The following is a 57,671-nucleotide window of genomic DNA, read 5'->3' on the forward strand; positions in this document are numbered from 1 at the left end:
AAATCATTCATTCCAGCCGCCCGCGGTCTACTCAGTCAGAGATGTCACCAGGACAGACTTCAACAAGACATGCCTCTGGCAAAATCAGAGCATGCGGCGGCTAACAGCCGGAACGATATGAAATTGCTTAGTTAAGAACGCTCACCAACATCAAAATTTCCCCTTTAGTTATAGGATACCTGTAATTTACTACAGCTGGAATCCGTTTGTCAATTAGGGGTTATCCCATACAAAAAGCAGCCGGCTTAGCCGGCTGCTTCATAAAACGTCCTATTCTGTTGTGTAAGGCAGCAGCGCGATTTGACGCGAGCGCTTTACAGCAATAGTCAGAGCGCGTTGGTATTTTGCACTTGTACCAGTTACACGACGCGGCAAGATCTTTCCGCGTTCGCTGATGAACTTCTTAAGAAGCTCAGTGTCTTTATAATCAATGTGAGTAATCTTGTTCACAGTGAAATAGCACACTTTTTTACGCTTGTTGCGTCCACCACGACGTGCCGGTCTTTTGTCGTTGTCCGCACCTTCTCTTGGTTTGAAAGCCATGTTCAGTTCAGTCCTTCCTTATTAAAATGGCAAATCATCGTCCGATATATCGATCGGTTTTCCATCGCCCGAAAAAGGATCTTGGGTATTGTTGTTACGCGAGAAATTATTGTTGTTTCCATTTCCGCGAGCACTGTTCCCGCCGTTACCGCCGCCACCGAAGGCTGGCTCTTCAGGCATACTTCCGCCACTTGCTGCATTTCCGCCTTCACGGCTCTGCGCGGATTCCAGGAAACGGACATTATCGGCAATAACTTCAGTAACGTATACACGTTTGCCTTCGTTATTCTCGTAATTCCGTACTTGGATGCGTCCTTCCACGGCTGCCAGTCTTCCTTTGCGCAAATAATTGGCACAGGTCTCAGCCAGCTGTCTCCAGGTTACTACCGGGATAAAGTCCGCTTCGCGTTCACCGTTCTGGCCCGTAAAGTTACGGTCTACGGCAAGCGTAAACTGTGTTACGGCAACACCAGCAGGAGTATAACGAAGTTCCGGGTCACGGGTCAACCGACCGATCAGAATGATACGGTTCAACAATTAGGTCCCCTCCTTAATAGCGCGATTCGTTACAAAGCTTGTCAATATCTTAGGCAACGTCGTTCGTAATGAGATAACGAATTACTTCGTCAGAAATCTTCATGATACGCTCAAGCTCAGTAACTACTGCAGGTTCTGCATTGAAGTTAACCAAAACAAAAACGCCATCACGATGTTTCTTGATCTCATACGCAAGACGGCGTTTACCTTGCACATCGTGCTTTGTAATTTCTCCGCCGTTGGAGATGATGCCTTGGAATTTTTCGACTGCTGCTTGAACGGCTTCTTGTTCAATGTCAGGACGAATAATGTACATGACTTCATATTTGCGCATAATTTTCACCTCCTTATGGTCTGCGGCCCCTGATCAGGTCAGGAGCAAGGAACGAGCACAAACATAGACTCGCACCAAATCAATATACCAAACCCAGCAGAGGATTGCAAGTTTTATTAATACGTACCAGATGCTGGACCATAGTAAAAAGGTGTTGGCGGATTCCATAATAACCTCTGAGTAATCCCTCATCGTCAAGGCCACAATATAACCGCTTCATCATTCGATAACAGGAGGTTATTCACCAATGGGCGAACAGACGGAGTATGAAAAAGGCGACAAAGCCCCCAACCCGGGCGTTTACACCGAGGTAGGCGAAGCGCGGAGCTTCCACACGGAGATTCAGAATCCGAAGCGGATTACAATGGAGAAAGGCGACACCTTCCCGGAGACCAGCAACCAGAACCGCAAGTGGAAAAAAGTCGAGAAGGCCCGTGTCCATTAATTTCAGCAGCCAGGTATAAAACCTTGAACGCTGCGCATACTAGACCCAGGCAGTACAAAAGAGAGGTGTGGTTCCGTTGAACGTCGCAGACGAACACGATCACAGGGATTCTGAATTCAGCAGCTATCGTACCCGGGGAGAGTTAAGCTGGCTCTGTAAAAAGGAGTAACAGCTTTAGTATTACCCAATCACAGTAGTAGCTATAGACAGAGATTTCCGAACGTCATTGATGTACTGCCTCTGGAAGAGAGACCTGCGAAGGTCTCTCTTTTTGCATGCTATCTATCCGGACTTCACGATGAAGTATGCAGCAAGTGGAAACGGCTTTGCCGTCCTTTTACAGGACGGTACCGTTTCAGCGAGAAATAGAAGGATAATTAATCGTGTGCAACATATAAAATTCTTATATTTGCACAAAAAAGCCCCCGTATCAGAACGGAGGTCTCATAAATTAAGAATATAATTGCTGAAGTGGCGGAGAGGGTGGGATTCGAACCCACGCACGCTGTGACACGCCTAACTGATTTCGAGTCAGCCCCCTTGGGCCTCTTGGGTACCTCTCCGCAGCAAGAACTATCATATCATGCCAATCGCACAATTGCAAGCGTTATTCATTTGCGTTTCGCTGCCTGCACCAGCTTAATTATTCTCCGCTCCGCTATCCGCTGAATGCAGGACCTTCTTCAGATTCTTCTCGAATTTGGCGCGGGGAATGAGGACACTGTGCTGACAGCCGGTGCACTTAATCCGGATATCCATCCCCATACGGATAATCTCCATCTCGTTCGTTCCGCAGGGATGCTGCTTCTTCATCTGTACTATATCACCCAGCCCGAATACCTTGCGTTCCATTACTCTTCCCCCTCCTCTGCCTCTTGCGCAGCTGCCACCTGCCTTCTTGGGCTGGCCTCCTGCTCCTCACGGGCTCTGCGGGCTTCCTCTGTACGCTCCTGCTCACGAGCCGCCTTAGCCTCTCTTGCCTCCCTCTCCGCCTGCTCACGCGCCTCCTGCTCGGCCTTAGCAGCCTCCAGGGCGCTCTGCTTCTCCAGAGCATGCTTGATATCATTCTGAATCTGCCGCTCGGCAGCGTCTCTGGCATTAGGCAGGCAATTCGCCGCTATGCGGATGACATACTCCGAGGTGCTCATCGACTGGATTCCCAGAATATTAGGGTAGGCAATGACACTGGAACTGCGTTCCTCGATGCCCTGAAGCGCCTCGCCGATCAGGGCCAGGGTGGCTTCGAGCCCGCGTTCGATTTTAACCGGAACATCTACTACAGCCAGTGCATTCGCCAGCGAATAATTCGTCACATTCACAATCGTGCCGTTAGGAATGATGTGTACCTCGCCCGTAGCACTTAACAGTCTGGTCGTCCTCAGGCCAATCATCTCTACCGTTCCCTTATAGGTTCCGCTCTGGATCACATCACCGACTGCAAACTGGTCCTCAAAAATAATAAAGAAGCCCGTAATCACATCTTTGACCAAACTTTGTGCGCCGAACCCTATAGCCAGCCCGACTACCCCTGCTCCGGCGAGCAGCGGCTTCAGATCGAAGTTGAACTCCGACAGAACCAGCAGAATCATGGTGAAGTTACAGAAGAAGGTAACCACATTCTTCATCAGTCCGCCGACAGTGGAGAAACGCCGGTTGTTCGCTAGCATCCTCCCCCTCGTCTCCCGCTCAAGAGACCGGTCAATCACATTGGAGACCACTTTGATAATCACCCGGGTCAGAATGAAAATCAAGAGAATTCTGATTCCCGAAAACAGGACCGTGGCCCACATATCCGTATTGGTGAACCAGTCCCATAATTTATCTTTGAAGCGGACGGCATCATTAACAACACCTTCAACACCGTCGGCCGCAAGTAAGCTGTTAATCATCGAACCCCTCCTTCTCCGTTATTTCCACATACCCTGCACCCTCAACGGCCTTGGCGAAGATCCCCCGGATCTCTACGTTCTGCTCTTCGACCAGGACCCTTACCTCATCCAGCGCACTCCGGGAGAATTGGATCGACATCGCACAGCCGGCGGTGATCTCCTTGGGCGTAGGGAAGATATCGATTTCAATCTCCGCATATTCAAGCAGCATCTCGGCGCGCAGCGCCTGCTGGGTCGAATCAAACGCTAGCAGCAGTTCCTCCTCCACACTCCACGCCTCCTCTGGGCTATTGGTCCTATCTATTGCCGCCATAGTATAAAAAACCACTTCCATCCATATACTAGGATCATCAGAACACGCTCCCGCGGACGTAAGCCTTGCATAATCAGCAGCCTGGCAGCCTGACTGCTTTTTTAGCTGATTTTCCCATGATTTGCAGTCGCCGCCTCAGAAAGGACGATTATATGAATTTCTCTTCCAAAGCTCCACCGCTGCAAGAACCATCCTGTTTAAAAATATCACATGCCGACCCCAATATCTATTCTGCCATTACCCACCGTCTGCTGTTCCACTTTTCGCGCACCCGTCCGGATACGCCCATTGTCATTATCTGCGTGGGCACGGACCGCTCGACCGGCGATTCTCTTGGCCCTCTGGTCGGCACGACACTGGCCCGCTTTCACAGCCCGCTGTTCCATCTCTACGGAACGCTGGAGGAGCCGGTACATGCTATTAACCTGGAAGAGACAGTGGGCCTTGTGTACCAAAAGCATGCCAACCCGTTCATCATCGCCATTGACGCCTGCCTCGGCCAGTCCACCAGCGTCGGCTGTATTCAGGTGGTTGAAGGTCCGCTGCGTCCCGGCGCAGGGGTCAACAAGCAGCTCCCCCCTGTTGGCGATATCCATTTGACCGGCATCGTTAATGTGGGAGGATTCATGGAATATTTCGTATTGCAGAACACCAGATTAAGCCTGGTGATGCGCTTGTCGGATATTATTTCATCCAGCCTCTACTCTGCCTTGAAGCAATGGAACCTGCATGCTAGATCTGCTGCAACGCGAGAGCAATAACTTCCTTCTCCTCCGGTGACAGAGCATACGGAGACTCTCCCTGTTCAACCGGCTTAGCATAGATATATGAGTTCTCGCGGTTGTGCAGACTGCTCAGCACAATCCCGCTGTGGTTGTCATCCAGAATGGCAAGCGAGAAACTCAGGTCATTACCGCGTTCTCCAAAAGCATTATAGCGCTTCATGGCCACCTTGGACTTCATGCCGCGCATTTTGGTATGTGCCGCTTCAAGCAGCGTCTTCTGCTCCAGCTGGACCTCCTCCAGCATATCCCCCTGATTCTTCAGGTTGACCAGCAGATTCTCCAGATCCTCTATGCCATTCCCGCCCATCATGGCTTCGTACCGGCTCCGCATTCTGCGAAGCTTGGCGCCCTGGACGATCAACATAATGACCATCAGTATGATGACCCCGGCAAAGCCCATGATGAACGCCGATAAATACTCGCTTATGATTTCATTTAACTCCGACATGTTGAATCATCCTTTATACAAAAATAAGAATTCCCACGCTGTAACGACACCGACCTGTATAATCCACCCGAATCCTTATCCACTTACTAGCTTGAACGCGATACGCCGTACATTTCCTTCATGGCTAACAGCAGCCGCTGAACATCCGCTTCCGTGGAGCTCACTCCTACACTTGCCCTTACCGCTCCGCTATCCAGAGTGTCCGCTGCTTGATGGGCCAGCGGTGTACAGTGCATGCCTGCCCGTACGGCAATCTGGTATTCGCGGTCCAGCCGGTGGGCAATATGCGCCGACTCCTGTCCCTCTACGACAAAAGCCACAATTCCGCTGCGCGGAGCGCCCGGCGCCGGGCCCAGAATCCGCATGCCCGGAATAGCAGCCAAGCCCTCCATCAGCAGCTGTGTCAGCTTCCATTCCTGCATATGAATCTGTTCCACTCCCAGCGCCTTAACCGCCTTCACTCCAGCCAGCAGACCGGCTATTCCGACGGCATTCTGTGTTCCTGCCTCATAACGGTCCGGGCGAACACTTGGCTGCTCGCTGTTCTCCGACTGACTGCCAGTCCCTCCATGCATCAGCGGTTCCAGATCCAGCACAGGAGAGATATACAGCCCCCCGGTTCCTTGCGGACCGAGCAGCCCTTTATGTCCCGGAAATGCCAGCAGATCAATATTCATAGCCGCCACATCAATATTAAGCGCCCCTGCACTTTGAGCGGCATCTACCAGGAACACAGCCCCATGCGATTTCACGATGTCACCGATATCCCCAACCGGCAGAATACTTCCCAGCAGATTGGAACTATGATTGCAGATCACCATCCGGGTGTTAGGACGCAGAAACCGCTGAAGCTCGTGAAGATTAATTTGGCCCTCGCGGTCCGCCTGTATATAATCCACTTCAATCCCGATGCTCCGGCGCAAATACTCCAAGGGTCTGCGCACAGAGTTATGCTCCGTCATCGTTGACACGACATGATCCCCTGGTTGAAGTGTACCCTTAATAGCCATATTTAGCCCCATAGTTGTGTTATGAGTGAACGCGATATCCTGAGCATTCGCTATACCAAACAACTCTGCCAGCAGCATTCGTGCACGAACTAATACCCGCCCCGTCCCGATAGCCAGTGAGTGGTTGCCCCGCCCGGCATTGGCTCCTGACTGCTCCAAGGCCTCCACCATAGCTGCAGCCACCTCCGGCGGCTTGGGCCACGAAGTAGCTGCGTGATCGAGATATACCAGCCTCTCCATCTTCCGCCCTCCCTCTTTTCGATTTAAAAAACATACCCCTCCATATCCGTATTAAGGATATCTCAGGATATGTCTTCGGTACAAATATCCAAATCAGTTCCCCAGCAGCTCCAGCAATCTTTCCAGGTCTTGGGCACTGTAATAGTTTAATTCGATTTTTCCTTTTTCCTTGCCTTGTTTAATTTTGACTGTTGTCTTGAATCGCTCCCGTAATACTTCCTCTACATTATCAATATAAGGATCACGTTTCACAACCTTGGCCTTAATTCCGTTAGCCGGTTTGCGGTCGAGATTCTTCACTACCTCTTCCAGTTCTCTAACACTCCACTGAAGCTCCACACACTGAGCAGCCAATTGCTTGATGACCTCCGGATCTTTCAGAGCCACAATTGCCCGGGCATGCCCCATCGAAATTGTTCCACGTGAAACATAATCCTTCACTTCTTCCGGTAAGCTAAGCAGCCGCAAAAAGTTGGCAATATGCGATCTGGACTTTCCGACTTTAAGAGAAAGCTCTTCCTGAGTTAGTGAGAATTGATCCATCAGTCCTTGATAAGCAACCGCTATTTCCATCGCGTTAAGATTCTCACGCTGCAGGTTCTCGATCAGGGCAATCTCCATTACCTGCTGATCACTGAGGCTGCGGACCACTGCCGGAATCGTAGCTTTGCCGCAATATTGCGAGGCCCTGAATCTGCGTTCCCCGGCAATAATCTCATACCCTTTCAACACACTGCGAACAATGATCGGCTGGATCACACCATGCTGTCTTATGGATTCTGCAAGCTCCTGAATGGCCTCTTCATTGAAATCCTTGCGCGGCTGATAAGGATTGGCTCTAAGCTGCGTCAACGGGATCTCTACTACCTTATCGTCTTCATTGATCGACAGAGAAGGTATTAATGCATCCAAGCCTTTTCCCAAACGCTTACTCATAAGAGATCACTTCCTTTGCCAACTCTAAATATACTTCCGCTCCCTTGGAACGGGAATCGTAGGTAATAATTGACTGTCCATGTGAAGGGGCTTCGCTTAGGCGCACATTACGCGGGATAATCGTTCTGTATACCTTTTCCTGGAAATATTTTTTTACTTCTTCAATAACCTGAATCCCGAGATTCGTCCGGGCATCCAGCATCGTGAGCAATACTCCCTCAATTTTGAGATGCGGATTAAGATTCTTCTGAACCAGTCTTACCGTGTTGAGCAGCTGGCTTAATCCTTCAAGCGCATAATATTCGCATTGTATAGGGATAATCACTGAGTCTGCAGCCGTTAGAGAGTTAATGGTAAGAATCCCTAATGATGGCGGACAATCGATGATGATGTAATCATAATTCGCCTTCACTGCATTCAGTGCCTTCTTCAGCTTCAGTTCCCGCGATATCGTAGAGACCAGCTCGATCTCTGCTCCTGCCAGTTGAATGGTTGCCGGAATAATATGAAGGCCCTCAATCCGGGTCTCCTGTATTGTTTCCTGCGGATTCACTTCATTAATAAGAATATCGTAAATGCAATTCTCTACATCCGCTTTGTTGACGCCAACGCCGCTCGTAGTGTTGCCTTGCGGATCAATATCAACAAGCAGCACTCTCTTCCCCAGAGTAGCCATGCTGGCACCCAGGTTCACAGAGGTTGTTGTTTTACCTACCCCGCCTTTTTGATTTGCTATGGCAATAATCTTGGACACTTATTTCACCTCGAATTGTTTAGAAAGAATCATCTTGTAGTTCTTAGCTGTTAACGGCATTATAATCTGGATCTACGGCATCACATTTGCGGAGATGTAGATAAATAGACAACAACTTATCCTTAGAGTGTATATGTGATAATGTTCGGAGCTAGTCATAGAAAAGGCGGCCAACACCTCAGGGCCGCCTTCAGCTTTTTGTTTCCATTATCGTTTTGGAATTTGGATCACAATCTCATAATGATCTCCGCGGTCATTCTCGGAGGTCTTAATCTCCATTCCTGAGCCGGTCACCATGTCTATAGATTGACGAATTGTATTAAGAGCGAGACGGACATCTTTGGTATAGGAGGTCCGTTTTGATTTTTTGGTCTGGGTAACGGCCTTGTAGAAGGCAATACGTGCTTCTGTTTGTTTTACATTCAATTCCTTGGAAATAACCTCAGCCAGAACTTTTAGCTGCATCTCCTCAGTGTCTAGCGACAAGAGCGAGCGTGCATGGCGCTCGGTGATTTTTCTTTCCATTAATGCAGTTTTAACCTGTTCAGGCAAATTCAGCAAGCGGATTTTGTTGGCAATGGTGGATTGGCTTTTGCCAAGCCGCTGAGCCAGACTCTCCTGGGTCAATTGATGCAAGTCAATCAGCTTCTGATACGCGATCGCCTCTTCAATAGAGGTTAAGCCCTCACGCTGCAGGTTCTCTATCAGTGCGATCGATGCAGCCTGTGAATCATTGAATTCGCGGACAAGCGCCGGAATGGTGTCCATGCCCAGCTTTTTAACTGCCCGCCAGCGTCTTTCGCCTGCAATAATCTCATACTGGGAATCACGCATACGAACAACGATCGGCTGGATCACGCCATGAGTTTTGATAGTCTGACACAGCTCGTCGATCTTCTCATCATCGAAAATAGTCCGTGGCTGATACGGACTGCTGATGACCTCATGAACCGGGATTTGTTTGATCTCTTCTCCGCTGCTCCGCTCGGTAAATCCAAAAAGCTTGGTGAATTGTTCTTTCATTCCGTTCATAACCACCTAATTTCGTTATAGTACGATCCTCTTAACCTTTCATGCGAAAAGCTTATCGTACAGCGTAAGAAAAGTATCCATAAGTCATTCTTAGCCACTTCTCTTAAAAGACGGCCTGGCATTCATTCTGATCATATCTATTAAAAGTCTTACTATATTATTCTATCACTTTTCTGCTAATAATCCTATTCTCCATAATGACCTATTTTTCCTGCAAACCAGCCTCAACTAAGCCAGCTTTCCAGAAAAATAAAAAGATCAAGCTCACATTCGCATGAGCTTGATCCAGTATAACAGAAGACTGTCAAATGTTGTTTCACGTGAAACAATTAGATAAGCGGCGACTTCGCAGGTACGCCGGGCTTGCGCGGATACTTGGACGGGGTGGCCCCTGTCTTACGTACAAGAATGATATGCCGGGAAGATTCTTCCACCGGCAGACTGAAGGATTCTACCTTGTGCAGTTCAGCACGCAGCTCCTTGAAGCTGCGCTTGGCTTCTTGCAGTTCCTCCGTCGGATCGCTCCCCTTCATGGCAGCGAAGATGCCGTCCTTGCGGGTGAATGGCAGACAGAATTCATTCAAAAGCGATAAGCGGGCCACCGCACGGGCAGTGACTACATCATAAGCATCCCGGTGAACAAACTGTCTGGCGACATCCTCCGCCCGGCCGTGAATGAGCTGTACACCCTTCAACCCCAGGGTATCACAGACATGCTGCAGGAAGGTAATCCGTTTACTAAGTGAATCCACAATCGTCAGCTTAAGATCAGGGAAGCATATTTTTAGCGGAATTCCAGGAAACCCTGCCCCCGAACCAATATCAGCAAGACTCTTCGTCTCCTGCATATTCACATAGAAGGCTAAAGATAAAGAATCATAGAAGTGCTTGGTATATACCTGGCTCCGCTCTGTGATCCCGGTTAGATTCATCTTCTCATTCCAGGAGACCAGCTCCTGATAATAGAATTCGAATTGTTCAAGCTGCTTCATTGAGAGTTCCAGCCCATGCTCCTTGAGCAGGTTGGTGAACTCAGCTACCGTTGTATCCATAGATTATCCTTTCGCCGCTGTTACACGGTTGTAGTGCTCCAGATAGACCAGCAAAATCGAGATATCTGCCGGGGTAACGCCTCCGATACGTGAAGCCTGCCCAATGGAGATTGGAGCGATTTTGGTCAGCTTTTGCCGGGCCTCCATGGCCAGTCCATGAATCTCATTATAGTTGATGTCGTCAGGAATCTTCTTCTTCTCCATCTTCTGGAGCTTCTCCACATGCAGGAGCTGTTTCTCGATATAGCCGGCATACTTAATCTGAATCTCCACCTGCTCCTTCATCTCTTCATCCAGCTCTTCTGGAGAAGGAGAGATCAGATCCACGAAGCTGTAGGCTAGCTCAGGGCGCCGCATTAAGGTCAGCAGATTGCTTCCGTCAACAATCGGTGCAGATCCATAACTGGCTAGAGCTTCATTCACTTGAACCGGCTTAATCTTCGTCTCCTGCAGACGGATAATCTCACGGTCGACCCGGCCCTTCTTATCAAGGAAGGCTTCATAGCGCTGCTCTGTAATCAGCCCAATGTCATAACCGATTGGTGTCAGCCGGAGATCCGCATTATCATGACGGAGCAGCAGCCGGTATTCCGCACGGGAAGTCAGCAGGCGATAAGGCTCATTCGTTCCCTTAGTGACAAGATCATCGATCAGAACGCCAATATAGCCCTGCGAACGGTCCAGCACCACCGGCTCTTTCTCCTGCACTTTACGCGCTGCATTGATACCGGCAATAACCCCCTGCCCTGCCGCTTCTTCATAACCGGAGGTACCGTTGATTTGTCCCGCAGTGAATAGTCCCGGCAGACGTTTGGTTTCCAGAGACGGCCAGAGCTGCGTCGGAACCATGGCATCATATTCAATGGCATAGCCGTTACGCATCATCTCTACCTTCTCCATACCGGGAATAGACCGCAGAACCGCCAGCTGCACATCCTCAGGAAGGCTTGTCGACAGACCCTGTACATAGTATTCCGATGTGTTTTTACCTTCCGGCTCCAGGAAGATCTGATGCTGTGATTTATCACTGAACCGGACAACCTTATCTTCAATTGAAGGGCAATAACGCGGACCCGTTCCTTCAATAATACCCGTGAACATCGGCGCCCGGTGCAGATTGTCATTAATGATTTGGTGAGTAACCGGGGAGGTGTAGGTCAGCCAGCAAGGCAACTGCTCATTATCCGAGGATTTGGTTTCAAAAGAGAAGAATTTCAGCTTCTCATCGCCCGGCTGGATTTCGGTCTTGGAGAAATCAATCGAATCCTTGTGGACACGCGGCGGCGTTCCGGTCTTGAAGCGGACCAAATCGAACCCAAGTTCGCGCAGATTCTCGGACAGGCGTACGGACGGCTGCTGATTATTTGGTCCGCTCTCATATGTCAGCTCACCCATGATCACCTTGCCGCGCAGGTAGGTTCCCGTTGTGAGAATAACGGTCTTGCTGTGATACACCGTCCCGGTCTTCGTCACCACTCCGGCGCAGCGTCCGTCTTGGGTGATCAGCTCCTCCACCATCCCCTGGCGCAGAGTCAGGTTAGGAGTCTTTTCCATCGTTTCTTTCATCGCGTGCTGATAGAGGAACTTGTCGGCTTGTGCACGCAGAGCATGAACCGCAGGCCCCTTGCCTGTATTAAGCATTCGCAGTTGAATGAAGGTCTTGTCTATATTGCGGCCCATTTCTCCGCCGAGTGCATCAATTTCACGCACCACATGGCCCTTGGCGGGTCCGCCAATCGATGGATTACATGGCATGAAGGCCACCATATCCAGGTTAATTGTGATCATCAGTGTGCGGCAGCCCATCCGTGCAGCAGCCAGAGCTGCTTCGCAGCCGGCATGACCGGCGCCGATGACGATAACATCATAGCTGCCTCCATCATAATTCATAACGGTTCCTCCTTCTTATTTGCCCAAGCAGAATTGCGAGAAGATCTGGTCCAGCAGCGAATCAGCCGCCGTATCTCCAATAATCTCTCCAAGCTGCTCCCAGGCTAGACGTACATCAATCTGTATCATATCTATAGGAATCAGCATCTCCGCTGCTTCATAGGCATCCTGTAATGATTTATGTGCCTTCTTAAGCAAGGCTATATGCCTTACATTGCTTACATAAGTCAGATCGCCAGATTCCAGCTTGCCTCCGAAGAACAGTGCGGAGATCGCCTCTTCCAGTCTATCGAGTCCTTCCTCTTCCAGCACCGACATCGGTACAATACTCGCTTCAGCGAAAAAGGAGCGCAGCTTCCCCGTGTCCAGACGGGACGGTAAGTCCATTTTATTCATGATGACCAGCGCTTGTCTACCGTGGATTTGTTCCATCAGTGCCAGTTCATCCTCATGAAGCTCCTCATTGGCATTCAGCACCAGCAGAATCAGATCCGCATCGCTGAAAGCCGCCTTCGAGCGCTCCACACCGATTCTCTCCACCACATCCATCGTCTCACGGATACCGGCAGTATCCAGCAGCTTCAGCGGGATATTATTAATCGTTACGTACTCTTCTATCACATCACGCGTTGTTCCCGGAATGTCGGTCACAATCGCCTTGTTGTCGCGGGCAAGCGCGTTCAGCAGTGAGGACTTCCCGACATTGGGCCTGCCCACAATAGCTGTCGTAATCCCTTCGCGCAGAATCTTTCCTTCATTGGCGGTTCGAAGCAGCTTATCTATGCCTTGCATAACCTCTTGACTCTTATCCTTGATGAAATCGGCAGTTAAGGATTCCACATCATGCTCGGGGTAATCAATATTCACTTCTATATGGGCCAATGTCTCAATTAGCGTGTGCCGAAGCTCATGAATACGTGCGGATAACGAGCCGCTAACCTGCTTGAGGGCAACCGAGAAAGCCCGGTCCGACTTGGAACGAATCAGATCAATTACGGCCTCGGCCTGCGAGAGATCAATCCGTCCGCCCAAAAAGGCACGCTTGGTGAACTCTCCCGGCTCGGCCAGCCGGATGTCCTGCTGCAGCAGCAGATCCATTACTCTTCTTACAGAGATTACACCGCCATGGGCGCTGATCTCCACCACATCCTCCGTGGTAAAGGAGCGTGGTCCCTTCATGACGGTTACCAGTACCTCTTCCAGCTGTTCGCCGTCCTGCAGACTTACGATATGTCCATAATGCACCGTATGAGAATCAGCTTCCGTAAGGGGGATACGGCTTTTGAACAAAGGGGCTACTTGGGGGATTGCCTGCGGTCCGCTAACCCGGATGATGGCAATACCGCCCTCGCCCAAGGCTGTCGATACAGCGGCAATAGTGTCACTAAGCATGTTGTAATTCACCTCTGGTTATGGTCTCTTCAAAAAAACAATGACTCCTCGCATAGGTCAAGGAGTCATTGCGGCATATGGTTCTACTTCAAAGTTATAACGACGCGGCGGTTCGGCTCTTCACCCTTGCTGAGGGTGTTCACCTGCTTGTGATCCTGTAATCTGGAATGGATGATCTTGCGTTCCTGCGGGGACATGGGCTCCAGGACCACCTCTTTGCGGGTCCTCACCACACGCCCGGCCAGACGGTCAGCCAGCTCCTCCAGTGTCTTCTTGCGGCGCTCCCGGAAGTTCTCCGCATCCAGCACGAGCCGGATGAAGCTGTCAGAATACCGGTTGGCCACAATATTAGCCAAATACTGCAAAGCATCGAGAGTTTGTCCTCTTCTGCCAATCAGCAGCCCAAGCTCCGGACCGGAAATTTGCAGAACAGTTGATTCCTTGGCATGAACAATTTCAACTTCCACCTCAAGCCCCATGCTCTTGGCGACATCTACAATGAAATGAACGGCCTGACCGTATGCTTCTTCTACCGGGTGTCCGGAATCCTGGCGCGGTACACCGCTGATCGCCTCTGTATTGCTCTCTCTTGTTGTCTGCTGAGACAGTAGCGGAGCACTCGCCGCTGATGCCGGTGCGGCTTCCGGGATCAAGGTCAATTCCACCTTGGCACCCTTCGCACCGATCAATCCAAGGAATCCTTTTGACGGCTGTTCAAGTACGTTGACCGTTACCCGGTCCTTGTGAACTCCAAGCTGATTAAGTCCCCGTTCTACAGCTTCTTCAATGGTTTTCCCTGTCGCGACGACTTTGCTCATTTTGACTTTTTGACCCCCTTCTTCCCATTGCTTCCGTTTCCTTTAGCAGCAGGAGTTACATCTTTGCGGGCGTTAGAGTTGCTGTTCTTGCTCTTCGTCAGGTTAACATCCTTGGCCTTGCTGTTGCCTGCACTTACCGTAGCATTCGCAGCCACAAGTGCTGCTTTGTGCTTATCATTGTTGCGGTACAGGAAGTAGTTCTGGACAATGGTGTAAATATTGCTGTATACCCAGTACAGAGGCAGAGCAGCCGGGAAGTTGTAGGACATGATGAAGATCAGAACCGGATAGACCATCATCATGAACTGCATTGGACCCTGCTGTTGGACCGGGTTCATCTTGGTCATCATGCGGGTCTGAATGAAGGTGGTTGCGGCAGCGAGAACCGGCAGAATGAACAGGTGGTCGGGCTTGCCAAGCTGCAGCCACAGGAAGTCATGCAATCTGAGATCCGGGTTGTAGTAGATGGAATTGTATAGGGCAATAAAGATTGGCATTTGCACGATCAGCGGCAGACAGCCCGCCATCGGATTAACCTTGTTCTCCTGGAACAGGCGCATTGTCTCCTGCTGTACCTTTTCGGGCTCATCTTTATATTTCTTCTTAATCTTCTCAAGTTCCGGCTGAATCGCCTGCATGGCGCGCGAGCTCTTCACCTGCTTAATCGTAAGCGGGAGAATCAGCGTGCGGACAATAATCACCATCACAAGAACGGCAAAGCCGTATTGGCCGTTGAACCACTTGGCGAAAGTATCCAGGGCTAAGGCGAAATAATAGACAACATTACTCTGCCAGAAGCCTCCATTTTTCAAATCCTCCGTAGTGTGCGTCACTGTTGTCGCAGACGGAGAGCATCCCGACAGAACAGCGATCATTAGAACCATTAACCCGAGGAGAAGAAACATTTTTCCTCGCTTAGTCTTCATTAGAGACACTTCAAAACCCCTCTCATAAACATTCCATTGCACCGTAAATCATAACATAATTATGGATACAAATAAACAAGCCCTCTTCAGGCTCTTTTACTTGCGTAAAGCCTTGAGCAGCTTGGCTTTGCGCAGCACATGCAGCACGCTTTTCTCCAGCTCGGCGTAATCCTTGGAGAGCGCTCCTTTTCTGACAATGAAAACGATATCCAGATTGCCGGCAATTTCCGCCTCATGGTGACGGACAATCTCCTTGACCAGCCTTCTCATCCGGTTGCGGACTACGGCATTCCCGACCTTCTTGCTGACGGATATGCCCACCCGGAATCGTTCCACTTCTCTTCTGGGGAACCAATACACCACATACTGATGATTCGCAAATGACTTCCCATGGCGGTATACGCGGCTGAAGTCGGCACGGTTTCGTAATCGTAGACTTTTGTGCACGGAAATCTCCTATTCAAATACCGGAATTGCTCCAGGCTCCGGAATTTCATCTTCTAATTAGTATTGTCATTCAAGGGAGACCATAAACAGTTACCGCGGCGGCCCTGGAGATCCCCTGCCAACAAACATAGACAGCTTGTGGAATTCTTATATCTTTAAAAAAAGCCCCGCAGTAGCGTTAACATCCCCTGCAGAGCCTATCATTTAATGTTGCAGCAGCAGAAGTAATGCGTGGGTTTCTGCTCGCTGAGCGTCATCCTGTTCTGCGCTATATATAGAAGAGAAATAAAAACAGCCGATGCATTCTGCAAATAAAGCGTAAAAAAGGACCACAGCAGTGGTCCCAAAGTGGCCTATCTTACGCACTCAAAACTTTTCTGCCTTTCAAGCGGCGGGCTGCCAGCACTTTGCGGCCGTTTTTCGTGCTCATTCTTTTGCGGAAACCATGCACCTTTTTGCGTTTGCTAACATTTGGTCTGAACGTCGGTCTCATGTATTGCACCTCCCTTACAGGAACATAATTACTGTCATATAAGCAGAAACGGACTAAGCCGTCCTTAAAGTAGGGACAGTATCTACAAGTATTATCAATTTAATTTGGAGACATATCCTCACAGAAAACACCTTTATATATTTAAACATATATTAGCGCCAAAAGTCAACCATGTCTCTTTCTCCCTCTTTTTCAGGTTGCTCCGCTTATCCACAAAGGAACACATCCAAAATAATAATCCACAGGCTTGTCCAGTTATCCACCTGTGATTAATTCCGGGCGGATTTTGCTCACAGGTGAGCACAACCTGTGTATAAAAAAATTGGCGCAGCCGCGGAAACTGTCGAACGGTAAACAAATTATCAACAATATGTAGTGGTGTGCCTAAAAATTATACACAAGTGATTGAATTTGTGGATAAAATGGCCTCGCTCATTGAAAAACAAGGGGCGTTTTGCTATGATAGTATTACTTTTGAATGTGAATAGATTTGTTTGTTCAATAAATTATCAACAAGCTGTGGATAAAGTTGTGAACAATTCAAATTTATCCATATTTTTTTGTCTCTTGAAGTTGCATACTGGGGATAAGATTCAGCACCAACCCATTTTCTTCGACATTTCCACTTCATGGCTGATGCCACATTTGGAAGATTTAAAGGAGTGACAGTCTGTGGACAGCCATACTTCCGAATTATGGCAGCAAATATTATCGATTATTCAAACCAAACTAAGCAAGCCGAGCTTCGATACCTGGTTCAAGGCCACCAAGGCCATGACGTTCAATTCCCAGGCTCTTATCATCTCGGCGCCTACAACCTTTGCCGTAGAATGGCTGGAAAGTCGCTATACCAAACTGGTAGGAGCAACGGTATATGAAGTTACCGGACAGCAGGTGGAAGTCAAATTTGTCATTGAGGAGAACAAGCCCTCTGAGCCTGTAGTTCAGCAAAGTGCGCCTACTCCCGTTGTTTCGCGCGAAGAGGCACAGACTCATTTGCTCAATCCCAAATACACCTTCGACACGTTCGTGATCGGTTCAGGCAACCGTTTTGCGCATGCAGCCTCCCTTGCTGTAGCCGAAGCGCCGGCCAAAGCCTATAACCCTCTGTTTCTGTATGGAGGCGTAGGTCTCGGAAAGACTCACCTTATGCATGCGATCGGCCATTATGTGCTGGAGCATAACCCCAATAACAAGGTGATTTACATCTCCTCCGAGAAGTTCACGAATGAATTCATCAACTCCATCCGTGATAACCGCGGCGAAAGCTTCCGCAACAAGTACCGCAATGTTGACATTTTGCTGATTGACGACATCCAATTCCTGGCCGGCAAGGAGTCCACGCAGGAGGAATTTTTCCATACGTTCAATGCTCTTCACGAAGAACGCAAGCAAATTATCATCTCCAGCGACCGGCCTCCCAAGGAAATTCCCACTCTGGAAGAACGGCTGCGTTCCCGGTTCGAATGGGGACTGATCACAGATATCCAGCCCCCCGATCTTGAGACGCGGATTGCCATTCTGCGCAAGAAGGCCAAGGCGGAGAACCTGGATATCCCGAACGAAGCCATGATGTACATTGCCAACCAGATCGACACGAATATCCGGGAGCTTGAAGGCGCGCTGATCCGTGTTGTGGCTTATTCTTCCCTGACGAACCAGGATGTGACGACACATCTGGCAGCCGAAGCGCTGAAGGATATCATCCCTTCGAGCCGTCCGAAGATGATCACCATTAACGATATTCAGCAAAAAGTCGGTGAATACTACAATTTGCGCATGGAGGACTTCAAAGCGCGGAAACGCACGAAGGCTGTGGCTTTTCCAAGGCAGATTGCCATGTATCTCTCCCGCGAGCTGACGGATTATTCGCTTCCTAAGATCGGCGAGGCCTTCGGAGGACGCGATCATACGACCGTTATCCATGCCCATGAGAAGATTACGCAGCAATTAAAGGTGGACCAGGAGCTCTATAAAGTGGTAAATAATCTTTCGGAGAAAATTAAAAATCCTTCCTAAGAGGAACAAAGAGCCTATACACAATCTATACACATGTGGGTAGGCTTAATTTTATGCTGTTTAGCCACTTATCCACATAAACGGAGCCCCTACTACTAATACTATTAAATAACTATAATAATTCATCTTCTAAGAGCAGGTTTCAAAGAGCATTTACGTACACCCATTTCCCAATTTTTCAGCTAGGAGTGAAATCATGAAAATCAGCATTCTCAAAAACGAGCTTAACGAATCCATCGGCCATGTCTCCAAGGCAATCTCCAGCAGAACAACTATCCCTATTCTGACCGGTATTAAGTTTGAGGTTAGCCATCAGGGCGTTACACTGACTGCAAGTGATACGGATATTTCCATTCAGTCCTTCATCCCTGCCGAGAATGACAGCCAGACGATCGTCAAGGTAGAGCAGCCGGGCAGCGTAGTGCTTCCCGCCAAATTTTTCGTTGAGATTATCAAGAAGCTTCCCTCCAAAGAAATTCACATGGAAGTCAAGGAAGGCTTCCAGACCTATATCTCCTCCGGCTCTACGGAGATTCAGATCGTGGGTCTTGATCCTGAAGAATTCCCGGTTCTGCCAAGCATTGAGGAGAATGAAACCATCTCCATGCCGGGTGATTTGCTGAAGAATATGATCAAGCAGACCGCCTTCTCCATCTCCACCCAAGAGACCACACCGATCCTGACAGGCATTCTGTGGAATCTGGCCGACAATGAATTCAAGTTCACGGCTACCGACCGCCACCGGCTCGCAACCAGAGCTGCCCACCTGGAAGGCACAGAGAATATCCAGTTCGCGAATATTGTCATTGCCGGCAAAACGCTGAACGAGCTGAGCAAAATTATCCCTGATCAGAATATGCTGGTGGATATTGTCGTCGCCGATAACCAGGTGCTGTTCAAAATCGACAAAGTGCTGTTCTATTCGCGGATTCTGGATGGCATTTATCCGGATACTTCTAGAATTATTCCAACCACCTACAAAACAGAACTAACTTTGGACACAAAAAAATTAAGCGAATCGATTGACCGTGCTTATTTGCTGTCCCGTGAAGAGAAAACGAACATCGTCCGGATGCAGACCCTGGAAAACGGTGATGTGGAGATCTCTTCCAGTTCGTCGGAGCTGGGGAAGGTCCGTGAAGAGCTGGAAGTTATCGATTTCAAAGGCGAGCCGCTGCGCATCTCCTTCAACTCCAAATATATGCTCGATGTGCTGAAGGTGGTGGAGAGTGAGCAGCTCGTGATCGCCTTCACCGGTATGATGAGCCCGATTATTCTCAGACCGCTCGATGAGAGCCGCAGCCTGTATGTGATTTTGCCGTACCGGACAACTAATTAACGCCCTGTCCATCAACATGTGGATAAGTGGCTGAAAGGATTAAAATCATGAAAAAAATAGTTATCCACAGTGGATACATTAAGCTCGACCAGTTCCTGAAGCTCGCTGATTGTGTATCCACAGGGGGGATGGCCAAGGCGCTGCTGCAGGAAGGGCATGTGCAGGTGAACGGAGAGGTTGAAGAACGCCGTGGCCGGAAGCTCTACCCGGGTGATAGAATAGAGGTACAGGATAACGGCGTGTTTGAAGTTGAGGGCGGCGGAGTCAAGGAGGAGTAACCCTAAGGAGGAACAGGCTCTTGTTTGTCAAAAATATCGGACTGCAGGATTACCGCAACTATGGGCTGCTGCGTCTTGAGCATCTGGGCGATGTGAATCTCATTCTCGGACAGAACGCCCAGGGCAAAACCAATCTCATGGAGGCTTTGTTTGTCCTGGCGATGACCAAAAGCCACCGGACCTCCAAGGACAAGGAGCTGATCTCCTTCGATGCCCCGGCGGGCTCTGCACAGATTGTTGCTGAAGTAGAGCGCAAATACGGGGATCTTAAGCTGGAGCTGACCCTGTCCCCGCAGGGCAAGAAGGCCAGAATTAACGGACTGGAGCAACGGCGGCTCAGTGAATTCGTAGGCTCGCTGAACGTTGTAATGTTTGCCCCGGAGGATCTGGAGATTGTTAAAGGCACCCCGGGCATCCGGCGCCGGTTCCTTGACATGGAGATTGGCCAGGTTCAGCCGAGCTACCTGTTTCATCTGCAGCAGTACCAGAAAATCCTCCTCCAGCGGGGCAATTTGCTGAAGCAGTTATGGGGCAAGGAGGCTGGCGGCCGGGAGCTTTTGGACATCTGGGATGCCCAACTTGTAGAACATGGTGTTAAAATCGTCAAAAAAAGGAAACAATTCATAAAGAAGCTGCAGATATGGGCAGAAAGCATCCACCGGGGCATCACAAACGGCGGAGAAGAGCTCAAGCTGCTCTATGTCCCCTCGTTTGGTGAGCGTGAAGAGGAAGATGAAGCTGTCTTATTGGACAAATTTATGTTAAAGTTATCACAAACAAGAGATCAGGAAATCAGGCGCGGCATGACGCTGACGGGTCCCCATCGGGATGACCTGTCCTTTTTTATCAACGGAAGAGAAGCTCAGGTCTACGGTTCCCAAGGGCAGCAACGTACGGCAGCTTTATCGCTCAAGCTGGCGGAAATTGAACTGATCCATGAGGAGATCGGAGAATACCCTGTGCTGCTTCTTGATGATGTTTTGTCCGAACTTGATCCCTATCGTCAGACCCAGCTTATCGAAACCTTTCAGAGCAAGGTGCAGACCTTCATCACTGCCACCGGTGTTGAGGGACTGAATGCTGATAAACTAAAGGGTGCAATCCTGTATCATGTTCATGGCGGCAAAGTGGGGTTATAAAGAGCGGAGGAAGACCATGTATATTCATTTGGGCGGAGAAAAAATTATTCGATCCTCAGAGCTGATTGCTATATTTGATATATCGATTGAGAAATCCTCCAAGGTATCGAAGCAGTTTATGACTCATTCCCAGCAGGATAAGAAGCTGGAACGCATTGGTGAAGAGGAAGCGAAGTCTATTGTCGTGACCAGGAATACTGTCTACTACTCCCCGATCTCCTCCTCCACTCTCAAAAAAAGAGCCAAGATCTTGTTAGAAATATAGGTTTCGTAAGTTACAAGAGATAATCTGAAAGAAGTAGGTGAAGGCATGTCAATGAATCAACCGACATATGATGAGAGCCAGATTCAGGTACTGGAAGGGCTGGAAGCAGTTCGGAAACGTCCCGGCATGTACATTGGCTCCACCAGCTCCAAAGGTCTGCATCATTTGGTCTGGGAGGTTGTCGATAATAGTATTGATGAGGCGCTGGCAGGTTTTTGCGACCGGATTCAAGTCATAATTACTGAAAATAATAGTGTGACTGTTATTGACAATGGGCGAGGAATTCCTGTCGGTGAGAACGTCAAGCTGAAGAAGTCCACGCTTGAAGTGGTCATGACTGTCCTGCATGCAGGCGGTAAGTTCGGCGGCGGGGGTTACAAGGTGTCCGGCGGTCTTCACGGCGTAGGGATCTCTGTAGTTAACGCCTTGTCCGAGAAGGTAGTTGTCACTGTTAAACGTGACGGGCATGTCTACCAACAGGAGTACAACCGCGGCGTGCCGCAATATGACATCAAAGTGATCGGGGATACAGAGGAGACGGGGACCACCACTACCTTCCACCCGGACCCGGATATTTTTACCGAAACCACTACTTTTGAATACTCCACGCTCCTTACCCGTATCCGCGAGCTGGCCTTCCTGAACAAGGGCATTGAGCTGTCACTGCTGGATGAACGGACCGGAGTCAACAATACGTTCAAGTATGAAGGCGGTATTGTGGAGTATGTGAAATACCTTAACGAGAAAAAAGAAGCTCTTCATGAGGATCCGATCTACGTGGAAGGCTCACGGGATATGATCGCGGTTGAAGTAGCTCTCCAATATAACGATTCATATACAGAGAATATCTATTCATTCGCCAACAATATCAATACCCACGAGGGCGGAACGCATGAATCCGGCTTCAAGAGCGCCTTGACGCGGATCATTAATGATTACGCACGCAAGGCCGGCGTGATCAAGGATAGCAGCCAGAATCTGACCGGGGACGATGTCCGTGAAGGTCTGACGGCGATTATTTCCGTCAAAATCCCTGAGCCGCAGTTCGAAGGCCAAACCAAGACCAAGCTCGGCAACAGTGAAGTCCGCGGAATTGTAGAATCACTGTTCGGCGAGAAGCTGCAGGAGTTCCTGGAAGAGAACCCTGCCGTCTCACGTAAGGTGCTGGAGAAGTCATTGCAGGCTTCCCGTGCCCGTGAAGCGGCCAAAAAGGCCCGTGAGCTGACCCGCCGCAAAAGTGCGCTTGAAGTCAGCGCCCTGCCGGGTAAGCTGGCAGACTGCTCCTCCAAGGATGCGTCCATCAGTGAGCTGTACATCGTCGAAGGTGACTCGGCCGGAGGATCTGCCAAGCAGGGCCGGGACCGTCACTTCCAGGCTATCCTGCCGCTGCGCGGCAAGATCCTGAACGTGGAGAAGGCCCGGCTGGACCGGATCTTGTCCAATGCGGAAATCCGGGCGATTATCACCGCACTGGGGACCGGGATCAGTGATGATTTCGACCTCTCGAAGGCGCGTTACCACAAGGTTGTCATCATGACCGATGCGGACGTCGACGGCGCCCATATCCGAACACTGCTGCTGACCTTCTTCTACCGCTACATGCGGAAGATTGTTGACGCAGGGTATATCTATATCGCCCAGCCGCCGCTCTTCAAGATCGAGCGCAACAAGGTTGTGCGCTATGCACAGACCGAGAAGGAGCGCGATGAGATCATTGCTGCCTTCGGTGAGAACGTGAAGGTTAACGTTCAGCGCTACAAAGGTCTGGGTGAGATGAACGCCGCTCAGCTGTGGGACACGACGATGGACCCTGAGAGCCGCACCATGCTGCAGGTGACCATTGAGGATGCCATGCTGGCGGACAGCATCTTTGATACCCTGATGGGTGACAATGTCGAACCGCGCCGTGAATTCATTCAGGAGCATGCGCAATCGGTTAAGAACCTGGATATTTAAGCCGCACATAGCGAACCTCCGGATTATCCCTTGCGGATGAAGCCGGAGGTTTTTTAGTAATCAAGAGGGGGATATATCCTGCCGCTTGAATACATAGAGCTAGAAGTTTGATATTCGCTTGCGGCGGCTGGTCACGGACTTCCGGTTAGGCTTCAAACGTCCATAGGCCACAGCGTAACGGTGGATTCTGCGGTAAATTGCTTTGTTCTTGAACAATTTGAAGACAATGATGGAGGGTAAGGTGTTTACTTCAAGCAGCCATAGATCGTGATGCTGGTCGATGGCTACATCAAGCCCCAGCTCCTTAAGGCCTGGATAAGCCGTTTCGAGCTGTGCGCCGATTCGAACGCCCAGCGATTTGAGCTGCTGGGTAGTCGCAGACATTTCGTCAGAGGTCATATGCTCCTTGAACAGGGCATCTACCGGAAAAACACTGCCCCCGCTGTGATAATTCGTGATCACCTTCTGCGGTGCGGCGACCCGGCCAAGCATGCCTGTAGTCTCCCAGCTGCCCTGGGGATTCTTTTGGGTAAGCACCCGCAGGTCGAAGGGGCGCTCCTGATGCTGCAGCAGATCAATGCCCTGCTGGACCAGATAGCTGCGGTCTTTAATCCGCGGCACCAGTGCGGCATGAAGCTCTTCAGGGTTATTAAAGACCTCGGCGTCCTTCGCATACCTGAGAATATACATCAGCTTCGGCTCTGCCGGTACTTCTGCTTCAATGTCTGCAACTGCTGTCTCCGGTTCACGGGTCTCCGGCTGCTGCCCGCTGGGACTTAAGTGTACAACCCTCTGCTCGGCTCTCATCACTCCGCTGCCATAGGTGCCGCGGTCGGGCTTTATATATACCGTGCCATGCAGATGCAGCATTTCTTTCAGATCCTCCAGGCCGTATTTGCGCGTTTCCGGAATATAGACCGATAGCTGACGGTTTTGCAGAATGACTTTCGTTTTTGCCCATTTGCTGGACACGCGTTGAATCTTCATGTTCTGCCTCCGTTTCTTTACGCATAGCGAATTTTCAGGACAAGCAAACAAAAAAATGTTATAATATAAGGATATGAGATTATGCTTTTTGGGACGAAAACAGGGGCATGAAGCCAATTCTCTTGTCTCTACAGTCTATGTACTGAAGACAGCAGCGGAGAGGGCGTATACCCTTATCCGTACTAAAAGAAAATCAATATAGACGATAACAGGCTATCATGTTTAATTGTGCTGGTTTTGTGAAAGTAATATAATATAGGGTAGCGGTTTTTAACTGAAGGAGGTCCACCAACTCATGGCTGAACAAAATAACCCGCAAGTCAAAGATCGGGACATTGGCGTGGAAATGCGCGAATCCTTTATGGATTACGCAATGAGCATCATTGTAAGCCGGGCTTTGCCGGATGTGCGGGATGGACTTAAGCCTGTTCACCGACGCATTTTGTTTGCGATGTCGGAACTTGGTATGTCCTCGGATAAGCCACATAAGAAGTCAGCTAGAATCGTCGGTGAGGTTATCGGTAAGTATCACCCACACGGTGACTCAGCAGTCTATGAAACAATGGTACGTATGGCACAGGACTTCTCCATGCGCTATATGCTTGTAGACGGTCATGGTAACTTCGGTTCCATAGACGGAGACATGGCGGCTGCAATGCGTTATACAGAAGCACGTTTGTCCAAAATTGCCGGAGAAATGCTCCGTGACCTGAACAAGGAGACCGTTGACTTCGCGCCCAACTATGATGGTGAAGAGAACGAGCCTGTAGTCTTGCCGGCACGTTATCCCAATCTGCTGGTCAATGGTGTAGGCGGGATTGCGGTGGGGATGGCAACCAACATTCCTCCGCATAACCTCGGTGAGGTTATTGACGGTGTGCAGGCGATGATCAAGAATCCTGATATTACGCCTATGGAGCTTATGGAATATATTCAAGGCCCGGATTTCCCGACGGCCGGATATATTCTGGGCCGTGAAGGCATCCGTCAGGCCTACCGCACGGGACGCGGATCGGTTACCATGCGTGCCAAAGCGGTCATTGAAGAGAATAACGGCAAGGCCCGGATTATTGTGCATGAGCTTCCTTACCAGGTCAACAAAGCCCGGCTCGTGGAGAAGATTGCGGAGCTGGTGCGTGAGAAGCGCATCGAGGGCATTACGGATCTGCGTGATGAGTCTGACCGTAACGGAATGCGCGTAGTGGTTGAAATGAGACGGGATGTGAATCCGAGTGTTGTACTCAACAATCTCTACAAGCATACTTCTATGCAGTCCACCTTCGGGATCAACATGCTGGCTATTGTCAACAATGAACCGAAGATTCTGAATCTGCGCGATGTGTTGTATCACTATCTGCAGCATCAGATCGAAGTCATCCGCCGCCGGACGATCTTCGACCTTAAGAAGGCGGAGGCACGGGCGCATATTCTGGAAGGTCTGCGTATTGCCCTGGATCATCTGGATGAGGTCATTGCCCTGATCCGCGCCTCACGCACTACCGACATTGCCCGGGAAGGTCTGATGGAGACCTTCAGTCTAAGCGTAGAGCAGGCCCAGGCGATCCTCGATATGCGGATGCAGCGCCTGACCGGTCTGGAACGCGAGAAGATCGAGAACGAATATAACGAGCTTTTGGCCAAAATTGCCGAATACCGTGAGATTCTGGCCAATGAGCATCTTGTGCTGGATATTATCAGCAATGAGCTGCAGGAGATTCGGGATAAGTACTCCGATGACCGCCGTACAGAAATTACGGTTGGGGAAGAAAGCATCCTCGACGAGGATCTGATTCCGCGTGAAGAGGTTGTTATCACGATTACCCACACCGGTTACATCAAACGTCTTCCGGTCAACACCTACCGCAGCCAGAAGCGCGGCGGACGCGGTGTCATCGGGATGGACACCAAGGACCAGGACTTTGTGGAGCATCTCTTCGTGAGTAACTCCCATAACTACCTGATGTTCTTCACTGATAAGGGTAAAGTGTACCGGATTAAGGCTTATGAGATTCCGGAGCTTGGACGGACTGCCCGGGGAACGCCGATCATCAACCTGATTCAAATTGAGCAGGGTGAGAAGATCAGCGCGGTCATCCAGGTAGAGGAAGCGGACAGTGACAAGTACCTGTTCTTCGCTACCCGCGAGGGAATTGTGAAGAAGACGCCTCTGGAAGATTACAACAACATCCGTAAGGGTGGCCTGATTGCAATCAATCTCCGTGAGGAGGATTCACTGATTGAGGTGAAGCTGACAGACGGTGAGCAGAATCTGATTATCGGTACTGCACGCGGAATGTCGATTACCTTCTCGGAGAATGATGTGCGTTCCATGGGCCGCAGCGCTACCGGGGTTAAGGGGATCACGCTTGATTCCAATGACCATGTTATTGGCATGGACTGCGTAGACCAGGAGCTTGAGGTGCTGATCGTAACCACCAAGGGCTATGGTAAGCGGACACCTGCTGCTGACTACCGGTCCCAGACCCGCGGCGGTAAAGGCATCAAGACCATTAACCTTACGGATAAGAACGGGCCGGTTGTCGGGCTGAAGGTCGTCAAGCAGGACGAGGACCTGATGATTATTACGACCAGCGGTACCCTGATCCGTACCAGCATGGACGGAATATCCACCATGGGCCGTTATGCGCAGGGCGTTAAGCTGATTAATATCCGTGAGGATGATGCTGTAGCTACACTGTGCAGAGCGGACAAAGAGGATGAAGAGCTGTCTGAGCATGAGGATGGCGAAGACTTCGTTCAAGAAGTTCCGGCAGAAGGCGATGGCGAAGCCAGCCAGCCTGAAGCGGACGCTGTGGACGAAGACGACAATCTCGAATAATATTTTGCAGGAGAGCATGGGTTTCTGATCTACAGAAGCCTATGCTCTTTTTTTGTACCCTCGCAATGAGTAAACGGGGAATTCTCTATCTAGCCGCTTCCCGGGTTCCATACTATAATTAGAGAATTACAGGTGTCACCGACATAAAGGGGCTTAAGGTATGCCAAACATATCCGTTGGAGAGATTAAAGCGGGTTCAAAGATTATAAAGGATGTAATTACTCCTTTAGGGGGAGTATTATTCGGGAAGGGGAAGATCATTCTCCCCCGGGATATTGAAATTTTGCAGGCTTTTTTGATCGGACAGGTCGAGATTGAAGGGGCGCATGGGGAAGACAAACCGGCAGAGAGCGCTAGACCGGCAGTGAAGCAGCAAGCGGCCAAGGCGGGGGCTCTAATTAATGAGTCGGTGCTGTCCAAGAGCAATTCTCCGCTTCACGATGAGTATGAGAAAATGCTGGTGCTAATCAAGCAAAGCTACCGCGCAGCGGCCGCTGCGGCGTTGCCGATCTTCGAACTGCGGAGTCAGCTGGAGCTGCTGATCACCCATTTGAAGGATTACCATGTCTTAAAGTTTGCGCCGCGTGTGCTGATTGACCAGGAATATAACTATCATAATGCGGTCTTGTCTGCCCTGACCTCCTATCGAATTGCCCAGTGGTGCGGATATCCGCAGAAGGACTGGATGCAGGCTGCTTTTGCCGGCTTGCTGCACGATATAGGTAACATTAAGGTAGACGAAGCGCTGCTGCAGAAGCCAACCCCTCTAAGCGGTGCAGAGATTGACGAGGTACGCAGGCACACTACATACGGTTATCAGCTGCTGCGCAATGTTACAGCCATTAACGAAGGGGTTAGACTCGCCGCCTTGCAACACCATGAGAAGATAGACGGTTCAGGGTACCCGCTTAGGCTGGATGGCAGCCAGATTCATTTCTACGCCAAGATTGTGGCAGTCGCCGATATCTTCCATGCCATGACGCTGGGAAAAGCCTACAGAAAGGCACAGTCGCCTTATCTGGTATTGGAGCAGCTGCAGAAGGAGAGCTTCGGGAAGCTCGATCCGGTAATCGTACAGACCTTCATTCAAAAGACGACAGACCTTTACAACGGTACACGGATACGGCTCAGCGATGGGCGTCATGGGGAAATCATCTTTACTGACCGTAACAACCCGACAAGACCCATGGTTCAGGTTGAAGGAAACATCGTTAATCTCATCAATGAACGGGAGCTGCATATTAAGGAGATTATTGCTTAAGCACACGGACAAAGGAGTAGAGCTATGCTAACTTGCTTGCCGGGCTATGGCTGGTTAGGGGAAGCGTAGCTTTTAGATAATGAGTATGAAATAATGCTTGCAATGAATCTCTATCCGTGATATATTCTATTTCTGGCCGCGAAACATCACGCCGAGCTCGAACAAGAAATTGAAAAAAGAGCTTGCATTGATCGGCTGAACGTGATATATTATAAGAGTTGCTGGTGACGATAACATCGCCGCTAACAACGAGCTTGATCTTTGAAAACTGAACAACGAGTGAGTATCTGGAGATCACTTCGGTGAGATCCAAAATTAGAGAATGTAAATTCTCGTCAGATGTTTCAAAATGAGCAATCGCTCTTTCTAAATACCAATTTGGAGAGTTTGATCCTGGCTCAGGACGAACGCTGGCGGCGTGCCTAATACATGCAAGTCGAGCGGAGTGTGAAAGGAAGCTTGCTTCCTTTCAGACTTAGCGGCGGACGGGTGAGTAACACGTAGGCAACCTGCCCTCAAGCCTGGGATAACTACCGGAAACGGTAGCTAATACCGGATAATTTCTTTCTTCTCCTGAGGAGAGAATGAAAGGCGGAGCAATCTGCTGCTTGGGGATGGGCCTGCGGCGCATTAGCTAGTTGGTGGGGTAACGGCCCACCAAGGCGACGATGCGTAGCCGACCTGAGAGGGTGAACGGCCACACTGGGACTGAGACACGGCCCAGACTCCTACGGGAGGCAGCAGTAGGGAATCTTCCGCAATGGGCGCAAGCCTGACGGAGCAACGCCGCGTGAGTGATGAAGGTTTTCGGATCGTAAAGCTCTGTTGCCAGGGAAGAACGTCCGGTAGAGTAACTGCTACCGGAGTGACGGTACCTGAGAAGAAAGCCCCGGCTAACTACGTGCCAGCAGCCGCGGTAATACGTAGGGGGCAAGCGTTGTCCGGAATTATTGGGCGTAAAGCGCGCGCAGGCGGTTATTTAAGTCTGGTGTTTAAACCTTGGGCTCAACCTGAGGTCGCACTGGAAACTGGGTGACTTGAGTACAGAAGAGGAAAGTGGAATTCCACGTGTAGCGGTGAAATGCGTAGATATGTGGAGGAACACCAGTGGCGAAGGCGACTTTCTGGGCTGTAACTGACGCTGAGGCGCGAAAGCGTGGGGAGCAAACAGGATTAGATACCCTGGTAGTCCACGCCGTAAACGATGAGTGCTAGGTGTTAGGGGTTTCGATACCCTTGGTGCCGAAGTTAACACAGTAAGCACTCCGCCTGGGGAGTACGGTCGCAAGACTGAAACTCAAAGGAATTGACGGGGACCCGCACAAGCAGTGGAGTATGTGGTTTAATTCGAAGCAACGCGAAGAACCTTACCAGGTCTTGACATCCAACTAACGAAGCAGAGATGCATCAGGTGCCCTTCGGGGAAAGTTGAGACAGGTGGTGCATGGTTGTCGTCAGCTCGTGTCGTGAGATGTTGGGTTAAGTCCCGCAACGAGCGCAACCCTTGACTTTAGTTGCCAGCAGGTGAAGCTGGGCACTCTAGAGTGACTGCCGGTGACAAACCGGAGGAAGGTGGGGATGACGTCAAATCATCATGCCCCTTATGACCTGGGCTACACACGTACTACAATGGCCGGTACAACGGGAAGCGAAGCCGCGAGGTGGAGCCAATCCCAGCAAAGCCGGTCTCAGTTCGGATTGCAGGCTGCAACTCGCCTGCATGAAGTCGGAATTGCTAGTAATCGCGGATCAGCATGCCGCGGTGAATACGTTCCCGGGTCTTGTACACACCGCCCGTCACACCACGAGAGTTTACAACACCCGAAGTCGGTGGGGTAACCCGCAAGGGAGCCAGCCGCCGAAGGTGGGGTAGATGATTGGGGTGAAGTCGTAACAAGGTAGCCGTATCGGAAGGTGCGGCTGGATCACCTCCTTTCTATGGAGAATCGTCTTCTGCAATGAAGACATTCAAATCGGAAGTATTACTTCCACAACTCAGGTTTAGGCCTGTTACTCACTCGTTGGTCAGTTTTGAGAGTTTAAGCTCTCATCTTTACCTTGATCCTTGAAAACTGGATACCGAAACGAATTTGCGTTTTAGAACATCTTTTAGCTGAAACTTGTGTAAGCAAGTTGAAATAGTTATTAGTTGCTACCGTGATTTTCCTTAGGGGAAACGCATTGGTTAAGCTACTAAGAGCACACGGAGGATGCCTAGGCGCCAGGAGCCGACGAAGGACGTGGCGAACAACGAAACTGCCTCGGGGAGCTGTAAGCAAGCTTTGATCCGGGGGTGTCCGAATGGGGAAACCCAGCTGTGGTAATTCGCAGTTACTCGTATCTGAATACATAGGATACGCAGAGGCAGACCAGGGGAACTGAAACATCTAAGTACCCTGAGGAAGAGAAAACAATAGTGATTCCGTCAGTAGCGGCGAGCGAACGCGGAACAGCCTAAACCAAGGGGCTTGCCTCTTGGGGTTGTGGGACGTCTCACATGGAGTTACAAAGGAATTCAGTAGGTGAAGAGGTCTGGAAAGGCCCGCGATAGAGGTAAAAGCCCTGTAACCTAAACTGTGTTCTCTCCGAGACGGATCCCGAGTAGTGCGGGGCACGTGAAACCCCGTATGAATCCAGCAGGACCATCTGCTAAGGCTAAATACTACCTGGCGACCGATAGTGAAACAGTACCGTGAGGGAAAGGTGAAAAGCACCCCGGAAGGGGAGTGAAATAGAACCTGAAACCGTGTGCTTACAAAAAGTCAGAGCCCTTTCTATGGGTGATGGCGTGCCTTTTGTAGAATGAACCGGCGAGTTACGTTTAACATGCAAGGTTAAGGTGAGAAGCCGGAGCCGCAGCGAAAGCGAGTCTGAATAGGGCGATTAAGTATGTGGACGTAGACCCGAAACCGTGTGATCTACCCCTGTCCAGGGTGAAGGTGCGGTAACACGCACTGGAGGCCCGAACCCACGCATGTTGAAAAATGCGGGGATGAGGTGGGGGTAGCGGAGAAATTCCAATCGAACTCGGAGATAGCTGGTTCTCCCCGAAATAGCTTTAGGGCTAGCCTCGGTGAATGGAGTGGTGGAGGTAGAGCACTGATTGGGTGCGGGGCCCGCAAGGGTTACCAAGCTCAGTCAAACTCCGAATGCCATTTACTTCTTGCCGGGAGTCAGACAGTGAGTGCTAAGATCCATTGTCAAAAGGGAAACAGCCCAGACCATCAGCTAAGGTCCCCAAGTGTGTGTTAAGTGGGAAAGGATGTGGAGTTGCACAGACAACCAGGATGTTGGCTTAGAAGCAGCCACCATTGAAAGAGTGCGTAATAGCTCACTGGTCGAGTGACTCTGCGCCGAAAATGTAACGGGGCTAAACACACCACCGAAGCTATGGCTAGATACTTTGTATCTGGGGTAGGGGAGCGTTGTATGTAGGTTGAAGGTGTACCGTAAGGAGCGCTGGACAGCATACAAGTGAGAATGCCGGTATGAGTAACGAAAAGATCAGTGAGAATCTGATCCGCCGAAAGCCCAAGGTTTCCTGAGGAAGGCTCGTCCGCTCAGGGTAAGTCGGGACCTAAGGCGAGGCCGACAGGCGTAGTCGAAGGACAACAGTTTGAAATTACTGTACCACCGTAATCCGCTATGAGCGATGGGGTGACGCAGGAGGGTAGTGACGCGGACTGATGGATGTCCGTCTAAGCAGTGAGGCTGGTGTGTAGGCAAATCCGCACATCGTTAAGGCTGGGCTGTGATGGGGAGCGAAAATTATAGTAGCGAAGGTCATGATCTCACACTGCCAAGAAAAGCCTCTAGTCAGGAGAAGGTGCCCGTACCGCAAACCGACACAGGTAGGCGAGAAGAGAATTCTAAGGCGCGCGGAAGAACTCTCGTTAAGGAACTCGGCAAAATGACCCCGTAACTTCGGGAGAAGGGGTGCCTCGGTAGGGTGAATAGCCCGAGGGGGCCGCAGTGAAAAGGCCCAAGCGACTGTTTAGCAAAAACACAGGTCTGTGCGAAGCCGTAAGGCGAAGTATACGGGCTGACGCCTGCCCGGTGCTGGAAGGTTAAGGGGAGCGGTTAGGGGTAACCCGAAGCTGTGAACCGAAGCCCCAGTAAACGGCGGCCGTAACTATAACGGTCCTAAGGTAGCGAAATTCCTTGTCAGGTAAATTCTGACCCGCACGAATGGCGTAACGACTTGGGCGCTGTCTCAACGAGAGATCCGGTGAAATTTTAATACCTGTGAAGATGCAGGTTACCCGCGACAAGACGGAAAGACCCCATGGAGCTTTACTGCAGCTTGATATTGAATTTGGGTACGATCTGTACAGGATAGGTGGGAGCCGGTGAGGCAGGAGCGCAAGCTTCTGCGGAGGCGCCGTTGGGATACCACCCTGATCGTATCTAGGTTCTAACCTAGTGCCCTTAGCGGGTACGGGGACCGTGTCAGGCGGGCAGTTTGACTGGGGCGGTCGCCTCCTAAAGAGTAACGGAGGCGTTCAAAGGTTCCCTCAGAATGGTTGGAAATCATTCGCAGAGTGCAAAGGCATAAGGGAGCTTGACTGCGAGACCTACAAGTCGAGCAGGGACGAAAGTCGGACTTAGTGATCCGGTGGTACCGCATGGAAGGGCCATCGCTCAACGGATAAAAGCTACCCTGGGGATAACAGGCTTATCTCCCCCAAGAGTCCACATCGACGGGGAGGTTTGGCACCTCGATGTCGGCTCATCGCATCCTGGGGCTGAAGTAGGTCCCAAGGGTTGGGCTGTTCGCCCATTAAAGCGGTACGCGAGCTGGGTTCAGAACGTCGTGAGACAGTTCGGTCCCTATCTGTCGTGGGCGCAGGAAATTTGAGAGGAGCTGTCCTTAGTACGAGAGGACCGGGATGGACGTACCGCTGGTGCATCAGTTGTTCCGCCAGGAGCATGGCTGAGTAGCTACGTACGGACGGGATAAGCGCTGAAAGCATCTAAGCGTGAAGCCCCCCTCAAGATGAGATTTCCCAATTAGTAAGACCCCTTGAAGACGACGAGGTAGATAGGTTGGAGGTGGAAGTGCAGCAATGCATGGAGCTGACCAATACTAATCGGTCGAGGGCTTATCCAAATTTCTAACACGCAGATTCGTTTCGGATTCAGTTTTCAGGAATCAAATTCCTGAAGCATTTACGCTGTAAATGCCCGTTTGGTGGCGATAGCGGAGGGGTTCCACACGTACCCATCCCGAACACGACCGTTAAGCCCTCCAGCGCCGATGGTACTTGGACCGAAGGGTCCTGGGAGAGTAGGACGTTGCCAAGCACACATGAGCCATTGTCGAATTATCGACAATGGCTTTTTTGTATATCCGTATATATAAAAAGCGGGCAGGGGTGCGGTGTTTTATTATAAAAACGCTTACAAACGAGTGACATTTTTGTTACCGACGAGGCGATGGTTCCAAGTATAATGGAAAAGTGCAATAAATAAGCAAAAGCCTTAATACGAATGAACTACGTATAAATTCTATCTTGGAATTTTCTTGCGTCTTTAGATGCATGGTAGAGGTAAGGAGGATTTAAGGTATGAAGCGAACTCAACCTTTGTGGATATTAGTTATTCTTTGTATAGTCGGAGTAATGCTGGCGGGTTGCGGAACGAAGGAGCCAGCTTGGGATACTTTTAACGGTGCACTTAATGAGGAAGACTTCCCCGTTCCCAAAGAGGCAAGCTCACCCGACAGAACAACTACAAACGTAGCCATGGACTATGTACGGTACTCCTTGCCGGGGTTGAAGGAGAAGAAAGGCGTGCCGGAGCCTTATCTTGCAGCCATTAAAGCATGGGGCTGGGAAGAGCAGGAACAGAAAGCAGACGATTCCGGGAGCTCCCGTGTTTTTCAGAAAGAAGGACTTGTTGTACATCTGACCGTGCATGATGACTATTTCATCGTGATGATTCCGAAGGAAAAGAAGGTCACGACCAAAGGCTTGAAGAACAGATAAAAAATCGCCGTCCGGTTATGGATGGCGATTTTTTTGAAAGATAAGAATTTATATGTTTTGGGGTCCCCGCAAAGTACCTGAGTCATCACCTACGCTAAAGCCCCACTTTGTGGGGTTATTTTGCTTGCATGCTTGGCCGCTTAAATACAGCGCTATGTATATCTGGTTGGGATTACTGGGCGTAATAGGAGGCGTCTGCCGCACCCAACTTGAGCATCCCGTCTTTGCCTACACTTTTTAACCGCAGCAGCGCATACAGACGGGGTAGCAGCAGCCACAGGTGGCATACCGCAAGCGAAACCGTAAAGGCTGGCGGAGCCCAGACGATGAAGAGTGCGGCTATACAAAGACCGATCCAGAGGTTATGCAGCTGTACGGTGCGGAAGATGCCGTAATTGATATATTGATCGGGCATGTAACCGGGCCAGGGCAGGCGCAGGGATAATCTCCAGCGCTTGGCGATAGGGTGTCCGCTAATCAGCAGCACAGAGCGTGAGATGACATACTGAATCCACAGCATGACAGGTCCGGCTATAATCATGAACAGAATACTAAGCCAGGAGAGAAAGACACTTTCGAGCACAAGGCATATAAAGGGCAGGGTGACATAGACCCGCAGCAGGAATGCTGTAATAGTAATTTTTTTGATAAGCTTGTATTGATAGAATGTAGCGGCACCTTTGGTGTTTGGTTCCATACCTGGAATTCGGACCTCCTCGCAAGTTCTCTTGTTATTATTATCGGCCTGCTCCTGCGTTTTTATTAAACAACGGACTCAGATTCACCGAATGGGCAGCGGGCGAATATATATATTTTAGGCTATGAAGGATTAGGAAAAAACTATGAAAAGGTTTAAAATGATAGAAGGTGTACCATACTGTTCTTAAAAGAGTCAAGGTGGGATGAAAATGGAACAGCAAACCGGGCAGGCCTGCATTATCTGCGGGCAGGAAAAGGAAGAAGGCATTGTGATTGTCGCGCATTTCATCTGTGAGGACTGTGAGAGTGAGATGGTGCGTACGGAGGCTGAGGATGTGAAGTACAACTTTTTCATTAACCGGATGAAGAAGATCAATCTGCGTATGCATGCTTAATGCACGAATTGCAGTACCTGTAACAAGCAACATATAAAGAGCGGGCGGTGAATCTGTGTCGCGTTGGCTGCAAATACAAGGTTCCTCTTAACGGCTTCTCCGCCCTGACCGGGTGAGGGGAGCCGTTTTATTGCGTGCAATCCTTTGCGGAAGTGATAGGCGTGTGGGTGTATTTGCGTTAAAATAGAAGGTAACCCCCAGGGGAGGAAGAATCTATGGACAAGCTACAGCCTGGCAGGGCACCTGTATACGAAATGCTGGAACAATATAGACATAAGGGTAATATATCTTATCATGTGCCGGGTCACAAGAACGGGGAGGCTTACCGGAGTGCTGTAAGTGCAGAGAGTGCAGGATATCTCACGGAAGTGATGCGTTACGATGTGACGGAGATTACCGGAACGGATGACCTTCATCATCCGGAAGGGGTAATAAGGGAAGCCCAGGAGCTGGCAGCCGATTGTTACGGCGCGGAGGAGAGTTATATGCTGGTGGGCGGCAGTACCGCAGGGAATCTGGCTCTCATTCTGACGGTCTGTTCTGCGCCCGGAAGTCTGCTTATTCTGCAGCGCAACGTCCACAAGTCCGTGATCCATGGACTGATGCTGGCGGGAGCGCTTGCAGTTTTCCTGGAGCCGCAGATCGACCCGGGCAGCGGCCTTGCGGTGGCTCCGTCTGCTGAGACGGTGCAGGCGGCACTGGCCGCTTACCCGGAGGCTGCCGGGGTTCTGGTTACCATGCCGAATTACTACGGCATGGGCAGTGACCTAGCGCCCCTCGCGCAGGCCTGTCATGCTTGCTGCGTGCCGCTGCTGGTGGATGAGGCGCACGGGGCGCATTACGGGCAGCACCCCGCGCTTCCGGCGGGGGCGCTTGCCCAGGGCGCGGACGGCGTGGTGCAGTCCACGCACAAGATGCTGACGGCGCTGACGATGGGCGCCATGCTGCATGTGCAAGGGCCATGGCTGGACCGCGCGCTGCTGCGGCAGCGCCTGGCCATGGTGCAGAGCTCCAGCCCATCCTACCCCGTGATGGCTTCGCTCGATCTGGCCCGGCGCCTGCTGCACAGCCAGGGCGTCGGTGCCTTCACGGCGGGGCTCGCCGCCGTGGATGTCCTGCGGCGCGGCCTGGCGGCGCTGCCGCGCTTCGGGCTGCTGCAGCCGGGCTCGCCGCAGCAGCCTGTCTGCGGCGGGGCGGGCGCCGCAGGAGTGAGTACGCTGCCGCTGCGCGGGGCGGCGTACGTGACCCAGGACCCCTTCAAGGCGGTCATATATGACGCCGCGGGGGTCCTGGGGGGCTTCGAGCTGCAGCGCAGGCTCGAAGAGAGGGGAATCGTGCCGGAGATGAGCGACGACCGGCACGTGGTTCTGGCCTTCAGCCTCGGCTCGAAGGCTGAAGAGGCAGCGGAGCTGCTGACAGCGCTGCAGGACATTGCAGCGCAGACCTCCTTGGCAGCGCAGCAGACCGGCGGGAGCGCAGCCCCCTCAGACCTTGATCTTACCGCTGGCCTTGATTTTGTCGCTGGCCTCGATCTTACCTCTGGTTCTGGTCCTGATTCTGATCCTGACCGATTTCCCGGACCAGGATCGGCTCCCGGTTGTGATCGGGCTTCCGGCCCCAGCCAGCCTGCTTACTCAGACACTGCCGCAGCTCCCGCTCCCCAAGGCGGAGAATCCTTCTCCAGCGCACGGACCGCAGCCCAGGCAGCGTCATATAATAGCAGAGCAGGGGACTCAACCTTCTCCGGTGATATTTCCACGTGGAACAATTTCGACATTCCGGCAGTATCGGCTCCGGTCGCGTTCTCGATCCGGCCGGTGGCTGCCGGGGAGACAGAGAGTATAGAGCTTGAGGCAAGCGCGGGCAGGATTGCGGCAGAGATGGTTATTCCCTATCCGCCAGGCATCCCGCTCTTATATCCCGGAGAGAGCATTACAGCGTCTGTCTGTGACAGGCTGATCCGTCTGAGAATAGGCGGGGCGAAATTTCAGGCCTGTGCTGATCCGGCCTTACAGCATATTAGGGTATACAACATTCAGAAGGGCGGAGAAGCATAAGTGAAGCGAGAAGGATTCTTCATTACACTGGAGGGAGGCGACGGCTCCGGTAAAACAACCGTACTCGGCAGGGTGGCAGCTTATCTGCAGAACCATTCCATGCCCTATTTAATCACCCGCGAACCGGGAGGGATAGAGATCGCCGAGAAGATCCGTTCTATTATTCTCGACCCGGCACATACGGCTATGGATGCCCGGACAGAGGCACTCCTGTATGCGGCGGCAAGAAGCCAGCATCTGGCGGAGGTAGTCGAGCCTGCCTTGCAGGAGGGAATTACCGTGCTCTGCGACCGTTTTGTAGACAGCAGTCTGGTCTATCAAGGGTACGCCAGAGGGCTGGGCATCGAAGAGGTGTGGGGGATTAACCGGTTTGCGACCGGCGGGAGAATGCCCGATCTTACCTTTTACCTGGATGTAGATCCTGAGGTGGGCCTGTCGCGGATTGCCGCCAACCAGAACCGGGAAGTGAACCGGCTGGATCTGGAGAGCCTGGAGTTTCATCAGAAGGTGCGGGCGGGCTATGAGCTGGTAACCAGCTCTGATCCGCAGCGGATTGTGGTGCTTGATGCGGGTCGTCCCATCCATATGGTGGAGCAGGATATTGTACGTGTACTGAAGGACAGGATATTAAAGGATTTCTGAGGTGTTTTGTCAAATAAACAATAGAGGTATAATGATTGAACAGGGCTTCTCCGCAGATTGAATCGATGTTGTGCGGAAAGCCTGTGAACATAACTAATAGGAGGGGATACGAAGATGAATTTGATCATTGCAATTATCCAGGATAAAGACAGCAACCGGCTATCCAGTGAACTGGTGAAGGCGAACTTCCGTGCCACCAAGCTGGCCAGTACAGGCGGATTTCTCCGTGCGGGTAACACTACCTTTTTGATTGGGGTAGATGATATTCAGGTGGATGCCGTACTCAGTGTAATCCGTAACAGCTGCAAAGTGCGTGAGCAATTGGTCACTCCTGTAACGCCGATGAGCGGCACGACAGATTCCTATTTGCCGCTTCCTGTTGAAGTGCAGGTGGGCGGAGCTACCGTATTCGTACTTCCCGTCGATCGTTTCGAGCATTATTGAGCATAATGAAGATCAACCCGGGCTACAGGCCCTTAAAAAGCGAAATGCTGACCACGGAGGCTGAGAGGCGTCCGGTCCAGCAAAAAAACTTCAACGATGTATTTCAACAGCAAAGCCAGCAGAAAACTATAGATGAGTTGAACCGTCAGATCAAAGATATCCAGCTGCAAGGCGACCGGCTCTCCAAATCCATGACTGTGCGTGAGCTATCCATCTACCGGAACCTGATCAAACGGTTTCTGGAGGAGACGGCCCGCCGCGGAGTGATCCTGAAGGACACCAAAGGCTGGGACCGGCGGGGCCGTGGCAAACGCTACAAGCTGCTCGAAGAGGTTGATGCCGCTCTGCTGAATATGGCTGATGATCTGCTGGACAGCGAGCAGGGCCGGATCGATCTCCTGGGACGGGTTGGAGAGATCCGCGGGCTGCTGATTAACCTTTCTTTCTGACAACTTGGAGGAACCTATGTCTTTTCATGAACTATTAGGCCAGGAGGACGCCAAGCGGCTGCTTCAGAATGCCTTACGCAAGGATGCGGTCAGCCATGCCTATCTGTTCACGGGTCCGGCAGGCAGCGGGCAGGTGAAGATGGCTTTGACGTTCGCCCAGGCGATATTCTGTACCGCCAGCAAAGATGATGCCTGCGGAGAGTGCCTGGAATGCCGCAAGGTGGAGCATGGCAATCATCCTGATCTAACCCTGCTGCGTCCCGACGGGGCCAGTATTAAGATCGACCAGATTCGTGAGCTTCAGCGTGTTTTTTCCTACCGCTCGGAAGGGATTAACCCGAAGGTTTATATTATAGAAGGAGCGGACAAAATGACGGTGCAAGCCGCCAATAGTCTGCTGAAATTTCTGGAGGAGCCGCCTGCCCCGGCGGTTGGTATTCTGATTTCGGATAACAGCAGTTCCCTGCTTCCGACGATCCAGTCCAGAACCCAGCGCATTCCGTTTAGCCCGCTGCATCCGGATATTATGCTGCAGGCGTTGTCCGGAGAAGGGGTTCCGGTGCCGCTTGCACGGTGCGCGGTATCACTGACGGCCGGTCTTGACGGCTGCAGGGAACTTTTGGCACAGAATTGGTTTGCAGAAATGAGAAATCTAGTGTTACAATTAGCGAAGGAGTCTCTGGGCAAGGGCAGCACTGCGGTAGCAACCGCGGGTTCGAAGCTGTTCAAGACCGGACTTGGTGAACATTTGGACACTCTATTCAGCATGTTCCACTTATGGTTCAAAGATATGCTCTACTTCCTGTACCGAAAGCACGAAAGTATCGTTTTCATAGATCAGTTAGACTTTATTTCGAGGGCTGCCCGTCAGAGGAGTACGCAGCAGTGGGTGGCTTATATGGAATATGCGGCGGAGAGCAAGCGGAAGCTGCGTTCCAATGCCAATGCCCAGCTGTGTCTGGAGCAGTTTTTAATCCGGCTGGAAAGCTAGAGGCTCGGGTTATTTATAATAGATCCTCCGGGATATAATCCTCAGCACCTGGAAAGACCGGGTATAGCGGACGAGGAAGGACAAGCATGGATCATCAGGGAAGCAGTCTTGCTTAAGGGTTCCTTTACCGTCAAACAAGGGGGTTAATTTTTGTACAGCGTAGTAGGTGTCCGCTTCAAAAAAGCGGGTAAAATATATTATTTTGATCCGCTTGATTTCCCGATTGAACGCGATCAATGCGTGATTGTCGAGACTGCAAGAGGGGTCGAATACGGTAAGGTTGTCGTTGGCAAAAAAGAGGTGCAGGAAGCTGACGTTGTACTGCCGCTTAAGAAAGTCATGCGCATTGCCGGTGAAACCGACGCGCGCGTGGTGGAAGAGAACAAAGGTGCAGCTAAGGACGCTTTTACCACCTGTTTAAATAAAATCCGCGATCATGGCCTCAAAATGAAGCTGGTGGATGTGGAGTTTACGTTTGACCGTAACAAGATTATTTTCTATTTCACGGCCGAGGGCCGCGTGGATTTCCGCGAGCTGGTGAAGGACCTGGCCAGTATTTTCCGTACCCGCATTGAGCTCCGGCAGATTGGTGTGCGTGATGAAGCCAAGATGCTGGGTGGATTAGGCCCATGCGGACGGGTGCTCTGCTGCTCCTCCTGGCTTGGCGATTTCGAGCCGGTGTCCATCAAGATGGCGAAGGATCAGAATCTGTCGCTTAACCCGACCAAGATCTCGGGATTATGCGGACGGCTGATGTGTTGTCTGAAGTTTGAGCATGATAATTATGAGAGCACGAAGGAAGAAATGCCGGCTGTAGGCAAAATGGTCGTTACTTCACTGGGTGACGGCAAGGTAGTCGGTATCAATGCCGGCAGCCGCACGGTTCATGTGCAGCTGTTTGAAGTGGGCAAAGTTAAAGAACTTCCAATGGATGATGTTGTCGTCAAGTAAACCATTATAAGGTTACTTTCGGGGTGGAAACTTGGAGAAGAAAAATATATTTGCACACATGCAGGAGATGGAAGCGCAGATGGATGAAATGCGCACCACTCTGGGCGATTGGAAGCAGACGGTCAAAGAGCTGATGGAAGCGAATCAGAAGCTGAGTCTGGAGAACGAGCAACTTCGTATCATATTGAAAAGGGAAGCGCCTGTAGATAAGGCCGCACTGTCTGCGGAGGCGGAGGCTATACTTGCTGCCGAAGGGAAAGAGGAGGTTGTCGGGGAAGGCTACGATAATCTGGCCCGGCTGTATCACGAAGGCTTCCACATCTGTAATGTCTACTTTGGGCATTTGCGGACGGAAGGCGATTGTCTATTCTGCCTTTCTTTTCTTAATAAATGAGGATATCCAGCCGTAGGAGATTGTCGCCTACGGTTTTTTTGAATGTAGAGAAGGAGATTACAATGACCCATTCAATGAACAATACACCAGTACCCTTACATGAAGCAGAACGGGTCGATGACCTGCTCACCCATGATCTGAGAATTATCCAGAGTGACGAAGTGTTCAGCTTCTCGATGGATGCCGTATTGCTGGCACGGTTCGCCAGTGTACCGCCGCGTGGACGGGTGCTTGACCTGTGTACGGGTAACGGAGTAATTCCTATGCTCCTGACTACACGGACGAAGGCTTCTATTGAAGGAATCGAGATTCAGCCCCGTCTGGCAGACATGGCCCGGCGCAGTGTATCGCTTAACGGTCTGGAGGAGCGGGTACAGATTCATGAGGGCGATTTGCGGGAGCTTCATCTTACAGCGGGCTATGGCGTATACGATGCGATCACGGTGAATCCCCCTTATATGCCGCTGAACGGGAGCGATCTGAAGCTGAATTCCCATCAGGCGATGGCCCGCCATGAAATCGGTTGTACCCTGGAGGAGGTCATTCAGGCCTGTGTCCGGCTGGTCCGTACCGGAGGCAAAGTCAGCATGGTGCATAAGCCACAGCGCCTCGTGGATATTATCAGTCTGATGCGGAAGCACCGGCTGGAACCGAAGCTGATCCGCTTTGTACATCCCCGCGCCCATCTGGAAGCGAATATGGTTCTGATCGAGGCCGCGCGTGACGGGAAGCCGGAGGTGCGTTTACAACCGCCTTTAATCGTATATAATGAGGACAATCAATATTGCCCTGAGATTATGGATATTTATTATGGGAACAAAGAGGATACGAGCCAATGACCATACAATGCCAAAGCAGCTTTCAAAATAACCATGACGGAGCGAAGCCCGAAGGATGCGGATGCCTGTATCTGGTGGCTACGCCGATCGGCAATCTGGAGGATATGACTTACCGGGCAGTACGCACGCTGAAGGAATGCGATATTATCGCAGCTGAGGATACGAGACAGACGCGTAAGCTGCTGAGCCATTTTGAAATTACACCGTCCATGCTGTTCAGTTACCATGAGCATAACAAGGCCGCCAGTGGGCCGGAGCTGATACGCTATATAATAGAAGGTAAAAATCTGGCACTCGTCAGCGATGCCGGTCTGCCGGCGATTTCCGACCCTGGTGCCGATCTGGTAGCTCTGGCTGTCAGCCATCAGATTCCGGTGATTCCGGTGCCTGGAGCGAATGCCGCTTTGTCGGCTTTGATTGCCTCAGGGCTGCCTACCGCCAGCTTCACGTTCGTCGGCTTCCTGCCTAGAGAGCGCAAGGATATAAGGGCCGTTCTGGCACCTCTGCGTTCTGCCCAAGGGACGCTGCTCTTCTATGAGTCGCCGCACCGCGTGGCCAAGACCCTTGTTCATTTGCAGGAGGCCTTCGGCAACCGCCGGATTACACTGGCCCGTGAGCTGACTAAGCGGTATGAGGAGTTCCTGCGCGGAAGCATTGAGGAGTGCCTGGCCTGGCTGGAGGAGCATCCCCCGCTGGGAGAGTACGTAATTGTCCTTGAGGGAGAGAGTAAAGAGGAGGCCGAGCTGGCCGAGTCTTCCTGGTGGCGTCAGCTTAGTACCGGGGAGCATGTAGCCCATTATGAGGCTTCAGGCTTAACACGTAAGGATGCGATGAAAAAGGCAGCGTCCGACCGTGGCCTGTCCAAGCGCGATATTTATAATGAACTCCTGGAGCGGGGTTAGAACACTGCGGTGTTGTAGTTATTACAATTCCAGTAAAACCTAAAGATGGGTTTAACCATCTGATTACCCAATGAAATAAATGTATTTCGTACACTTATATGGATTGTCTTGTTCCATTTATTGATTATAGTTGTAGTTTATACATTTATATGTATAGGAAAATAAATCTTTTGGAAGAATTATGTGGATATAAGTGTTCAAAGTACACTTATAATGATCAAATGGATGTTTTAGCAATAAATAGCTGTACAGAATACAGTTATCCAAATTTCTCAAGACCATTTTTCTTATATAATGATTCTCACCTTAGGGGCGTTTGGCTTAGTGTAACGGACTGAGGTGCTCTTATCCGGGAAGAAAGTCGTCACTTGAGTGATTAACGGACCGCAAGGACCTTATCGCCTGCAATTCAGCTCCAAAACGTCTCGCAGAAAGATGATAAGGTCGCCTGAGTCCGTTACGCTGCAAAAGGTGACGTTCTCGTGGGAATAAGGTCTTTTCGGTCCGTTAGATTTTTTGGGATGATAGGGTTTCATTATCTGACACTGTACTAGTCGCTCCACATAGCAAGTTCTGGCAAAAAGAAAGTCAGCAGCCAGTAACCATCCAGCATCCAAGTCGCTAGTCATTCTATAGTAAAGCGTATCCCGCAGGGAGAGCGTTCTACGCTCATCTATGACACGGGAGCACCCGGCGCAGCCGTCATAGGCACCTGCCTATGGCGAAACCCTTCGCATGGCAAGGCCTGAGGGATGACCGCAGGGAGTCCGAAAAGGGCCGGTCCACCGCCGACCCGCGCTTCCTTCCGCGCCAGCTGCAGAGATCCCCCAAGCTTCCGGGTGTCCAGAGGGCCGGGGCCTTGGGGCCCTCCCTGTAGGGAGGGTTTGGGAGGGTACACACAAAAAAATACCTCCCGCGCGAACGGGAGGCCAAGGAGATATAAAAAGGTTAGAATTAACAATTGGATTAGTTCCTATTATACCCTATTTATTTTAGTTTGTCACAGGGGTAGGGATAGCCGAAATGCATTCATGACAAACAATTTTACCTTTGAAGTAAGTTACATTCTCAGCATTGCCGCAGAAAATGCAAGCAGGCTCGTATTTCTTAAGCATGATCCGCTCACCGTCCACGTAAATTTCGAGCGCATCTTTTTCTCCAATGCCTAGGGTGCGACGCAATTCAATTGGAATAACGACCCGTCCAAGCTCATCTACCTTACGTACAATTCCTGTTGATTTCATCATTACAATCGTTGCTCCTCTCAATGTTCAAAAGCGTCATTATTCGACATTCTTCACTGTTTTATGATATTTATAATACCAACCATTCCCAAAACAGTCAACCTTTTTTCAGGCTAATTTTAAGGAATCTTTTGAGACCACATTTATTCCGCGTTTGATCGGGCAAATCACTCTAAAAAAGCTTATGAAGATGTTTGTCGATTTGGCAGTATATGAATCGCTAATATTCGACAAAGAGCGACAATATATTATATAAAACAAGAAAAGGAGATGATTTCATGAAGCAACCGCTGTCAGAAGAGAAGGTATTTAAGGACCCGGTCCACAACTACATCCATGTACAGGACACTATTATCTGGAGATTGATCAACACGATGGAGTTCCAGCGTCTGCGGCGCATCCGGCAGCTGGGCACCTCCTATTTGACCTTTCACGGGGCGGAACACAGCCGGTTCTCCCATTCTCTGGGGGTATATGAGATTACGCGGAGGATTATTTCCCAGTTTGAACGGAGCGGCTATAAGGACTGGATGCCGGAGGAGCGACTGCTTACCCTGTGTGCGGCACTGCTGCATGATTTGGGGCATGGCCCATTTTCCCATTCTATAGAAGAAGCTTTCGAAATGGATCATGAGGACTGGACCTGCCGTATCATTCTGGAGGATACAGAGATTACGGCTATTCTGCGTGATGTGGCTGAAGATTTCCCCGGTAAAGTAGCCTCGGTTATCTCCAAAACCTATGAGCATGAAATTGTTGTCAATTTGGTGTCGGGACCGCTGGATGCGGACCGGATGGATTATCTGCTCCGGGATGCATATTATACAGGGGTGAATTATGGAACCATCGACATCGACCGGATTCTGCGGATGCTGCGCCCTTATGACGGCCGGGTGGTTGTGAAGGAATCGGGGATGCATGCGATTGAGGATTACCTGATGTCACGGTACCAGATGTACTGGCAGGTCTATTTCCACCCGGTAACCCGCAGCTCTGAGATTATTCTCAGGCAGATTCTCCGCCGGGCCAAGGAGCTGGTGCAGCAGCAGCATACCTTCCGCTTCATGATCGAGCCCTTAAGTGATCTGTTCAGCGGAGAGGTAACGGTAGGGCAGTACCTGCTGCTGGATGAAGCCTTGATGCAGACTGCCTTCATGCAGTGGACGCTGGAGGAGGATGACATCCTGAGCGACTTGTGCAGCCGGTTTATCCATCGTAAACTGTATAAATATGTGGAGATGGAGCATTTGGATTCTGACACGATTGACGAAATCCGCCGCAGCTTCGCCGGTGCGGGACTCCGGCCCGATTATGATCTGGAAATTGATTATCCCACCGATCTTCCCTATGATGTGTTCCGTCCGGGAGACGGCTTTGACAGCAAGCAGATCCTGCTTCTGGACAAGCATGACCGGCTGAGGGAAATCTCGGAGGTCTCGGATATTGTTCGCTCTATCAGTGGTATTCACCGCGGCAGATACCATCTGTATTTTCCGCAGGACAGACTGCAGAAAGCCCTTCCACAGCTGTCGCCGTCCATCGCAGAGATTTTTGCCAAATAATCAGATCATGCTTGAAATTATAGATACAACAACAGGCCGAAAGGATGTAATGTAATGCAGTTATTCGACACCCATACCCATCTGGATGCTCCACAATTCGACGAAGACCGCGAAGAGGTCATTGCCAGGGCGCTGGAAGCCGGCGTCAGCAAGATGATCAACATCGGCTTTAACCGGGATACGATACCGACCACCATGCAGCTTGCCGAGAAATATGATTATATTTATGCAGCCGTTGGCTGGCATCCCCAGGATGCCATCACGATGAAGGACGGAGACCTGGAATGGATCGCCTCCTTATGCGCTCATCCCAAGGTGGTTGCCATCGGCGAGATTGGGCTGGATTACTACTGGGATACCTCTCCTAAGGATGTGCAGCATGAAGTATTCCGCAAGCAGATCGGGCTGGCCCGTGAGCTGAAGATGCCAATCAGCATTCATAACCGTGATGCTCATGAAGATGTGATCCGTATACTCCGCGAGGAGAAGGCGGGCGAGGTTGGCGGCGTAATGCACTCCTTCTCCGGGAGCTGGGAAAGTGCCAAGATGTGTCTTGATTTGGGCTTCCATCTTTCTTTTGGAGGACCGATTACGTTCAAGAATGCCCGGGTGCCCAAAGAGGTGCTTGCCCAGACTCCGCTGGACCGGCTGCTGATCGAAACCGACTCCCCATATCTGACTCCGCACCCCTTCCGGGGCAAGCGAAATGAGACCGCTCATGTGAGGCTGGTAGCGGAGGCGGCCGCGGCAATAAAAGGGATTGAATTACAGGAATTGGCGGAAATTACGTATGCGAACGCACTGGAACGATTTGGGATACTCTGAAAACAGGAGTAAAAGCGGTGAAAAATGAAGTATAGCGGATATATTAAACTTTTATGACGGAAAAACGGCCGATTATTACAATATTTTAATCATTTTTTTACGTAAACGTGGTTGAATCGTCCTTTACAACATGTATCAAAACAGGATATCATCTTTTCAGTGCAGTGAGCTGTTGTAACTGTGACAGTCACTAATTTCATGGATCGTCTCGCTGAGTCTCCGTATGGAGAACGGGGGAACCAATAATGCGCTGCCGCATGAACGTACAGAGTACAACGCAGAATTGCCGCAGGCATTATTTGATTTCTTTACGTGGTCTTTGGGGTGAATTTGAGGGCAACCGCCGTGAGCGGGTGACCTGAGATAGGGCGTCTCTCTTATGTCCGAACCCGACAGCTAACCCCGTAAGCGCAAGTAAGAGAGGAAACCTCGTGCATAAGCATTCCGACGTATTCGACACCGGGAAGCCACGAAAGAGTCCTCTATGAGCTCTTTTTAGGCTTCTTTTGTTTTGAATAATGAGAATGCTCCCGGCATACTGTTATATAACAGATCTCCGGAGTAACTATGCCGAGCAGGCGATCCATGAGCAGGAAACGCTGAAGCAAGTGCGGGCGTATCCTGTTGCAAACTCAAACCTAGTTTCGTCAGAAGTGATACAGTCACCTTGAACTAACTTGGACGACGGGGCTATGTAAGGAGGATGGAAAGAGTGGGCGTATTCCAACCAGAGGTATCCCATGATTCGCAATCATCCAGCAGGTCTTTCGCATTACGGTTGAAGCAAGTGAATCCCCGCGTAGTTTTACTTGCCGGTGTGGCATCGATTGTTATCGCACTGTTAATACTGCTGTACGTACACGGTCAGAGCAAGAAAGAAATTACCCTAGTAATAGACGGACAGGTACAGACACTGGAGACGCGGGAAACGCTGTTCAGTGATGTGCTGGCTAAGGAACAGATTTCGCTGCAGGCGCATGATGAATTATCTATTGGCCTTAGTGATGAAATAAAAGACGGCGACCGTATCGTGATTAACACTGCGCAGAAGTTCGCTCTTACCGTAGACGGAAAGACCGAGACGTTATTTACGACCGAGGATACCATTGGTCAGGCCATCGACAAGCTGGGCTACAGCCTGGAAGGCTTAGACAAGATTTACCCTTCGCTAGAAACCGCAGTATCTGCAGACATGGAAATCAAAATTGTCCGGATTAACAAGCATGTGGTTCAACGGACAACTAATTTGCCTTTCCGGGTCATTAAGACAGCAGACCCCTCATTGACCAAGGGAACCGTAAGAGTGGCACAGGCAGGTAAGCCTGGCGTAATGGTCCAGCACATCGAGAAGATCTATCAAGATGGCGAGCTGGCATCCATGCGCATGATCGGCAAGGAAGTACAGACGGTTACCAAGGACAAAGTCATTGCCATTGGAACCAAGCCGCTTCCTAAGCCCGTCGTAGTTACTGCCAAAGTTTCCAAACCTGTAACAACCTCCAAGTCATCTAAAGCGAGCGCAAAGGCCAGCAATGTTACCAGTAAGGCTGGTGTGGATTTCGAGTACAAAAGAATGATCAAAAACGTATCCATGACCGCGTATTCGTCGCAGGAACCGGGTATTGGAACACGTACTGCCTCCGGCACACGCGTAACGGAAGGCCGCACTATTGCTGTAGATCCTAGGGTTATACCAATTGGCTGGTGGGTGTATATTGAAGGATTAGGGTTTCGCCGAGCAGAGGATACCGGCGGTGCCATCAAAGGCAACAAGGTGGATGTCTATTACGATTCACTGAGTCATGCCCGTAATTTCGGCCGCAAGTCGCGCACACTCTATGTGATCGGACCTGTGAAGCCGGAGCTGAACTAAACGTAAAGTCTTTTGCAAATTAGCGGTTAATAAGATATAGTGAGGGAAGCACTTACGAAATTTCAGAGAGCTGCCGCTCATCACTTATACATTCTTTAGCCAAAAAGAAGGGGAGCGAATCCTCTTCTTTTTGCGTTCTGGAGTAAGGAGTAAAAATATTTATGATTAAAGAGCTAATTGTGGTTGAAGGGAAAAGTGATACCGTTGCCGTTAAGCGGGCGGTTGAAGCCGATACGATTGAAACCGGGGGTTCGGCAGTGGATAGCAGGGTCATTGCCAAGATCAAGCTGGCCATGGAGCGCCGGGGTGTAATCATTCTTACCGACCCGGATCATGCTGGAGAGCGAATCCGCAAAATCGTCGCAGCCAAGGTGCCGGGCTGCAAGCATGCCTTCATCCCTGAGAAGGATGCAACGCGCAAAGGAGATATCGGAATAGAGAATGCTTCGCCTGAGGCTATCCGCCATGCGCTGGAGCATGTACATACCTCCTTCGAGGGGGCACCGCCCATCATCGGGCTGGATGAGCTTATGGCCGCAGGGCTGATGGTGCATCCCCGGGCGGCTGAGCGCAGAATGCAGCTTGGCAATCTGCTCGGTATCGGTTATTGCAATGGCAAGCAGCTGTACAAACGTCTGGCGATGTTTGGCATTACCCGCGAAGAGTTCGCGCAGGCCCTCGCCCAAATTGATCAGGGAGGCATTACTTCATGAGCGGTATCGAGAATATCTCGTCCCCAACAAGAACCAAAGCGATAATTCAGCGTTACGGATTCTCCTTCAAAAAAAGCCTGGGCCAGAACTTTCTGATCGATCAGAATATTCTGGACAAAATCGTGGATGCCGCCGGTCTGGACAGCACAGCCGGTGCGCTTGAGATTGGGCCGGGGATTGGAGCACTGACGGAACGGCTGGCGTTGACGGCCGGGGCCGTCACTGCGGTAGAGATTGACCGCAGGCTGATTCCGATTCTTAGGGATGTCCTGTCGCCTTATCCCCATGTAAAGATCCGTAATGACGATGTGCTGAAGGTGAATCTGCAGGAGCTGTTCGCTGAGGATTTCGCGGGCAGGGACCGGGTTAGTGTCGTAGCTAACCTGCCGTATTATGTGACTACACCTATCCTCATGAAGCTGCTGGAGGAGAAGCTGCCGCTGGATAATATCGTGGTCATGATCCAGAAGGAGGTTGCCGAGCGTATGGCGGCGTCTCCGGGCGGCAAGGAGTATGGCAGCCTGAGTATTGCCGTCCAGTATTACAGCGAGCCTGAGCTGGTCTGTATGGTGCCGCGTACGGTGTTCATCCCGCAGCCTAACGTGGAATCGGCTGTGATCCGGCTGAAGGTCAGAGAACGTCCTCCGGTGGAGGTAGCGGACGAGAAGCATTTCTTTGGTGTGGTTCAGGCGTCCTTTACCCAGCGGCGCAAGACGATTGCCAATAATCTTAAGGCACGCTTCTTCCCGGAAGAAGGGCGGGAGCGCCTGGAGGCGCTGCTCTCCGAAGCCGGCATTGAACCCTCGCGGCGCGGCGAGACGCTTAGCATTGAGGAGTATGCACGGCTCAGTGCGGTTCTTCTGGCCGCAGGCATCGCATAGAATACAGAAAACCCTCCCGGCGGATGAACCAACCGGGGCCTTTGCCCATAACATGGGGTAGAGGTGGTGTTGTGATGAATCTAGGAGACTTGGTCATTCGTAAATCCTATGGCGGCGATGTGACCTTCCGGGTAGACAATATATTGCAGAATAGAGCAGTCATTAAAGGCACGGAGTTCCGTCTGCTGGCGGATTCCCCGCTGGAGGATCTGGTTCAGGTGCCTCCTACACGGGTTACCGAGCGGGGAGCGCGTGCGCAGATCAAGGCAACAGAATCTCTAACCTGGTTGCGTAAAGACCGGCAGGTGCAGAGCCAGCGAAGCGGAGAGAGCGTGTCGGGGTCCACGGGAACCTGGGGCCAATCTCCGAAGGAAACGGCTTATTTTGAAGTGCCGGGTAAGGTCCTGCATTTGGATGGTGATGCACTCTATCTGAAGAAGAGCCTGAGCCTCTACGAGCAGCTGCGCATACCGGCGGAGGGACATCATGTCAACGAATCCAAAATGGCGGAGACGCTGTACCGTCTGCTGCCCCGTGTGCGTCCCGATATCGTAGTGATTACCGGCCATGATGGAGTACTTAAGCAACAGCAGAATTATGATTTGTACAGTCTGAGCAGCTATAAGAATTCACAGAATTTTGTGGCAGCCATCCGGGTGGCCCGTGAATATGAGCGGAATTTCGATGCTTTGACGATTGTAGCCGGAGCCTGCCAGTCGCACTTCGAGGCTCTCCTGGGCAATGGTGCCAACTTCGCCAGCTCCCCGGGCAGAATACTCATTCATGCCCTGGACCCGGTGTATATCGCGGCCAAGGCCTCTTTTACCTCTATCCGGGATACGGTGAACTTAAGCGATGTGCTGAGCCATACGATCAGCGGCAATCAGGGGATGGGCGGAATCGAGACGCGGGGCAGCTTCCGGATCGGAATGCCTCAGCTGCAGAACCTGGCTACGCTGAAGGTAGCGCCTTCGGTGCTGTAACCATTCAAGTGATAACTGAACAGGCGGAAGGAATAGGGTAAGCATTCGTGCTTATCCTATTTTGCTGCCACGGAAGCCGCTTAGGACACAAGATGGGTTAGGGAGCAGCCAGTCATCATTACTGATAACAAGGTGCTTAAGTCAGGAATATCCCCGTCTAAAAAAATTCCGTTGACAACTTTTTTCTCATCATCTATAATTATTTATTTAATTTGACAAGTGGTTATAGAGGTTGTATAATGGACAAGGAAAGAGGTGGTCGTCAGGTAATGGCTAATAACGCGCTGTTAGAAATTAAACGCAGTCTTGAAGCTCACGTCGGTCATAAGATCACGTTGCGGGCTAACGGTGGCCGTCGGAAGACCGTTGAACGCACCGGTGTCCTGGAAGAAACGTACCCTTCTGTATTTATTGTCAAACTCGATCAGGAGCAGCAGACATTCAAGCGTGTCTCCTATAGCTATGCCGATATACTTACTGAATCTGTGGAAATCACAGTTACCGAAGACGATGGGCAGATGCGGATTATGTATATCAAAGCTTAGCGTCATGACAGTCTCCCTGCGGGGGGGCTGTTTTTTGATAGAATTTTTATGTTTTGGGGTCCCCGCAAAGTACCTGAGTCAACACCTACGCTAAAGCCCCACTTTGTGGGGTTATTTTGCATGTAGGGGTCTTCCTGAATTATGCTGCATGACACTGGCCTCCCGGCTGCATACTACATAGGCAGTACGTTCATCATAGAGCAGCATACAAGGGAGGAATTCGTAATGAGCCGCAGAAGACGAAGCATGATGTCGGAGGAATTGAAGACGGAGCTGGCCAAGGAGCTTGGGTTCTACGAAACGGTTGAGCAGGAGGGCTGGGGCGGAATCCGGGCAGTCGACGCCGGGAATATGGTGAAACGCGCGATTCAGCTGGCAGAGCAGGCTGCTGCGCGGAAATTGTAAGCGGCTATAGCGGTGTTATGCCGCACCGGGTATCGCCTGCGGGCGGTACCTTTTCTGCTTCATAGAACCGGATGTTTATTTAATGGACTTCACTGTCAGTTTCTCATATAATATGTTAAGTTGTTTTGTACGGGAAAAGCTGAGGGTGGGTGAACGCCTTGAAAATGTATGAGAAGGCACCGGCAAAAATTAATCTGATGCTGGATGTGCTGCATAAGCGGGCTGACGGATTTCATGAAGTGGAAATGATAATGACAATGGTCGATCTGGCGGACCGTCTGGAGCTGTCGGAGCTGAAGCGGGATTCGATTATTATCTCAAGCCAGGCCGGATATATTCCGCTGGATGAGAAGAATCTGGCCTTCCAGGCGGCAAGGCTGATCAAGGACCGGTATAACGTCAGAAGCGGAGTACATATCCATCTGGACAAAAGAATTCCGGTGGCTGCCGGCCTCGCCGGCGGCAGCAGCGATGCCGCGGCTACGCTGCGCGGCCTGAACCGGCTCTGGCGCCTGGGCATCCCGGTGCAGGAGCTGCAGGAGCTGGGCGCTGAGCTGGGCTCAGACGTCCCGTTCTGCGTCACAGGAGGCACTGCCCTGGCTACGGGCAGGGGCGAACGGCTGACCCCAATCGCGAATCCTCCGCAAATGTGGGTCATCCTGGCGAAGCCGCCGATCAATGTATCGACGGCTGAGGTATACGGACGCGTACGCGCCGGCAACATAGCGGTGCATCCGTCCGCGCTCCGCATGCAGCAGGCTCTGGAGGCCGGTGACTTCTCAGCCGTCTGTGAGGGCCTTGGCAACGTGCTGGAGGATGTGACTCTGAAGCTGCACCCTGAGGTGCAGCAGCTCAAGGAAGCGATGCTGAAGCTGGGGGCGGACGGCGTGCTGATGTCGGGGAGCGGTCCGACCGTATTTGGCCTTGTCTCCAAGCACTCCAAGGTGGCGAGAATCTATAACGGGCTGCGCGGATTCTGCAAGGAAGTCTATGCAGTGCGTTCGCTGAGCTAAGCGGAGCGGGACCATCCTCTGATCACGGAGGCAGAGCGGTTTTCGCTTGTGTAAATCCGTACAATAATGATATTATTCATAGTAATATTCGGTTTTGTATAAAGTGAATTTAAGAAGCAAGCATGCATTATTCTTAAATTCAGCTTATAAGGCGAGGAGCGTTCCGTGAAAAAACTTAAACGAAGCCAACGGTTAGTTGACATGACCCAATTTTTACTGGAGAAGCCGCATGATCTGCTGCCTCTGTCCACTTTTGCAGAGCGGTACGGTGCGGCGAAGTCATCGGTCAGCGAGGACCTGGCTATTATAAAAGAGGTATTTGAAGGCGAAGGAATGGGCGAGCTGCAGACACTGGCCGGGGCAGCGGGCGGAGTGCGTTATATTCCGCGCATGCCTATGGATATGGCGCTTGCCTTCGTGAACCGTCTGTGCGGGCAGCTTGAGCAGAGCGACCGGATACTGCCCGGCGGTTATCTGTATATGTCGGATCTGCTCGGCCTCCCGTCCCTGATGGAGCAGGCCGGCAAGATCATTGCCACCGCCTTCTACGGCGTGGAGATTGATGTCGTCATGACGGTGGAGACCAAGGGAATTCCGCTGGCGTACGCAACGGCAGCGCAGCTGGGGCTGCCGGTCGTGCTGGTCCGCCGTGACCATCAGGTAACCGAGGGCTCGGCTGTAAGCATCAACTATGTATCGGGCTCCCATAAGAGCATCCATACGATGTCCCTGTCCAGACGGGCACTGCGCGAGAAATCCCGGGTGCTGATTGTCGATGACTTCATGAAGGCGGGCGGCACCGTACGCGGAATGGTCGATCTGTTGGGTGAGTTCAATGCAGAGGTCGCAGGTGTAGGTGTGCTCGTAGAGTCCGGCGACGTGGAGAATGAAGAACGTCTGCTGCATGACTACGTGTCGCTGGTGAAGCTGACAGAGGTGGACTCCAAGGTGCGGCGTATTTCGGCGTTTCCGGGCAACTATTTCTCCTCCTGAACGAGGGATACTGCCGGTTCTGAAAAGTCGCGCATAATGTCGAAACTGTGAGGATTCTTAAGATAACTGCACGAAATCTGTCGAAATCGACGATTCTGCAAAAATAATCTTCTTAATCAGGCATTATTTGGAATGAAAAAGAAGGAATTCGCTTTGCTGTGTGGAATTATACACCAAGTCTCTGATGGAAAAAGGTGGTGAACACACACATGCAAATTACGGATGTCAGACTCCGCCGCGTCAACTCTGAGGGGAGAATGAAAGCAATCGCATCCATTACAATCGATAACGAGTTTGTTGTTCATGACATTCGCGTCATCGACGGGAATAACGGGATGTTTGTTGCAATGCCCAGCAAGCGTACACCTGACGGAGAATTCCGCGATATCGCACACCCGATTTCTTCGGGAACGCGCGAGAAGATTCAATCTGCGGTTCTGGCCGAGTACGAACGTGCCGCTACGGAAGAAGAGGAAGTTATTGAAGAGGGAGCTTAAGCGGTGAACCGCTGACTCTCTGGAAGTTGCTGCCTCCCCAGGGCGGCAATAGGCCATACCGTTTTATATGTTTCGGGGTCCCCGCAAAGTACCCGGGTCAGCCTCGGAGCCAAAGCCCCACATTGTGGGGGATTTTATTGGGGTTCGAAGAAAAGGGAACCATGCCTGCATGGTTCTCTTTTCTTTTTGCCCGGAATGAGATATATTCAGTAGTGAGTTCAAGAAGTGGGAGGTTGGCATTCTTGAAAAGAATGGCTGTTGTACTTGCTGCAGGTCAAGGCAAGCGCATGAAATCTAAATTATACAAGGTACTGCACCCTGTCTGCGGTAAACCGATGGTAGGGCACGTGCTTGATACAGTGAAGGCAACCGGATGCCAGCGTAATGTAGTTGTTGTAGGCCACGGCGCTGAGAAGGTTAAGGCATATTTAGGCGAGGATGCCGAATATGTGCTCCAGGATGTCCAGCTTGGAACCGGCCATGCCGTCAAGCAGGCCAAGGATCTTCTGGGCAGCGAAGAAGGAACCACCATTGTCATCTGCGGAGATACGCCGCTTGTCATGAGCGAGACACTCGAAGGCATGATGGTGCTGCATGAAGAGCAGAATGCTGCTGCAACGGTCCTTACTGCTGTTATGGAGCAGCCTGCCGGATATGGACGGATTATCCGCGGCGAAGACGGCGGAGTGCTGAAGATTGTGGAACAGAAGGATTGCACAGAGAGTGAAGCTGCGGTTAACGAGATTAATACAGGGACGTATTGTTTTGATAACGCGAAGCTCTTTGCTGCTCTCGAGAAGGTTACGAATACCAACAACCAGCAGGAATATTATTTGACGGATGTTATCGGCATACTCCGGGCGCAGGGCGATATCGTTCTGGGCTATCAGGCCCATGATGCAGCAGAGTCCATTGGTGTGAATGACCGACTGGCGTTGTCTGAAGCCGAAGGCTATATGCGTCAGCGCATCAACCGGGGCCATATGCTCGGCGGAGTCACTATCATCGATCCGGCTTCAACCTACATCGGAGCAGATGTTGTCATTGGAGCAGATACTGTGCTGTATCCGGGCACGGTACTCAAGGGCAAGACAGTGATCGGCGAAGATTGTGTGATTGGTCCGGCAAGTGAAATTGAAGACTGCGTGATTATGGACGGAGCGGCTGTGAAGCATTCCGTGCTGAATCAGGCTCAGGTCGGCACACGGGCTTCCGTTGGGCCTTTTGCGTATTTACGTCCCGGTACCGTTCTGGGTGAGGGTGTTAAGGTCGGCGACTTCGTAGAGATCAAGAATGCTACAATCGGCGACGGCTCCAAGGTATCTCATTTAAGCTATGTCGGTGATGCTGAGGTCGGTAAGAATGTCAATATCGGCTGCGGCGCGATCACCGTTAATTATGACGGCTATAATAAGTTCAGAACCGAGATTGGCGATGATGCCTTTATCGGCAGCAACGTGAACCTTGTGGCTCCGGTTACAGTGGGCAAGGGCGCATTCATTGTCGCCGGTTCCACGATTACGCGTCCGGTATCGGAGAACGATCTGGCGATTGCCAGAGCAAGGCAGGAGAATAAGCCGGGATATGCAGAGAAGATCCGCTCCCGGGCCAAGGCGAAGAAAGACCAGCATAGTCCATCGTAAAGCGTGTAAGCAGAAAGCAGCTGTAGGCTTAGAGCGCCGGACGGACTTCTTGCACATCCGCGCCGGTGCTTTGGCCAGTTAAATTCCGTCACGGAGGGTTTATATTTTATGACTTATTGTGATTCCAAACTCAAGATTTTCACCTGCAACTCCAATCCTAAGCTGGCCAGCCAGATTGCTGATTATATCGGCATTCCGATGGGCGAGTCCCATACGACCAGCTTCAGTGACGGAGAGATTCAGGTTAAGCTGTCGGAGAGTGTCCGGGGCTGTCATGTCTATATCGTTCAGTCCACCTGCGGACCGGTGAACGACAATCTGATGGAGCTTCTGGTGATGGTAGATGCGCTTAAGCGTGCCTCCGCGAAGAGCATCAATGTCGTGATTCCTTACTACGGGTATGCCCGTCAAGACCGTAAGGCCCGTTCCCGTGATCCGATTACGGCCAAGCTGGTAGCGAACCTGATTGAGAAGGCGGGTGCACATCGCGTCATTACTATGGACCTTCATGCGATGCAGATTCAAGGCTTCTTCGACATTCCTGTGGATCATCTGCTGGGTGTTCCGATTCTGGCTCAATACTTCCGTTCGAAGCAAATTCAGAACCCGGTGGTCGTCTCTCCTGACCATGGGGGCGTGGTGCGTGCCAGAAAGCTGGCTGACTTCCTTAATGCTCCGCTGGCGATTATCGACAAGCGCCGTCCTGAACCGAACGTCAGTGAGGTTATGAACATTATCGGTAATATTGAAGGCAAAACGGCGATCCTGATCGATGATATCATCGATACGGCAGGAACGATCGTTCTGGGAGCCAATGCCCTGATGGAAGGCGGCGTGAAAGAAGTCTACGCCTGCTGTACGCATCCTGTATTATCCGGTCCGGCGCATGAGCGTCTGGAAAACTCTCCGATCAAAGAAATTATCGTGACGGATACCATTCCAATTCGCAGCAGCAACCCGACCTCCAAGCTCAAGGTACTGTCCGTGGCCCCGCTTATGGGTGAAGCTATCATTCGCGTGCATGAAGAGCTGTCGATCAGTAAGCTGTTCGAAATCGAATAGGCCGCAGGCAGATCAGCAGAAAAAGGGTTACACCTTTCGTCAAGCGGAAGATGTAACCCTTATCGGCGTGATGCAGCGGGAGGGACTAAAGGCTCGTATAAGCTTCAATATCCCGGACGGGAGATGAAGGTGAAGAGGCTGCGGTTGTACAGCGTACCCTGCAGCTCTACGAAGCCTTCGTCCACCGCTGTAATCACACCGATGTCTACGTGCGCGTTCCCCCTATAGACTTCAACAGGCACAGCATATTGAATATGGTACTGGAAATGGCGCTGCAGTGTTAAGATATCGCCCTGATGTGGCATGTTCATCACC

General features: G+C 51.1%; 56 protein-coding genes, 1 tRNA gene, 3 rRNA genes and 1 riboswitch. Of the genes, 37 read left to right on the top strand and 23 right to left on the bottom strand.

The annotated features are described in order from the left end of the window. Nucleotides 1-270: 270 nt before the first annotated feature. From rpsR to rpsF, 3 genes are read right to left on the bottom strand one after another with little or no spacing between them, the layout of a single operon-like run. Complete coding sequence (gene rpsR, locus MKX51_RS31250; RefSeq protein WP_036699837.1) at nt 271-543, bottom strand: 30S ribosomal protein S18; 273 nt, start codon at nt 541-543, stop codon at nt 271-273. A gap of 21 nt (nt 544-564) precedes the next feature. Beyond that, nucleotides 565-1,080: a single-stranded DNA-binding protein gene (ssb, locus tag MKX51_RS31255; protein ID WP_340995152.1), complete on the bottom strand. Its 516-nt coding sequence runs from the start codon at nt 1,078-1,080 to the stop codon at nt 565-567. A gap of 49 nt (nt 1,081-1,129) precedes the next feature. Next, nucleotides 1,130-1,414 carry a 30S ribosomal protein S6 gene (gene rpsF, locus MKX51_RS31260; protein ID WP_036728042.1) on the bottom strand — a complete coding sequence of 95 codons (285 nt, stop codon included), beginning with the start codon at nt 1,412-1,414 and terminating at the stop codon, nt 1,130-1,132. A gap of 247 nt (nt 1,415-1,661) precedes the next feature. Here rpsF and MKX51_RS31265 point away from each other — a divergent pair, with 247 nt between their 5' ends. Then, nucleotides 1,662-1,859, top strand: a complete 198-nt coding sequence (locus tag MKX51_RS31265; protein ID WP_036728044.1) for a YjzC family protein — start codon at nt 1,662-1,664, stop codon at nt 1,857-1,859. Nucleotides 1,860-2,331: 472 nt separating this feature from the next. On the opposite strand, the gene MKX51_RS31270 is transcribed toward MKX51_RS31265, so the two are convergent. The 4 genes from MKX51_RS31270 to MKX51_RS31285 all read right to left on the bottom strand — a co-directional run bounded on the left by MKX51_RS31270 (nt 2,332) and on the right by MKX51_RS31285 (nt 4,016). Beyond that, nucleotides 2,332-2,422: transfer RNA gene (locus MKX51_RS31270), tRNA-Ser, on the bottom strand. Between the two features lie 76 nt (nt 2,423-2,498). Beyond that, a complete protein-coding gene (locus MKX51_RS31275; RefSeq protein WP_076081909.1) occupies nt 2,499-2,711 on the bottom strand; it encodes a DUF951 domain-containing protein in 213 nt (70 codons plus the stop codon). Next, nucleotides 2,711-3,748 carry a mechanosensitive ion channel family protein gene (locus MKX51_RS31280; protein ID WP_340995153.1) on the bottom strand — a complete coding sequence of 346 codons (1,038 nt, stop codon included), beginning with the start codon at nt 3,746-3,748 and terminating at the stop codon, nt 2,711-2,713. Before MKX51_RS31280 ends, MKX51_RS31275 begins: the two co-directional genes overlap by 1 nt. Then, on the bottom strand, nt 3,741-4,016 hold the full coding sequence (locus MKX51_RS31285) for a DUF3343 domain-containing protein (protein WP_340945816.1): 276 nt from the start codon (nt 4,014-4,016) through the stop codon (nt 3,741-3,743). Before MKX51_RS31285 ends, MKX51_RS31280 begins: the two co-directional genes overlap by 8 nt. Before the next feature lie 197 nt (nt 4,017-4,213). Here MKX51_RS31285 and yyaC point away from each other — a divergent pair, with 197 nt between their 5' ends. Then, a complete protein-coding gene (gene yyaC / locus MKX51_RS31290; protein ID WP_076081912.1) occupies nt 4,214-4,822 on the top strand; it encodes a spore protease YyaC in 609 nt (202 codons plus the stop codon). On the opposite strand, the gene MKX51_RS31295 is transcribed toward yyaC, so the two are convergent. The 12 genes from MKX51_RS31295 to rpmH form a co-directional block, all read right to left on the bottom strand. Continuing rightward, a complete protein-coding gene (locus tag MKX51_RS31295) occupies nt 4,794-5,294 on the bottom strand; it encodes a DUF4446 family protein (RefSeq protein WP_340945814.1) in 501 nt (166 codons plus the stop codon). The genes yyaC and MKX51_RS31295 overlap by 29 nt on opposite strands. Nucleotides 5,295-5,380: 86 nt before the next feature. Then, entirely contained in the window at nt 5,381-6,544 is a 1,164-nt protein-coding gene (locus MKX51_RS31300) for an aminotransferase class V-fold PLP-dependent enzyme (protein WP_340995154.1), read from the bottom strand. 93 nt (nt 6,545-6,637) lie between these two features. After that, on the bottom strand, nt 6,638-7,480 hold the full coding sequence (locus MKX51_RS31305; RefSeq protein ID WP_036728055.1) for a ParB/RepB/Spo0J family partition protein: 843 nt from the start codon (nt 7,478-7,480) through the stop codon (nt 6,638-6,640). Next, complete coding sequence (locus MKX51_RS31310; protein ID WP_209987398.1) at nt 7,473-8,234, bottom strand: ParA family protein; 762 nt, start codon at nt 8,232-8,234, stop codon at nt 7,473-7,475. The genes MKX51_RS31305 and MKX51_RS31310 overlap by 8 nt, the downstream gene beginning before the upstream one ends. A gap of 207 nt (nt 8,235-8,441) precedes the next feature. Further along, nucleotides 8,442-9,257 carry a nucleoid occlusion protein gene (gene noc, locus MKX51_RS31315; RefSeq protein WP_036728058.1) on the bottom strand — a complete coding sequence of 272 codons (816 nt, stop codon included), beginning with the start codon at nt 9,255-9,257 and terminating at the stop codon, nt 8,442-8,444. A gap of 338 nt (nt 9,258-9,595) precedes the next feature. After that, nucleotides 9,596-10,318 (bottom strand): 16S rRNA (guanine(527)-N(7))-methyltransferase RsmG, encoded by a 723-nt coding sequence (gene rsmG / locus MKX51_RS31320; RefSeq protein ID WP_340995156.1) that lies wholly within the window; start codon nt 10,316-10,318, stop codon nt 9,596-9,598. Nucleotides 10,319-10,321: 3 nt separating this feature from the next. Continuing rightward, on the bottom strand, nt 10,322-12,208 hold the full coding sequence (gene mnmG, locus MKX51_RS31325; RefSeq protein WP_340995157.1) for a tRNA uridine-5-carboxymethylaminomethyl(34) synthesis enzyme MnmG: 1,887 nt from the start codon (nt 12,206-12,208) through the stop codon (nt 10,322-10,324). A gap of 15 nt (nt 12,209-12,223) precedes the next feature. Further along, nucleotides 12,224-13,600 (bottom strand): tRNA uridine-5-carboxymethylaminomethyl(34) synthesis GTPase MnmE, encoded by a 1,377-nt coding sequence (gene mnmE, locus MKX51_RS31330; RefSeq protein WP_076081918.1) that lies wholly within the window; start codon nt 13,598-13,600, stop codon nt 12,224-12,226. Between the two features lie 83 nt (nt 13,601-13,683). After that, complete coding sequence (gene jag, locus MKX51_RS31335; protein WP_036699874.1) at nt 13,684-14,418, bottom strand: RNA-binding cell elongation regulator Jag/EloR; 735 nt, start codon at nt 14,416-14,418, stop codon at nt 13,684-13,686. Next, nucleotides 14,415-15,353: a YidC/Oxa1 family membrane protein insertase gene (locus tag MKX51_RS31340; RefSeq protein WP_076081919.1), complete on the bottom strand. Its 939-nt coding sequence runs from the start codon at nt 15,351-15,353 to the stop codon at nt 14,415-14,417. The genes jag and MKX51_RS31340 overlap by 4 nt, the downstream gene beginning before the upstream one ends. Before the next feature lie 87 nt (nt 15,354-15,440). Next, nucleotides 15,441-15,791 carry a ribonuclease P protein component gene (gene rnpA / locus MKX51_RS31345; protein WP_036699878.1) on the bottom strand — a complete coding sequence of 117 codons (351 nt, stop codon included), beginning with the start codon at nt 15,789-15,791 and terminating at the stop codon, nt 15,441-15,443. A gap of 358 nt (nt 15,792-16,149) precedes the next feature. Next, on the bottom strand, nt 16,150-16,284 hold the full coding sequence (gene rpmH, locus MKX51_RS31350; protein ID WP_039295761.1) for a 50S ribosomal protein L34: 135 nt from the start codon (nt 16,282-16,284) through the stop codon (nt 16,150-16,152). 672 nt (nt 16,285-16,956) lie between these two features. Between rpmH and dnaA the strand changes: the two genes are divergently transcribed. From dnaA to gyrB, 6 genes are all read left to right on the top strand, one after another. Then, nucleotides 16,957-18,303, top strand: a complete 1,347-nt coding sequence (dnaA, locus tag MKX51_RS31355; protein ID WP_036699882.1) for a chromosomal replication initiator protein DnaA — start codon at nt 16,957-16,959, stop codon at nt 18,301-18,303. Between the two features lie 196 nt (nt 18,304-18,499). Beyond that, nucleotides 18,500-19,642 carry a DNA polymerase III subunit beta gene (gene dnaN / locus MKX51_RS31360; protein WP_036728067.1) on the top strand — a complete coding sequence of 381 codons (1,143 nt, stop codon included), beginning with the start codon at nt 18,500-18,502 and terminating at the stop codon, nt 19,640-19,642. 47 nt (nt 19,643-19,689) lie between these two features. Beyond that, nucleotides 19,690-19,920 (top strand): S4 domain-containing protein YaaA, encoded by a 231-nt coding sequence (gene yaaA / locus MKX51_RS31365; RefSeq protein ID WP_340945799.1) that lies wholly within the window; start codon nt 19,690-19,692, stop codon nt 19,918-19,920. Nucleotides 19,921-19,940: 20 nt separating this feature from the next. Then, nucleotides 19,941-21,059 carry a DNA replication/repair protein RecF gene (gene recF, locus MKX51_RS31370; protein ID WP_036728069.1) on the top strand — a complete coding sequence of 373 codons (1,119 nt, stop codon included), beginning with the start codon at nt 19,941-19,943 and terminating at the stop codon, nt 21,057-21,059. A gap of 16 nt (nt 21,060-21,075) precedes the next feature. After that, complete coding sequence (remB, locus tag MKX51_RS31375; RefSeq protein WP_036728071.1) at nt 21,076-21,324, top strand: extracellular matrix regulator RemB; 249 nt, start codon at nt 21,076-21,078, stop codon at nt 21,322-21,324. A gap of 45 nt (nt 21,325-21,369) precedes the next feature. Continuing rightward, nucleotides 21,370-23,280 (top strand): DNA topoisomerase (ATP-hydrolyzing) subunit B, encoded by a 1,911-nt coding sequence (gyrB, locus tag MKX51_RS31380; RefSeq protein WP_340995159.1) that lies wholly within the window; start codon nt 21,370-21,372, stop codon nt 23,278-23,280. A gap of 99 nt (nt 23,281-23,379) precedes the next feature. Here the strand turns inward: gyrB and MKX51_RS31385 are convergent, their stop codons facing one another. Continuing rightward, on the bottom strand, nt 23,380-24,267 hold the full coding sequence (locus MKX51_RS31385; RefSeq protein WP_340995160.1) for a YheC/YheD family protein: 888 nt from the start codon (nt 24,265-24,267) through the stop codon (nt 23,380-23,382). 295 nt (nt 24,268-24,562) lie between these two features. Here MKX51_RS31385 and gyrA point away from each other — a divergent pair, with 295 nt between their 5' ends. The 6 genes from gyrA (at nt 24,563) to MKX51_RS31415 (ending at nt 34,354) form a co-directional block, all read left to right on the top strand. After that, the gene (gyrA, locus tag MKX51_RS31390; RefSeq protein WP_340945790.1) at nt 24,563-27,106 is read left to right on the top strand and encodes a DNA gyrase subunit A; all 2,544 of its coding nucleotides are present in this window, start codon (nt 24,563-24,565) and stop codon (nt 27,104-27,106) included. A gap of 160 nt (nt 27,107-27,266) precedes the next feature. Next, nucleotides 27,267-28,367 (top strand): HD-GYP domain-containing protein, encoded by a 1,101-nt coding sequence (locus MKX51_RS31395; protein ID WP_340995161.1) that lies wholly within the window; start codon nt 27,267-27,269, stop codon nt 28,365-28,367. Nucleotides 28,368-28,742: 375 nt separating this feature from the next. After that, a 16S ribosomal RNA gene (locus MKX51_RS31400) occupies nt 28,743-30,303 on the top strand. A gap of 247 nt (nt 30,304-30,550) precedes the next feature. Beyond that, nucleotides 30,551-33,477 (top strand): 23S ribosomal RNA (locus tag MKX51_RS31405). 77 nt (nt 33,478-33,554) lie between these two features. Further along, nucleotides 33,555-33,671 (top strand): 5S ribosomal RNA (gene rrf, locus MKX51_RS31410). Together the 16S, 23S and 5S rRNA genes form the textbook arrangement of a ribosomal RNA operon. Before the next feature lie 263 nt (nt 33,672-33,934). Then, nucleotides 33,935-34,354, top strand: a complete 420-nt coding sequence (locus MKX51_RS31415) for a hypothetical protein (RefSeq protein ID WP_340995164.1) — start codon at nt 33,935-33,937, stop codon at nt 34,352-34,354. 172 nt (nt 34,355-34,526) lie between these two features. On the opposite strand, the gene MKX51_RS31420 is transcribed toward MKX51_RS31415, so the two are convergent. After that, the gene (locus MKX51_RS31420) at nt 34,527-35,051 is read right to left on the bottom strand and encodes a hypothetical protein (RefSeq protein WP_340945787.1); all 525 of its coding nucleotides are present in this window, start codon (nt 35,049-35,051) and stop codon (nt 34,527-34,529) included. 211 nt (nt 35,052-35,262) lie between these two features. Here MKX51_RS31420 and MKX51_RS31425 point away from each other — a divergent pair, with 211 nt between their 5' ends. From MKX51_RS31425 to rsmI, 10 genes are all read left to right on the top strand, one after another. After that, a complete protein-coding gene (locus MKX51_RS31425) occupies nt 35,263-35,448 on the top strand; it encodes a sigma factor G inhibitor Gin (protein ID WP_340995166.1) in 186 nt (61 codons plus the stop codon). Nucleotides 35,449-35,663: 215 nt separating this feature from the next. Further along, nucleotides 35,664-37,505, top strand: coding sequence for an aminotransferase class I/II-fold pyridoxal phosphate-dependent enzyme (locus MKX51_RS31430; RefSeq protein ID WP_340995168.1), 1,842 nt, complete (start codon nt 35,664-35,666; stop codon nt 37,503-37,505). Further along, a complete protein-coding gene (gene tmk, locus MKX51_RS31435; RefSeq protein WP_340945778.1) occupies nt 37,506-38,147 on the top strand; it encodes a dTMP kinase in 642 nt (213 codons plus the stop codon). 114 nt (nt 38,148-38,261) lie between these two features. Continuing rightward, nucleotides 38,262-38,591: a cyclic-di-AMP receptor gene (locus tag MKX51_RS31440; protein ID WP_036723983.1), complete on the top strand. Its 330-nt coding sequence runs from the start codon at nt 38,262-38,264 to the stop codon at nt 38,589-38,591. A 5-nt stretch (nt 38,592-38,596) separates the two neighbouring features. Further along, entirely contained in the window at nt 38,597-39,040 is a 444-nt protein-coding gene (locus MKX51_RS31445) for a YaaR family protein (protein ID WP_036723982.1), read from the top strand. A 16-nt stretch (nt 39,041-39,056) separates the two neighbouring features. Next, complete coding sequence (gene holB, locus MKX51_RS31450; RefSeq protein ID WP_036696363.1) at nt 39,057-40,031, top strand: DNA polymerase III subunit delta'; 975 nt, start codon at nt 39,057-39,059, stop codon at nt 40,029-40,031. A gap of 150 nt (nt 40,032-40,181) precedes the next feature. Next, nucleotides 40,182-40,982: a PSP1 domain-containing protein gene (locus MKX51_RS31455; RefSeq protein ID WP_036696365.1), complete on the top strand. Its 801-nt coding sequence runs from the start codon at nt 40,182-40,184 to the stop codon at nt 40,980-40,982. A gap of 31 nt (nt 40,983-41,013) precedes the next feature. Further along, on the top strand, nt 41,014-41,376 hold the full coding sequence (yabA, locus tag MKX51_RS31460; RefSeq protein WP_036723981.1) for a DNA replication initiation control protein YabA: 363 nt from the start codon (nt 41,014-41,016) through the stop codon (nt 41,374-41,376). A 62-nt stretch (nt 41,377-41,438) separates the two neighbouring features. Further along, nucleotides 41,439-42,215: a tRNA1(Val) (adenine(37)-N6)-methyltransferase gene (locus MKX51_RS31465; protein WP_200869522.1), complete on the top strand. Its 777-nt coding sequence runs from the start codon at nt 41,439-41,441 to the stop codon at nt 42,213-42,215. Beyond that, a complete protein-coding gene (gene rsmI / locus MKX51_RS31470) occupies nt 42,212-43,117 on the top strand; it encodes a 16S rRNA (cytidine(1402)-2'-O)-methyltransferase (protein ID WP_340995171.1) in 906 nt (301 codons plus the stop codon). The genes MKX51_RS31465 and rsmI overlap by 4 nt, the downstream gene beginning before the upstream one ends. A gap of 992 nt (nt 43,118-44,109) precedes the next feature. Here the strand turns inward: rsmI and MKX51_RS31475 are convergent. Continuing rightward, on the bottom strand, nt 44,110-44,364 hold the full coding sequence (locus MKX51_RS31475; RefSeq protein ID WP_019914502.1) for an AbrB/MazE/SpoVT family DNA-binding domain-containing protein: 255 nt from the start codon (nt 44,362-44,364) through the stop codon (nt 44,110-44,112). Between the two features lie 275 nt (nt 44,365-44,639). Between MKX51_RS31475 and MKX51_RS31480 the strand changes: the two genes are divergently transcribed. The 13 genes from MKX51_RS31480 to MKX51_RS31540 all read left to right on the top strand — a co-directional run bounded on the left by MKX51_RS31480 (nt 44,640) and on the right by MKX51_RS31540 (nt 57,356). Continuing rightward, nucleotides 44,640-45,923 carry an HD domain-containing protein gene (locus tag MKX51_RS31480; RefSeq protein WP_340995173.1) on the top strand — a complete coding sequence of 428 codons (1,284 nt, stop codon included), beginning with the start codon at nt 44,640-44,642 and terminating at the stop codon, nt 45,921-45,923. A 54-nt stretch (nt 45,924-45,977) separates the two neighbouring features. Next, nucleotides 45,978-46,748, top strand: coding sequence for a TatD family hydrolase (locus tag MKX51_RS31485; protein WP_036723976.1), 771 nt, complete (start codon nt 45,978-45,980; stop codon nt 46,746-46,748). A 199-nt stretch (nt 46,749-46,947) separates the two neighbouring features. Continuing rightward, nucleotides 46,948-47,174, top strand: a riboswitch (cyclic di-AMP (ydaO/yuaA leader). 286 nt (nt 47,175-47,460) lie between these two features. Next, nucleotides 47,461-48,621, top strand: a complete 1,161-nt coding sequence (locus MKX51_RS31490; protein ID WP_340945769.1) for a 3D domain-containing protein — start codon at nt 47,461-47,463, stop codon at nt 48,619-48,621. A 161-nt stretch (nt 48,622-48,782) separates the two neighbouring features. Further along, nucleotides 48,783-49,334 (top strand): ribonuclease M5, encoded by a 552-nt coding sequence (rnmV, locus tag MKX51_RS31495; protein ID WP_036696379.1) that lies wholly within the window; start codon nt 48,783-48,785, stop codon nt 49,332-49,334. Continuing rightward, nucleotides 49,331-50,215, top strand: a complete 885-nt coding sequence (rsmA, locus tag MKX51_RS31500; protein ID WP_340945768.1) for a 16S rRNA (adenine(1518)-N(6)/adenine(1519)-N(6))-dimethyltransferase RsmA — start codon at nt 49,331-49,333, stop codon at nt 50,213-50,215. Before rnmV ends, rsmA begins: the two co-directional genes overlap by 4 nt. A 74-nt stretch (nt 50,216-50,289) precedes the next feature. Beyond that, nucleotides 50,290-51,198, top strand: a complete 909-nt coding sequence (yabG, locus tag MKX51_RS31505; RefSeq protein ID WP_340995175.1) for a sporulation peptidase YabG — start codon at nt 50,290-50,292, stop codon at nt 51,196-51,198. A 269-nt stretch (nt 51,199-51,467) separates the two neighbouring features. Beyond that, nucleotides 51,468-51,743, top strand: coding sequence for a biofilm formation stimulator Veg (veg, locus tag MKX51_RS31510; protein ID WP_036696386.1), 276 nt, complete (start codon nt 51,468-51,470; stop codon nt 51,741-51,743). Nucleotides 51,744-51,968: 225 nt separating this feature from the next. Further along, nucleotides 51,969-52,148 carry a small, acid-soluble spore protein, alpha/beta type gene (locus tag MKX51_RS31515; RefSeq protein ID WP_036723967.1) on the top strand — a complete coding sequence of 60 codons (180 nt, stop codon included), beginning with the start codon at nt 51,969-51,971 and terminating at the stop codon, nt 52,146-52,148. 158 nt (nt 52,149-52,306) lie between these two features. Next, nucleotides 52,307-53,161: a 4-(cytidine 5'-diphospho)-2-C-methyl-D-erythritol kinase gene (ispE, locus tag MKX51_RS31520; RefSeq protein WP_036696392.1), complete on the top strand. Its 855-nt coding sequence runs from the start codon at nt 52,307-52,309 to the stop codon at nt 53,159-53,161. A gap of 165 nt (nt 53,162-53,326) precedes the next feature. Further along, on the top strand, nt 53,327-54,154 hold the full coding sequence (gene purR / locus MKX51_RS31525) for a pur operon repressor (protein WP_036723965.1): 828 nt from the start codon (nt 53,327-53,329) through the stop codon (nt 54,152-54,154). Nucleotides 54,155-54,363: 209 nt separating this feature from the next. Then, nucleotides 54,364-54,651: a septation regulator SpoVG gene (gene spoVG / locus MKX51_RS31530; protein ID WP_036696395.1), complete on the top strand. Its 288-nt coding sequence runs from the start codon at nt 54,364-54,366 to the stop codon at nt 54,649-54,651. A 242-nt stretch (nt 54,652-54,893) separates the two neighbouring features. Next, nucleotides 54,894-56,294, top strand: a complete 1,401-nt coding sequence (gene glmU / locus MKX51_RS31535) for a bifunctional UDP-N-acetylglucosamine diphosphorylase/glucosamine-1-phosphate N-acetyltransferase GlmU (protein ID WP_340995177.1) — start codon at nt 54,894-54,896, stop codon at nt 56,292-56,294. A gap of 108 nt (nt 56,295-56,402) precedes the next feature. Continuing rightward, the gene (locus MKX51_RS31540; RefSeq protein ID WP_019914487.1) at nt 56,403-57,356 is read left to right on the top strand and encodes a ribose-phosphate diphosphokinase; all 954 of its coding nucleotides are present in this window, start codon (nt 56,403-56,405) and stop codon (nt 57,354-57,356) included. Between the two features lie 104 nt (nt 57,357-57,460). On the opposite strand, the gene MKX51_RS31545 is transcribed toward MKX51_RS31540, so the two are convergent. Beyond that, a complete protein-coding gene (locus MKX51_RS31545) occupies nt 57,461-57,667 on the bottom strand; it encodes a hypothetical protein (RefSeq protein ID WP_379254216.1) in 207 nt (68 codons plus the stop codon). Nucleotides 57,668-57,671: the final 4 nt, after the last annotated feature.

The sequence above is a fragment of the Paenibacillus sp. FSL M7-0420 genome (assembly GCF_038002345.1).
Taxonomy (GTDB): Bacteria; Bacillota; Bacilli; order Paenibacillales; family Paenibacillaceae; genus Paenibacillus_AQ.

Bases quoted from the DNA above. Each gene is read 5' to 3' on its own strand.
- MKX51_RS31420 (WP_340945787.1), bottom strand. From the start codon at position 35,051: ATGGAACCAAACACCAAAGGTGCCGCTACATTCTATCAATACAAGCTT.
- gyrB (WP_340995159.1), top strand. From the start codon at position 21,370: ATGTCAATGAATCAACCGACATATGATGAGAGCCAGATTCAGGTACTG.
- MKX51_RS31425 (WP_340995166.1), top strand. From the start codon at position 35,263: ATGGAACAGCAAACCGGGCAGGCCTGCATTATCTGCGGGCAGGAAAAG.
- yaaA (WP_340945799.1), top strand. From the start codon at position 19,690: ATGAAAAAAATAGTTATCCACAGTGGATACATTAAGCTCGACCAGTTC.
- rpsF (WP_036728042.1), bottom strand. From the start codon at position 1,414: ATGCGCAAATATGAAGTCATGTACATTATTCGTCCTGACATTGAACAA.
- yyaC (WP_076081912.1), top strand. From the start codon at position 4,214: ATGAATTTCTCTTCCAAAGCTCCACCGCTGCAAGAACCATCCTGTTTA.
- dnaN (WP_036728067.1), top strand. From the start codon at position 18,500: ATGAAAATCAGCATTCTCAAAAACGAGCTTAACGAATCCATCGGCCAT.
- MKX51_RS31515 (WP_036723967.1), top strand. From the start codon at position 51,969: ATGAGCCGCAGAAGACGAAGCATGATGTCGGAGGAATTGAAGACGGAG.
- gyrA (WP_340945790.1), top strand. From the start codon at position 24,563: ATGGCTGAACAAAATAACCCGCAAGTCAAAGATCGGGACATTGGCGTG.
- veg (WP_036696386.1), top strand. From the start codon at position 51,468: ATGGCTAATAACGCGCTGTTAGAAATTAAACGCAGTCTTGAAGCTCAC.
- spoVG (WP_036696395.1), top strand. From the start codon at position 54,364: ATGCAAATTACGGATGTCAGACTCCGCCGCGTCAACTCTGAGGGGAGA.
- MKX51_RS31275 (WP_076081909.1), bottom strand. From the start codon at position 2,711: ATGGAACGCAAGGTATTCGGGCTGGGTGATATAGTACAGATGAAGAAG.
- MKX51_RS31415 (WP_340995164.1), top strand. From the start codon at position 33,935: ATGAAGCGAACTCAACCTTTGTGGATATTAGTTATTCTTTGTATAGTC.
- MKX51_RS31480 (WP_340995173.1), top strand. From the start codon at position 44,640: ATGAAGCAACCGCTGTCAGAAGAGAAGGTATTTAAGGACCCGGTCCAC.
- MKX51_RS31475 (WP_019914502.1), bottom strand. From the start codon at position 44,364: ATGATGAAATCAACAGGAATTGTACGTAAGGTAGATGAGCTTGGACGG.
- mnmE (WP_076081918.1), bottom strand. From the start codon at position 13,600: ATGCTTAGTGACACTATTGCCGCTGTATCGACAGCCTTGGGCGAGGGC.
- rsmI (WP_340995171.1), top strand. From the start codon at position 42,212: ATGACCATACAATGCCAAAGCAGCTTTCAAAATAACCATGACGGAGCG.
- rsmG (WP_340995156.1), bottom strand. From the start codon at position 10,318: ATGGATACAACGGTAGCTGAGTTCACCAACCTGCTCAAGGAGCATGGG.
- MKX51_RS31465 (WP_200869522.1), top strand. From the start codon at position 41,439: ATGACCCATTCAATGAACAATACACCAGTACCCTTACATGAAGCAGAA.
- MKX51_RS31545 (WP_379254216.1), bottom strand. From the start codon at position 57,667: ATGAACATGCCACATCAGGGCGATATCTTAACACTGCAGCGCCATTTC.
- rnmV (WP_036696379.1), top strand. From the start codon at position 48,783: ATGATTAAAGAGCTAATTGTGGTTGAAGGGAAAAGTGATACCGTTGCC.
- remB (WP_036728071.1), top strand. From the start codon at position 21,076: ATGTATATTCATTTGGGCGGAGAAAAAATTATTCGATCCTCAGAGCTG.
- noc (WP_036728058.1), bottom strand. From the start codon at position 9,257: ATGAAAGAACAATTCACCAAGCTTTTTGGATTTACCGAGCGGAGCAGC.
- MKX51_RS31265 (WP_036728044.1), top strand. From the start codon at position 1,662: ATGGGCGAACAGACGGAGTATGAAAAAGGCGACAAAGCCCCCAACCCG.
- jag (WP_036699874.1), bottom strand. From the start codon at position 14,418: ATGAGCAAAGTCGTCGCGACAGGGAAAACCATTGAAGAAGCTGTAGAA.
- MKX51_RS31445 (WP_036723982.1), top strand. From the start codon at position 38,597: ATGAAGATCAACCCGGGCTACAGGCCCTTAAAAAGCGAAATGCTGACC.
- rpmH (WP_039295761.1), bottom strand. From the start codon at position 16,284: ATGAGACCGACGTTCAGACCAAATGTTAGCAAACGCAAAAAGGTGCAT.
- MKX51_RS31385 (WP_340995160.1), bottom strand. From the start codon at position 24,267: ATGAAGATTCAACGCGTGTCCAGCAAATGGGCAAAAACGAAAGTCATT.
- MKX51_RS31430 (WP_340995168.1), top strand. From the start codon at position 35,664: ATGGACAAGCTACAGCCTGGCAGGGCACCTGTATACGAAATGCTGGAA.
- MKX51_RS31295 (WP_340945814.1), bottom strand. From the start codon at position 5,294: ATGTCGGAGTTAAATGAAATCATAAGCGAGTATTTATCGGCGTTCATC.
- MKX51_RS31300 (WP_340995154.1), bottom strand. From the start codon at position 6,544: ATGGAGAGGCTGGTATATCTCGATCACGCAGCTACTTCGTGGCCCAAG.
- MKX51_RS31395 (WP_340995161.1), top strand. From the start codon at position 27,267: ATGCCAAACATATCCGTTGGAGAGATTAAAGCGGGTTCAAAGATTATA.
- MKX51_RS31440 (WP_036723983.1), top strand. From the start codon at position 38,262: ATGAATTTGATCATTGCAATTATCCAGGATAAAGACAGCAACCGGCTA.
- rpsR (WP_036699837.1), bottom strand. From the start codon at position 543: ATGGCTTTCAAACCAAGAGAAGGTGCGGACAACGACAAAAGACCGGCA.
- holB (WP_036696363.1), top strand. From the start codon at position 39,057: ATGTCTTTTCATGAACTATTAGGCCAGGAGGACGCCAAGCGGCTGCTT.
- rsmA (WP_340945768.1), top strand. From the start codon at position 49,331: ATGAGCGGTATCGAGAATATCTCGTCCCCAACAAGAACCAAAGCGATA.
- MKX51_RS31485 (WP_036723976.1), top strand. From the start codon at position 45,978: ATGCAGTTATTCGACACCCATACCCATCTGGATGCTCCACAATTCGAC.
- MKX51_RS31280 (WP_340995153.1), bottom strand. From the start codon at position 3,748: ATGATTAACAGCTTACTTGCGGCCGACGGTGTTGAAGGTGTTGTTAAT.
- MKX51_RS31540 (WP_019914487.1), top strand. From the start codon at position 56,403: ATGACTTATTGTGATTCCAAACTCAAGATTTTCACCTGCAACTCCAAT.
- yabG (WP_340995175.1), top strand. From the start codon at position 50,290: ATGAATCTAGGAGACTTGGTCATTCGTAAATCCTATGGCGGCGATGTG.
- mnmG (WP_340995157.1), bottom strand. From the start codon at position 12,208: ATGAATTATGATGGAGGCAGCTATGATGTTATCGTCATCGGCGCCGGT.
- MKX51_RS31305 (WP_036728055.1), bottom strand. From the start codon at position 7,480: ATGAGTAAGCGTTTGGGAAAAGGCTTGGATGCATTAATACCTTCTCTG.